42 protein-coding genes and 3 rRNA genes (1 of these 45 running past the window's edge) are annotated in these 57,671 nt (G+C 67.5%); 20 read left to right on the forward strand and 25 right to left on the reverse strand.

Going from position 1 to position 57,671, the window contains the following annotated elements; genetic code table 11:
• The first annotated feature begins 255 nt into the window (after positions 1-255).
• Positions 256-852, forward strand: coding sequence for a DUF1707 SHOCT-like domain-containing protein (locus tag J2853_RS24955; protein WP_307561910.1), 597 nt, complete (start codon positions 256-258; stop codon positions 850-852).
• A gap of 454 nt (positions 853-1,306) precedes the next feature.
• Here J2853_RS24955 and J2853_RS24960 read toward each other — a convergent pair whose 3' ends face one another.
• Together J2853_RS24960 and J2853_RS24965 are read right to left on the reverse strand one after the other, a co-directional pair.
• The gene (locus J2853_RS24960) at positions 1,307-1,972 is read right to left on the reverse strand and encodes an SSI family serine proteinase inhibitor (protein ID WP_307561912.1); all 666 of its coding nucleotides are present in this window, start codon (positions 1,970-1,972) and stop codon (positions 1,307-1,309) included.
• Between the two features lie 384 nt (positions 1,973-2,356).
• Complete coding sequence (locus tag J2853_RS24965; RefSeq protein ID WP_307561913.1) at positions 2,357-4,438, reverse strand: protein kinase domain-containing protein; 2,082 nt, start codon at positions 4,436-4,438, stop codon at positions 2,357-2,359.
• 436 nt (positions 4,439-4,874) lie between these two features.
• Between J2853_RS24965 and J2853_RS24970 the strand changes: the two genes are divergently transcribed.
• The 5 genes from J2853_RS24970 (at position 4,875) to J2853_RS24990 (ending at position 9,152) form a co-directional block, all read left to right on the forward strand.
• On the forward strand, positions 4,875-5,666 hold the full coding sequence (locus J2853_RS24970; protein WP_307561916.1) for an alpha/beta fold hydrolase: 792 nt from the start codon (positions 4,875-4,877) through the stop codon (positions 5,664-5,666).
• On the forward strand, positions 5,663-6,913 hold the full coding sequence (locus J2853_RS24975) for an LLM class flavin-dependent oxidoreductase (protein ID WP_307561918.1): 1,251 nt from the start codon (positions 5,663-5,665) through the stop codon (positions 6,911-6,913). The genes J2853_RS24970 and J2853_RS24975 overlap by 4 nt, the downstream gene beginning before the upstream one ends.
• A gap of 110 nt (positions 6,914-7,023) precedes the next feature.
• Positions 7,024-7,905, forward strand: a complete 882-nt coding sequence (locus J2853_RS24980; RefSeq protein ID WP_307561920.1) for a TIGR03619 family F420-dependent LLM class oxidoreductase — start codon at positions 7,024-7,026, stop codon at positions 7,903-7,905.
• A gap of 63 nt (positions 7,906-7,968) precedes the next feature.
• Entirely contained in the window at positions 7,969-8,778 is an 810-nt protein-coding gene (locus tag J2853_RS24985; RefSeq protein WP_307561922.1) for a HipA family kinase, read from the forward strand.
• Entirely contained in the window at positions 8,775-9,152 is a 378-nt protein-coding gene (locus J2853_RS24990; protein ID WP_307561924.1) for a DUF3037 domain-containing protein, read from the forward strand. Before J2853_RS24985 ends, J2853_RS24990 begins: the two co-directional genes overlap by 4 nt.
• 184 nt (positions 9,153-9,336) lie before the next feature.
• On the opposite strand, the gene J2853_RS24995 is transcribed toward J2853_RS24990, so the two are convergent.
• Positions 9,337-9,663 (reverse strand): rhodanese-like domain-containing protein, encoded by a 327-nt coding sequence (locus J2853_RS24995; protein WP_307561926.1) that lies wholly within the window; start codon positions 9,661-9,663, stop codon positions 9,337-9,339.
• A gap of 76 nt (positions 9,664-9,739) precedes the next feature.
• On the opposite strand from J2853_RS24995, the gene J2853_RS25000 reads away from it, so the two are divergent.
• Positions 9,740-10,330 carry a TetR/AcrR family transcriptional regulator gene (locus tag J2853_RS25000; protein ID WP_307561930.1) on the forward strand — a complete coding sequence of 197 codons (591 nt, stop codon included), beginning with the start codon at positions 9,740-9,742 and terminating at the stop codon, positions 10,328-10,330.
• A 77-nt stretch (positions 10,331-10,407) separates the two neighbouring features.
• On the opposite strand, the gene J2853_RS25005 is transcribed toward J2853_RS25000, so the two are convergent.
• Positions 10,408-11,859 (reverse strand): hypothetical protein, encoded by a 1,452-nt coding sequence (locus J2853_RS25005; RefSeq protein WP_307561932.1) that lies wholly within the window; start codon positions 11,857-11,859, stop codon positions 10,408-10,410.
• A gap of 150 nt (positions 11,860-12,009) precedes the next feature.
• Here J2853_RS25005 and J2853_RS25010 point away from each other — a divergent pair, with 150 nt between their 5' ends.
• Positions 12,010-12,666: a response regulator transcription factor gene (locus J2853_RS25010; RefSeq protein WP_307561934.1), complete on the forward strand. Its 657-nt coding sequence runs from the start codon at positions 12,010-12,012 to the stop codon at positions 12,664-12,666.
• Entirely contained in the window at positions 12,663-13,862 is a 1,200-nt protein-coding gene (locus tag J2853_RS25015; RefSeq protein ID WP_307561936.1) for a sensor histidine kinase, read from the forward strand. The genes J2853_RS25010 and J2853_RS25015 overlap by 4 nt, the downstream gene beginning before the upstream one ends.
• A gap of 107 nt (positions 13,863-13,969) precedes the next feature.
• Here J2853_RS25015 and J2853_RS25020 read toward each other — a convergent pair whose 3' ends face one another.
• The 5 genes from J2853_RS25020 to dxr form a co-directional block, all read right to left on the reverse strand.
• Positions 13,970-14,785: a hypothetical protein gene (locus tag J2853_RS25020; RefSeq protein ID WP_307561938.1), complete on the reverse strand. Its 816-nt coding sequence runs from the start codon at positions 14,783-14,785 to the stop codon at positions 13,970-13,972.
• Between the two features lie 238 nt (positions 14,786-15,023).
• Entirely contained in the window at positions 15,024-15,866 is an 843-nt protein-coding gene (locus tag J2853_RS25025) for a GNAT family N-acetyltransferase (RefSeq protein ID WP_307568803.1), read from the reverse strand.
• A 60-nt stretch (positions 15,867-15,926) separates the two neighbouring features.
• Positions 15,927-17,483: an alpha/beta hydrolase gene (locus J2853_RS25030; RefSeq protein WP_307561940.1), complete on the reverse strand. Its 1,557-nt coding sequence runs from the start codon at positions 17,481-17,483 to the stop codon at positions 15,927-15,929.
• A gap of 327 nt (positions 17,484-17,810) precedes the next feature.
• On the reverse strand, positions 17,811-18,980 hold the full coding sequence (gene ispG, locus J2853_RS25035) for a flavodoxin-dependent (E)-4-hydroxy-3-methylbut-2-enyl-diphosphate synthase (protein ID WP_307561942.1): 1,170 nt from the start codon (positions 18,978-18,980) through the stop codon (positions 17,811-17,813).
• 33 nt (positions 18,981-19,013) lie between these two features.
• Positions 19,014-20,198 (reverse strand): 1-deoxy-D-xylulose-5-phosphate reductoisomerase, encoded by a 1,185-nt coding sequence (gene dxr, locus J2853_RS25040; RefSeq protein WP_307561944.1) that lies wholly within the window; start codon positions 20,196-20,198, stop codon positions 19,014-19,016.
• 184 nt (positions 20,199-20,382) lie between these two features.
• Between dxr and J2853_RS25045 the strand changes: the two genes are divergently transcribed.
• From J2853_RS25045 to J2853_RS25055, 3 genes are all read left to right on the forward strand, one after another.
• On the forward strand, positions 20,383-21,510 hold the full coding sequence (locus tag J2853_RS25045) for a trypsin-like serine peptidase (protein WP_307561946.1): 1,128 nt from the start codon (positions 20,383-20,385) through the stop codon (positions 21,508-21,510).
• A 54-nt stretch (positions 21,511-21,564) separates the two neighbouring features.
• Positions 21,565-22,791, forward strand: a complete 1,227-nt coding sequence (locus J2853_RS25050) for a trypsin-like serine peptidase (RefSeq protein WP_307561948.1) — start codon at positions 21,565-21,567, stop codon at positions 22,789-22,791.
• Between the two features lie 427 nt (positions 22,792-23,218).
• Positions 23,219-23,407 carry a hypothetical protein gene (locus J2853_RS25055; RefSeq protein WP_307561950.1) on the forward strand — a complete coding sequence of 63 codons (189 nt, stop codon included), beginning with the start codon at positions 23,219-23,221 and terminating at the stop codon, positions 23,405-23,407.
• A 235-nt stretch (positions 23,408-23,642) separates the two neighbouring features.
• Here the strand turns inward: J2853_RS25055 and J2853_RS25060 are convergent, their stop codons facing one another.
• On the reverse strand, positions 23,643-25,070 hold the full coding sequence (locus J2853_RS25060) for an aldehyde dehydrogenase family protein (RefSeq protein WP_307561952.1): 1,428 nt from the start codon (positions 25,068-25,070) through the stop codon (positions 23,643-23,645).
• A 215-nt stretch (positions 25,071-25,285) separates the two neighbouring features.
• On the opposite strand from J2853_RS25060, the gene J2853_RS25065 reads away from it, so the two are divergent.
• Entirely contained in the window at positions 25,286-25,927 is a 642-nt protein-coding gene (locus tag J2853_RS25065; protein WP_307561953.1) for a TetR/AcrR family transcriptional regulator, read from the forward strand.
• Positions 25,928-25,990: 63 nt separating this feature from the next.
• Here the strand turns inward: J2853_RS25065 and J2853_RS25070 are convergent, their stop codons facing one another.
• Complete coding sequence (locus J2853_RS25070) at positions 25,991-27,451, reverse strand: PucR family transcriptional regulator (protein ID WP_503167747.1); 1,461 nt, start codon at positions 27,449-27,451, stop codon at positions 25,991-25,993.
• 98 nt (positions 27,452-27,549) lie between these two features.
• On the opposite strand from J2853_RS25070, the gene gabT reads away from it, so the two are divergent.
• Positions 27,550-28,902 (forward strand): 4-aminobutyrate--2-oxoglutarate transaminase, encoded by a 1,353-nt coding sequence (gabT, locus tag J2853_RS25075; RefSeq protein WP_307561957.1) that lies wholly within the window; start codon positions 27,550-27,552, stop codon positions 28,900-28,902.
• Positions 28,903-29,416: 514 nt separating this feature from the next.
• Here gabT and J2853_RS25080 read toward each other — a convergent pair.
• From J2853_RS25080 to J2853_RS25120, 9 genes are all read right to left on the reverse strand, one after another.
• A complete protein-coding gene (locus tag J2853_RS25080; RefSeq protein WP_307561959.1) occupies positions 29,417-31,123 on the reverse strand; it encodes an ABC transporter family substrate-binding protein in 1,707 nt (568 codons plus the stop codon).
• A 23-nt stretch (positions 31,124-31,146) separates the two neighbouring features.
• Positions 31,147-33,255 (reverse strand): ABC transporter ATP-binding protein, encoded by a 2,109-nt coding sequence (locus J2853_RS25085; RefSeq protein ID WP_307561961.1) that lies wholly within the window; start codon positions 33,253-33,255, stop codon positions 31,147-31,149.
• Positions 33,252-34,091, reverse strand: coding sequence for an ABC transporter permease (locus J2853_RS25090; protein WP_307561964.1), 840 nt, complete (start codon positions 34,089-34,091; stop codon positions 33,252-33,254). Before J2853_RS25090 ends, J2853_RS25085 begins: the two co-directional genes overlap by 4 nt.
• 3 nt (positions 34,092-34,094) lie before the next feature.
• Positions 34,095-35,072 (reverse strand): ABC transporter permease, encoded by a 978-nt coding sequence (locus J2853_RS25095; RefSeq protein ID WP_307561966.1) that lies wholly within the window; start codon positions 35,070-35,072, stop codon positions 34,095-34,097.
• A 462-nt stretch (positions 35,073-35,534) separates the two neighbouring features.
• Positions 35,535-36,761 (reverse strand): saccharopine dehydrogenase family protein, encoded by a 1,227-nt coding sequence (locus tag J2853_RS25100; protein ID WP_307561968.1) that lies wholly within the window; start codon positions 36,759-36,761, stop codon positions 35,535-35,537.
• Between the two features lie 247 nt (positions 36,762-37,008).
• On the reverse strand, positions 37,009-38,247 hold the full coding sequence (locus tag J2853_RS25105) for an extracellular solute-binding protein (protein WP_307561970.1): 1,239 nt from the start codon (positions 38,245-38,247) through the stop codon (positions 37,009-37,011).
• A gap of 158 nt (positions 38,248-38,405) precedes the next feature.
• Entirely contained in the window at positions 38,406-39,911 is a 1,506-nt protein-coding gene (locus J2853_RS25110) for a CoA-acylating methylmalonate-semialdehyde dehydrogenase (protein WP_307561972.1), read from the reverse strand.
• Positions 39,908-41,209: an aspartate aminotransferase family protein gene (locus tag J2853_RS25115; RefSeq protein ID WP_307561974.1), complete on the reverse strand. Its 1,302-nt coding sequence runs from the start codon at positions 41,207-41,209 to the stop codon at positions 39,908-39,910. The genes J2853_RS25110 and J2853_RS25115 overlap by 4 nt, the downstream gene beginning before the upstream one ends.
• 268 nt (positions 41,210-41,477) lie before the next feature.
• Positions 41,478-42,989, reverse strand: coding sequence for an MFS transporter (locus J2853_RS25120; RefSeq protein ID WP_307561976.1), 1,512 nt, complete (start codon positions 42,987-42,989; stop codon positions 41,478-41,480).
• 54 nt (positions 42,990-43,043) lie between these two features.
• On the opposite strand from J2853_RS25120, the gene J2853_RS25125 reads away from it, so the two are divergent.
• The 4 genes from J2853_RS25125 to J2853_RS25140 all read left to right on the forward strand — a co-directional run bounded on the left by J2853_RS25125 (position 43,044) and on the right by J2853_RS25140 (position 48,086).
• Positions 43,044-43,826 carry a TetR/AcrR family transcriptional regulator gene (locus J2853_RS25125; protein WP_307561978.1) on the forward strand — a complete coding sequence of 261 codons (783 nt, stop codon included), beginning with the start codon at positions 43,044-43,046 and terminating at the stop codon, positions 43,824-43,826.
• Positions 43,827-44,054: 228 nt separating this feature from the next.
• Entirely contained in the window at positions 44,055-45,680 is a 1,626-nt protein-coding gene (locus J2853_RS25130; RefSeq protein ID WP_307561980.1) for a PucR family transcriptional regulator, read from the forward strand.
• Positions 45,681-45,689: 9 nt separating this feature from the next.
• Complete coding sequence (locus J2853_RS25135) at positions 45,690-46,085, forward strand: cupin domain-containing protein (protein WP_307561982.1); 396 nt, start codon at positions 45,690-45,692, stop codon at positions 46,083-46,085.
• 741 nt (positions 46,086-46,826) lie between these two features.
• Entirely contained in the window at positions 46,827-48,086 is a 1,260-nt protein-coding gene (locus J2853_RS25140; protein WP_307561984.1) for a phosphodiester glycosidase family protein, read from the forward strand.
• Positions 48,087-48,523: 437 nt separating this feature from the next.
• Here the strand turns inward: J2853_RS25140 and rrf are convergent.
• The 3 genes from rrf to J2853_RS25155 all read right to left on the reverse strand — a co-directional run bounded on the left by rrf (position 48,524) and on the right by J2853_RS25155 (position 53,931).
• Positions 48,524-48,640, reverse strand: a 5S ribosomal RNA gene (rrf, locus tag J2853_RS25145).
• A 199-nt stretch (positions 48,641-48,839) separates the two neighbouring features.
• Positions 48,840-51,975, reverse strand: a 23S ribosomal RNA gene (locus J2853_RS25150).
• Between the two features lie 435 nt (positions 51,976-52,410).
• Positions 52,411-53,931, reverse strand: a 16S ribosomal RNA gene (locus tag J2853_RS25155).
• Together the 16S, 23S and 5S rRNA genes form the textbook arrangement of a ribosomal RNA operon.
• Before the next feature lie 593 nt (positions 53,932-54,524).
• Between J2853_RS25155 and J2853_RS25160 the strand changes: the two genes are divergently transcribed.
• Both J2853_RS25160 and J2853_RS25165 read left to right on the forward strand, forming a co-directional pair.
• Positions 54,525-55,583 carry an AI-2E family transporter gene (locus J2853_RS25160; protein WP_307561989.1) on the forward strand — a complete coding sequence of 353 codons (1,059 nt, stop codon included), beginning with the start codon at positions 54,525-54,527 and terminating at the stop codon, positions 55,581-55,583.
• Between the two features lie 4 nt (positions 55,584-55,587).
• Complete coding sequence (locus J2853_RS25165; protein WP_307561991.1) at positions 55,588-56,340, forward strand: helix-turn-helix transcriptional regulator; 753 nt, start codon at positions 55,588-55,590, stop codon at positions 56,338-56,340.
• Between the two features lie 106 nt (positions 56,341-56,446).
• Here the strand turns inward: J2853_RS25165 and J2853_RS25170 are convergent, their stop codons facing one another.
• Positions 56,447-57,220 (reverse strand): arylamine N-acetyltransferase family protein, encoded by a 774-nt coding sequence (locus tag J2853_RS25170; protein WP_307561993.1) that lies wholly within the window; start codon positions 57,218-57,220, stop codon positions 56,447-56,449.
• 162 nt (positions 57,221-57,382) lie between these two features.
• Positions 57,383-57,671 carry the final stretch of a PhzF family phenazine biosynthesis protein gene (locus J2853_RS25175; RefSeq protein ID WP_307561995.1) on the reverse strand. Its footprint extends 563 nt past the window's final position, so the window shows 289 of its 852 coding nt (coding positions 564-852); its start codon lies off the right edge, out of view — the gene reads right to left on this strand; the stop codon is at positions 57,383-57,385.

Genomic DNA, 57,671 nt, shown 5'->3' on the forward strand with positions numbered 1-57,671 from the left:
GATCGCAGCGGATGAGGGCCGGCTCTCACCCGCCACCAGAAGGTCCGCCCGTCATCAACCGGGTTCTGAGCCGCGACAACGGCGGGGAGGTCGGATTTCCTGTGGCGGCGTCGCGGCGGATCAGCAGCCGACCGCCTCCGGCGGTGGACGGGGTCTACGCCGCGCCCCGTGGCCACCGTCTCATCGTCGGCCCACGCGACTCACGATGATCAATCATGATCGCACCTGTTCTCACATCTCCGTATCATCGATCGCATGACCGCTGAATCCCCGGAACCCCTCCACCGTGGTGAGCTGCGCGTCTCCCATGCCGACCGCGAAGCGGTGGTGGAGCGGCTGAGCGAGGCGGCAGCCGAGGGCCGCATCGACCTCACCGAACTGGACACGAGGCTGGAGCAAGCACTGAACGCCAGGACCTACGCGGATCTGGCACCCCTCACCGCCGACCTGCCGCCCGCGGTCGCGCTGGATCCTGGACAGCCGCTGACCCTCAAGGGCGGCTTTCACGGCGCGGAGCGCGTCGGGCGGTGGCGGGTGCCGTCGAAGATAACCGCGTACGGCGGCATGGCCGGCGTCAAACTCGATTTCACCCGGACCGACTGCCGGCTGCCCGAGGTCGAGGTGGAGGCACACGGACAGATGGCCGGGGTCACGATCGTCATCCCCGAGGGCTGGGCCGCGGAGACCACCGGGATGGATCCCGGTTTAGGCGGTCTGAGGGACAAGACCACTCCCGACCGGCTCTCTGGCACACCGCTGATTCGCCTTGTCGGCACCGGCGGCCCAGCGGGTGTGGTCATCCGCCACCCCAACGGCCTCGAACGCCGCAGGCTGAGGCGCGACAAGCGGTGACAAGCCGCGAGATCACGATGTGCGGCCGAAGTATCGGTCGTGGCCTTCGTCGTCGCCCACCCGGTCGGCCAGGATCCGTCCGGCCTCTCGTCGGGGCCGTGCCGTGATCACCCCGCGTCACGGGGTCAGGCAGGACGAGCATTCGCAGACGCCTCGTTACAGGCCTGCCGTTCTTCAATCGCGCTGGGGAAGCGCCCGGCTTTGCCTCTGCGTCAGATGGCGGCCCGCCCGGTTCGGGGCGTCAGGGCCGATGTAGCAGCTCTAACACCCCGAACCAGGTCTATCGCACGATGCCGTCGATCTGACGGTGATCAGATCGACGGCACCCCTGCTCGCCGTTGTCCGGCAGAGCATTTGGTCTTCTCCCGCCTTGGTCGGCGGACTCCCCGATGACCCATGTGTCGAACATGCGCGACCCAGCGAAGTGAACCGCCCGACGATTCACCGGAAAACTCTAGAAGTAGAAGACCGGGCCGGTTTCGTTGCGCATCATGCACGGGTTGACGAAGGTCTGCGTGTACCGGATGGGCCGCCTGTTCCAGACGCCGGTCGCGGTCGCTCTGACGGGGTCGTACTGCCTGGTGCAGAACTCTTGCCGAGCCCGGACCCTGGCGGGATCACCCTGCGCCGGGATCAGCGCGGCGCACGCGGCGGCCGCACGAGGGTGCGAGCCGTATGCCGGGTCACACCTGAGCTGGACGACTCGTGGCCTGGACCGTGGGTCCGCCGTCTTCACGACGGTCAGCGTGAGCTCCTTCGCGTCGCTGCGCGGCGGACCCCACGGCGGACGGGGCGGGAGAGGCCTCGGCGGAAGGGGACGCGGGTCGGGCCTCCACGTCGGACGCGGGTCAGGCCTCCACGTCGGACCCGAGTCAGGCCTCCACGTCGGACCCGGGTGAGGTGGACGCGGCCGCGGCAGGCGCACCTGCGGCGGACCCGGCGGAGGCGAGGGCTGGACCAGAGGGCCGTACTGGACCCACTGCGTGCCCGACAGGGCCTGCGGTGAAACCGACTCGCCCACGGGCCCGTGGGACTCGGGGGTCGATGATTGGGCGGCTGCGGCAGCCGTACCGCTGGCGAGAAAGAGCCCGGCGGTGGTCAGGCATAAGAGACGTCGCATGAAATCCCCCAATTAATAAATATTGTTCGAATGAACGGGAATAGGCTTCCGCCCTTTTCGGGGAGGCGGTGTACGCCCTGAACCAGGGAAATGCTATATAGGCTCGTGACGAGATGTCTCTCAGCGACTCGCCGTAGAACGCCATCGATTCACAGAACGCTGCCGATCCGTCGACCAATTCATCAGAGTCGGCGAGGGAACCTCCGGGTTCATCCGGTCGAAGAATCGCTTCCCGCCATGGTCGCCTCCGTTGAACCGGTCACGGCGTGGCCGTCGCCCACTCTCGACAGGGGAAGGCGAGAAGCCGCTCTCTTCAAGGCGCGGAGAAGTCACGAATTCGGCATTCTCCCCCATTGCGGATCGGCGCTTCGCGCGAACCGGCCGTTACTCCGTCGAGGTGTCCGGCCTCGGATCCACCTGAGACTGGCCCGTCGAGCCCGGTATCGCGGTGACCTCACCCGGACCCGGCCCCGGGTCCGTCCCCGACCCCGGGTCCGGTGTCCCGGGATCCGGTCCCGGTCCGGGCCCCGGGCCGCTCTGGCCCTGGACGCCGACCACGATGGCGATCGTGGCGTTCGGCTGCGCGCAGGTGCCGGGCGCCACGTTCTGCGACAGCACCACTCCGGCCTTCGACGGGTCGTCGACAAGCCTCGGTCGCGTCCGTACGGTGAACCCGGCGCCGCTCAGCGCGCTCGACGCCGCCGCCGAGCTCCGGCCGACGACCGCGGGCACCTCCGCTCCGTGCTGGGACACGACGAACGCGACCGCGCTGCCCGAGGAGACCCGGTCGCCCGCGCCCGGGGTACTGGCGAGCACCTGTCCACCCGGCTGGTTCGAGCAGCGCGTGGTCACCCCGCCCGTGGCCAGTCCCGCCCCGGTCAGTGCCGCTTCGGCGGCTCTCCTCCTGAGACCGGTCAGCTCGGGCACCGGCACTCCCGCCGAGAACTCGAAATCGACCTTGGTCCCCTCCCGCACGGTGGCTCCCGCCTCCGGCCGGCTGCTGAGCACCTGCCCGATCCGCTGATCGGAGTCCGCCGAGGTGGCCGTTCCGACGACCAGGCCGGCGCGCTTGATCAGTCGCGACGCCTCCGAACGGTCCAGCCCGACGAGCACCGGCACGGATACCAACGCCGGCGCCGCCGTCGTGGGGGCGGCGGGGGGCGGAAGGACCGCGGAAGGGGCCTCGCCCCTCTGCGAGGGCTTGGCCGGACGGGTCGTCTTGTTCGTCTGCGGGAGGGGCTCGGTCTCGGAGCTGGACTCGACGGCCGGCAGCGTCTGGCCGCCCCCGCCCGCTCCGCTGTCACCGCTCAGCGCCGGGACCAGCACCCCCACCAGCACGGCCGCGCTCACCAGCAGCGCCCCCGACACCGCGACCGAGGCCCTGGTGGCCGCCCGCCCCGGATAGGTCCGCGGCTCGTTCGACTCGCCGAAGTCGCCGGGCCGGGCGAGCCCGGCGGACCAGGCCGGCGCGGCCAGGCGGGAGGACGTGGCGGACGTGACCAGCGGGGCGGACCTGGCGGACGCGTCGAGCCGGGTGGACTTGACGGACCAGACCGACTTCGCGAGCCGTACGGGCTGGGAGGAATGGGACGCTCCGGGGTCGCTCGGTTCGGGCGGCACGTCCACGCTCGATGGAGCCCGGATCTCCGCCCACCGTCCGTCGTCGTCATCGAGCAGCGCGAGCAGCAGTTCTCTGCTGGTGGGGCGATTGCGGGGATCCTTGGCCAGGCAGTCGGCGACCAGCATGCCGAGCAGGCCGTCGAGGCGGCCCAGTTCCGGGGACGCGGTGAGGATGCGGTGCAGGACGGCCGCGATCGAGTCCTGGCCGAAAGGCGCGTGCGCGTTGGCGGCGAAACAGATCGTGGCGCCCCAGGAGAAGACGTCGGCCGCCGGATCGATCTCGACCCCCTTCACCTGTTCGGGCGCCATGTAGGCGGGGGTGCCCGCGCCGCGCCCGCTCTGCGTGGCCGCCGCGTCGAGCGCCCTGGCCAGCCCGAAGTCGATGACCCTCGGGCCGTCCGGACCGAGCAGCACGTTCTGCGGCTTGAAGTCCCGGTGCACGATCCCCGCACGGTGGATGGCCGCCAGGGCCGTGGCCGTACCGATGGCCAGGCGCTCCAGCGCGCCTCCTTCACGGGGCCCGCTGACCGCCACTTCTCGGTGGAGCGAGGGCCCGTCGACGTATTCGCTGACGATGTAGGGCCGATCGCCGTCCAGCCCGGCGTCGATCACCTGGGCGGTGCAGAACCGGGCGACCTGCTTGGCCAGCTCGACCTCGCGCAGGAAGACCTCCTGCTCGTCTCCGACCAGGCCGTGCAGCAACTTGACCGCATAGGGCTCGGAGCCCGTCTCGGGGCGCACCCCTACATAGACCACCCCCTGGCCGCCCTCTCCCAGGCGACCGACGATCTCGTATTCACCAAGTCTTGCGGGATCCCCTGTTTTGAGCGGCTGCGCATACGGCACGCGAGCCTCCCCTCACCGCCACCCTTCCTACTCAAGAAGACCTATCCCCAACAGTCAACGGAAATGAAGCCCTTGTGTCCCTCACTGTGACACTGATGTGATGCTCAGGTCAGGAAAAAGAGCGGTACATCATCCGAATAGCAAACACTCTCAAACGATCACGAGCCTGACCGCGACAAGATCTTCTTTGCATCTCCCCGCATGAAGCGAGACGGATGGCCGCCCACCCTCGCCGCCTTCTGCGACAGTGAAGGCGGCGTTTCTCTCACCGGGCGAATCCTTGGTGGACCAAGCGATTGCTCGGTTATCATTCCCGGGGCGGCTCGCTCGCGTCGCGGACGACGAGGACGAAGGACAGGGCGCTCACGACGCGCACCGGGAGCGGAGCCGCCCGACGAGCCCCGATTGGTACGGCGATCCTCACGGAAGGGTGCTTATGGCGTTCACGGACTTGGGTGACGTGCGGCTGTTCCACACCGACGACGGCTCGGGAGACACGACGCTGCTGCTCGTCCACGGTCTGGGGTCGGACTCCCACGAGTGGGTCCACCACATCCCCTCTCTGGCCGAGCATTACCGGGTGATCGCGGTGGACGTGCGCGGGCACGGCCATTCATCCGCGCCGGAGTCCGGCAACGTCCCCGCCCAGATGGCCGACGACCTCGCCCTGCTCTGCGCCGCCCTCGGCGTGGAGTCGTGCGTCGCGATCGGCCACTCGATGGGCGGCCAGATCGTCTCCCACCTGGCCGTGGAGTACCCCTCGCTGATCAAGGCGCTGGTCACGGTCGATCCCGGGTACGGCTTCGCGGGCGCGATGACCCGCGCCTTCTCCACGATCGTCGAGCGGATGCGCGAGGACACCCTGGCGGTCTGCCTGCGCAACGACGAGTGGACCCACACCGCGGCGACTCCGGAGTGGCTGCGCGAGTGGCATCGACGCCGGATCCTCGCCACTCCCCCGCACGTGCTGCTCCAGGCGTTCGAGGCGATGTTCGGCGGTCCGGACGCGCTCGGCCTGCGCCCCAACTCCGACGAATACCTGTCACGCCGGACCTGCCCGGTGCTGACGTTCTGGTTCGACCCCGTCCAGGCGGCGTGGGAGGCGGACCTGTTCAAGGATCCGCATTCCAAGGCGGTGACCTGGGAGGGCAGCGGTCACCGGCTGCACGAGGAGCGTCCGGGGGAATTCCTCATCGTCGTCACAAACTGGCTAAGGAGTCTGCCGTGAAGTTCTCGATATTCATGAACCCGCAGATCCCCGGTTCCGGATACTCCAGCGAGGAGAACGCGGTCGCCAAACGGCCGATCGGGCGGGACGTCGAGTCCTATCAGGCGATGCTTCACGAGGTTCGCGAGATCGCGGTCCACGCCGACCGGATCGGCTTCGACGCGCTCATGATGACCGAGCACCACTTCCACTCCGAGGGCTTCGAGTTCTCGGTCAACCCGCTGATGTTCCTCACCGACCTGGCGGCCAGGACCGAGCGCATCCTGCTGGCCCCGCTGGGCATCGTGCTGCCCGCCTGGGACCCGATCCGCGCGGCCGAGGACGTGGCGTTGCTCGACCACTTCAGCAAGGGACGGCTCCGCCTGGGGGTGGCCCGCGGTTACCAGAACCGGTGGATGAACGTGCTCGGCCAGCGCTGGCAGGCCTCCGCCGCCCGCTCCGACGGCTCCACAAGCGACACCCGCAACTTCGACGTCTTCGGCGAGGTCCTGAAGATCATGAAGATGGCGTGGACCCAGGACACCCTTCGCTACAAGTCCGACGTCCTGGACTACGAGGTGCCCGCGCCGTTCGACGGCATCGAGGGCTGGCCGGCGCTGGAGTGGACCAGGACGTTCGGCGCGCCGGGCGAGGTCGACGACCAGGGCAGGATCCAGGCGGTCTCGGTCGGGCCCAGGCCGTACCAGAACCCGTATCCGGAACTGTGGCAGCCCTTCACCGTCTCCGACCGCTCGGTGATCCGGGCCGCGCAGGAGGACATCCTTCCGTGGATGTTCACCCCGAACCCCGACGAGCACGCCGCCAAGGCCAGGCTCTACCAGGAGGAGTCGGCCAGGTGCGGCCGTGACTACAAACTGGGTGAGCACACGGGCATCCTCAAGATCGTTGGAATGGCCGACAACCGCGAGGAGGCCGTCGCCACCTACGGCAAAAGCATGCAGAAGGATTTCGCCGCCTTCTTCGGCCCGTTCGGCTACCTGGAGGTCCTCCGCAAGAAGGAGGACGACCGCCACCAGCCGATCAGCCCGGAGAAGGGCGACTACAAGCGCATGAACGAGGTCGAGATGGCCCTGCTCGGCAGTCCCGACGACGTCAAGCGCGGCATCCAGCGCATGCTCGACCGGATGCCCGACCTGGAGTGGTTCGGTCTGTTCATGCAGGGACAGCAGGGCGTCCTGCCGCTCGACACCGTCAAGCGCAACCTGGAGCTGTTCGCCACCAAGGTCATCCCCGAGTTCTCCGGCTGACCCCGCAGGCCCCGTCCCATCCCGGCCCAGCCCGGTATTCGGAAATGTCCCCCGGCTGCGCCGGGGGACATTTCTCGAAATTTCAACATTTCCACGCCCGGGGAGGGCTCATGCAGTTCTGGCTTGGGGCGTCGTTCGTCGAGACCGACCAGTTCATCGAACTGGCCAAGGTGTCGGAGCGATGCGGCATCCACACGCTCACGTTGTCGGACCACATCTTCTACGCCGACTTCGACTCCCCCTACCCCTATTCGAGGACGGGCGCGCCCCGCTGGAACGCCGAGACTCACTGGCCCGACGTGTGGGTGACGATCGGCGCGATGGCCGCGGTCACCTCCACCCTGCGTTTCGCCCCGAACGTCTACGTCGCCCCGGCCCGCGACCTGTTCACCGTCGCCAAGCAGGTCTCCACGGCCGCGGTGCTGTCCGGGGACCGGGTGACGTTCGGCGTCGGGGTCGGCTGGTGCAAGGAGGAGTTCGTCCAGACCGGCCAGGACTTCCACACCCGGGGCCGCAGGCTGGACGAGATGATCCCGGCGCTGCGCGAACTCTGGGCGGGCGGATCGGTCGAGCACCACGGCACGTACTTCGAGTACGGACCTCTGTCGATCTCCCCCGTCCCCGCCGAACCCGTGCCGTTCTTCGTCGGCGGCGACAGCGAGGCGGCGCTCCGCCGCGCGGCCCGGATCGGCGACGGCTGGATGGGAAACCGCGTCTACAGCGAGGAACGGCTCGACGTGATCCTCGCCGACCTGCGACGCTACCTGGAGGAGTACGGCAGAGCACCCGGCGACCTGGACATCATCGCGCCCCTCGCGGTCATGCCCGACGCGGCCACCTACCGCCGCTTCGCCGACAAGGGCGTTACCGGGACGATGGCGGCGCCCTGGTGGCTGGCCACGCCGGAGGAGAGGGCGAAGCACGGCGACGGCGTCGAGCTCAAGGTCGCCACCATCGAACGCTTCGCCGAGGAGGTCATCTCCAAGATCTGACGCGGGCGTCCACCCCCGGAACGACGGCGAAGCGGCACCGAGGCGACACGGTAGCCTGGCGACGTGCTGGAAGAGATCAGGGCAACCCGTTACGTAACACCGCTACGCGAGGGCGGGTCGCTTCCCGGAGTAATGGAAGCGGATGACCTCGGCACCTATGTCGTGAAATTTCGGGGGGCCGGGCAGGGCCGGCGGGTGCTCGTCGCCGAGATCATCTGCGCCGAGCTGGCCAGGCGCCTCGGCTTCCGCACCCCCGAGCTGAAGGTGATCGACGTCGATCCCCAGCTCGGCGCCCGGGAGCCCGACGAGGAGATCCAGGACCTGCTCAAGGCCAGCACCGGGCACAATCTGGCGATCGACTTCCTGCCCGCCGCGCTCGGCTTCGACCCGCTCGCCTGGCCCCCCGACCCCGACTTCGCCTCCCGGCTGCTCTGGTTCGACGCGCTGATCCACAACGTGGATCGGAGCTGGCGCAACCCGAACCTGCTCCTCTGGCACGGCGACGTCTGGCTGATCGACCACGGCGCCGCGCTCTGGTTCCACCACAACTGGCCCACCGCCGACCCGCTGCGCGGCTACGACGCGGGTGACCACGTGCTGGCCCCCTTCGCCACCCGGGTGGCGGAGGCCGACGCCGAGTTCAGCGAGTTGATCACCAGGGACCTCCTGGACGGGGTGGTCGACGAGGTCCCCGACGAGTGGCTGGAGGACGAACCGGGGTTCGACGGAGCGCAGGCCGTACGGCAGGCGTATGTCGAGCACCTGCTCGCCCGCGCGCAGGGACCGCGCACCTGGCTGCCCGACCCCTCGGCCGCACCCAGGCAAGAGAAGAAGACCGGATCTGTGGGCGCGTTCTGGAAGGGCGACCGGTGAGAGACGTCTACGAGTACGCGGTGATCCGGGTCATCCCCCGCGTGGAGCGAGGCGAACTGATCAACGCCGGGGTGCTGCTCTACTGCCAGCCACGCGACTACCTGTGCGCGCGGGTGGAGCTGGACGAGACCCGGCTGCGCGCGCTCGACGCCCAGGTGGACGTCGACGGGGTACGGCACGCGCTCGGCGCCTACCGGCGCTCCTGCACCGACGACGCGGGAGCACTGACCAGGGAGTCGCTGGGCAGCAGGTTCCGCTGGCTGACCGCTCCGCGCAGCACCATCGTGCAGACCGGCCCGGTTCACGCCGGTCTCACCGCCGATCCCGAGGCCGAGCTGGAACACCTGGTCACCCGGCTGGTACGCAGCCTCTAGGGTCTGTCACGAGGTGGGTTGAAGGTAATGCTTTCGAAGCCGTTCCCAGCCGCCTGACACCTGATCCGGGCGGGTTCGTGGCCTGGCCACCGAGCGGGTCGCCCCGGCTCGGGCGTGACGCGGAGATGTGCGACCACCGGTGGAGGGGCAGAGCTTCTCGCGTTGCCCCTCCACCGGGTGGGGATCAGGCGGATTCGATGGGCAGGCCGGCGCCGGCCCAGTCCTCTATGCCCTCGCGGTACTTGCGGACGTTGGTGTAGCCGAGGGCGGTGAGCCGGTCGGCGACCTGTCCGCTGTTGGGGCATGCCGGGTTGGAGCAGTAGGTGACGATCGCGGCGTCGAGGTCGGGGAGCAGGGAGGGCGCCAGGTCGTCGACCTCGTCCCTGACCAGTGCGAGGGCGCCGGGCAGATGCTGCTGTGCGTAGTAGTCTCCGCCGAGCGCATCGACAACGGTCACGGTGCCCGCGTCGATCGCTGCCTGCAGCTCGTTCCGGGTGATGAGTGCGGTCATGCCACTGCCTCCAAGACAATTGGACTATAGTCCGGTTGTGGCTCATGACAATAACGGACCGCAGTCCGATTCTGCAATGCCGTTGGAACTGCTGCGCACACCACCCCCCAAGGAGCGGGTGGACGCGGCGCGTAACCGGGCTGCGGTGCTGAAGGCCGCAGCCCGTTTGTTCGCCGAACATGGCGTAGCGGCGGTGTCCATGGACCAGGTGGCCGCGGCCGCCGGCGTCGGCAAGGGCACCTTGTTCCGCCGGTTCGGCGACAAGTCCGGATTGGCCGCCGCTCTGCTGGACGCCCGGGAGCGTGTGCTGCAGGAGGCGATCCTGCATGGACCGCCACCCCTCGGTCTCGGAGCAGCGGCCGACGAGCGGCTCGCCGCGTTCGTCGACGCCTATTTCGACTATCTGCTGGAGTACCTGGATCTGATCCGGATGTCGGAGACCGCGGCACCCGGTGCCCGATACCGGATCGGGGCCTACCGGTTCTGGCACCGCCATATGGCGATCCTGCTCGGCGCCACGCCCGACCCCGAACACACCGCCCATGCCGTGCTGGCCGCCCTGTCGGCCGAGCACGTATCCGCACTCCTGCCAGAGCTGGGCGAAAAGCGGATACGCGCCGGCCTTCTCCGCCTCGCGCGTTCGGCGATGCAACTTCCCGGACAGTGAGCGAAGGCTCAGCCCACCCCGCGAGCCCGCGCCTATCCGCGCGGGCCCCAAGCGTCTCGCCCCGGTTTGCCGGCGACTCACGTTCGGCTGCCGGGCCGGTGTCGACGGGCGATGACCGACGGCCGAACCCGGCGCAGCCGCGCGGCCAGGCTCGTGACGCCCAGCGCGGCGGCCAGGCAGGCCATGGGGATCGCGGGCAGCACGTAGCGGTGGTCGAAGTCCAGTGCGGCGACGGGCGCGACGAGCAGGAATACGGCCGTCGCCCACGGCAGCAGGGCCTCCCGCCGCCGGCCGATCGAGCCGAGGCCGCCCAGCAGCAGCATGACGCCGAGCAACGGGCCGTGCAGCACGGCGGGAGGGGCGTAGGCGGCAAGGACGCTCCCATACGGCTCGACGGAGGACATCCCGCGGATGCCGCCGTCGTACTCCCCGCGTACCTTGTCGATCAGTGGGAAGCCGGGCAGCGGCCACGAACCGTGGGGGAACGTCAGCGCGGGCGAGACGCGTAGGGGGTGGCGTACCGGGGTCCACGCGAAGGCGAGCGAGGTGTCGTGGACGACTGCGCCAAGGTAGTCCAGCGGCTGCGCGGCGATCGCGCGCAGGGCGAAGGAACGGGCCAGGTCGTTGTGGGAGAAGCGGTCGCCCGGCAGCCTGTTCAGCGAGGCGCCCGCGGCCCACACGTACTCCGAGGCGGCGTCGACCACGGTGCCGTTCGGGCAGAGCTTCGCCTCCTCGGCCGGCGGCTTGATCACCGAACAGTCGGCGAACGTCATCGTGCGAGCCCAGAGCGCCACACCGTCCGAGCCGCTGAGCGCGAACCGGCCGTGATGCGCCTGGTACCAGCCCGCGTAACCGACGAGAGGCAGCAGCCCGGCGACGGCGAGTGCGATCATCTGCCGGCGGCCGACCCGCTGGATGATCAGATGGATCAGGACGAGGCCGAGCAGCGGCACCGCGACCGTTCGGGTGAGCCCGGCCAGCGCCAGCAGCAGGCCCACCGCGGCGCAGGCGCGCACCGACGGCCTGGTCCGCCACAGCAGGACGGTCAGCGCGGACACGACGAGGAAGGTGACCTGGGTGTCGGACAGCACGGCGTGTTCCAGCCTGAGGAACGCCGGGTCGAACAGCACGGGCAGGGTGGCCAGCGTCGCCCCCCACCCGGGAAGTGACCGGCGGCGGAGCACCAGATAGATCATCAAAGCCATGCCGAGTCCCATGACGTGCTGCACCCCCGCCACCAGTTCGACGCTGTGGAACGGCAGGAGCAGCCGCAGGAAGAAGGAGTACCCGGCGGGATGGAACGCCCCGGAGGGCTGGAGGTGGACGGCGGTGTCCAGGTAGGTGAAGGAGTCGTACCAGTAGAGCTGCGCGGTGTCGTAGCCCAGCATGACGAGACAGCGAAGCGCTGCCGCGAAAGCGATCGCGACGGCGAAGACACCGTGGCCGGTGGCGAAGAACCGGCGCGGGAAGGACCGCCTGCCCTGGTCCAGGGCGTGGACGGCCTGAACGCCGGCGGTAGAGACGAGCATGGTCGAGCCCCCGATCGAGCGCCGGGCGGTTTCCGGCGCGATGAGGGCAGTCCAGCGATTGCTCGATAACCTTGGCGTCGCTGAATCCGGTTATGTCTGCGTTATGCCACTTCTGTCAGGCTGGTGCGATCCCAAGATCAAGGAGCTGCCGTGCGTGTGCTGATCGCCGAGGACGAGCGCATGCTCGCCGACTCCATCGGTGAGGGGTTGCGTGGCGAGGCACTCGCCGTCGACATCGCCTACGACGGCGAGTCGGCCCTGGAACGGCTCCGCGTCCACGACTACGACGTGCTCATCCTGGACCGCGATCTGCCGGGCATGCACGGTGACGACGTGTGCAGGGCCCTGGTGACCGATGGCGCGCTGGTACGCGTCATCATGCTCACCGCGTCCGGCGACCTGCGCTCCCGGGTGGAGGGCCTGTCCCTCGGCGCCGACGACTACCTGCCCAAGCCGTTCGCCTTCGAGGAACTCGTCGCCCGCGTCCACGCGCTGGGCCGCCGGGTACGTCCGGCCGACCCCCCGCTGCTGGAACGGGCCGGCATCCGTCTGGACTGGGCGCACCGGCAGGTGTTCCGGGACGGCCGCTACGTGCCGCTCGCCCGCAAGGAGTTCGGCGTGCTGGCCGAGTTGCTGCGCGCCGGCGGGGCGGTGGTCTCCGCCGAGACGCTGCTGGAGAAGGTGTGGGACGAGCACACCGACCCGTTCACCAACACCGTGAGGACGACGATGATGAAACTACGGCGCAAGCTCGGCGAACCGGCGGTCATCGAGACGGTCACCGGGGCCGGGTATCGCATCCCGTGAAGACGAGCGTACGGCTGCGCTTCGCCCTCGCCTGCGGCGCGGTATTCGTCCTCGTCGGCGCCGTGCTGCTGGTCGCGGTCTCCTTCGTCGTCCGGCAGAGCCTGGAACCCCGTGACGGGCTGCGCCGGCCCACGTCCATCACGGTCGCGGGCAAGAGGTACCTGCCCCCGCCCACCGATCCGACCATCTTGAAGATCTTCTACTCGTCGGGGCAAAGCGATGCGTACTACGTGGCCCAGCAGCGGGTCGCGCAGGTCAGGCGGATCTATCAGCGCGACACCATCAAGAACGTGCTCACCGTGGGCGGCCTCGGGCTCCTCGCGGCCGGCGGCCTCGCCACCGCGGCCGGCTGGCGGGCCGCCGGGTGGGTGATCCGCCCCGTCAGATCGGTGACCGAGAGCGTTCGACAGGTCGCACAGAGCCATGATCTCGCCGAACGCATCGCCCACGACGGGCCGGAGGACGAGATCAAAGAGCTCGCCGACAGCGTCGACGGCATCCTCGGCCGTCTGGCCCGCTCATACGACGGCCAGCGGCGCTTCATCGCCAACGCCTCACACGAGCTGCGCACCCCGCTCACCATCAACCGCACCCTCGTGGACGTGGCGGTCCGCCGGCCCGACGCGACCGAGGACGTCAGGCGCCTCGGGGAATCCCTTCTGATGGTCAACACCAGGCACGAGCGGCTGATCGACGCGCTTCTCGCCCTGTCGGAAGGCGAGCGCACGGTTCTCGACCGGCGTCCCTTCGACCTGGCCGACGTCGTCGAGCACGTGCTGGACCTGGCGGCCAAGGAGGCCGGGGACAGCGAGGTCACCGTCCACCGGCTGCTGGATCCCGCGCCGACCGCCGGTGAGGCGGTGCTGATCGAGCGGCTCGCGCAGAACCTCGTGGAGAACGCCATACGGCACAACCACCCCGGCGGCGAGGTGTGGGTGTCCACCCGGCAGCGGGCCGATCGAGTGGAACTGATGGTGGCGAACACCGGGCTCCCCGTGCCTTCCTACGAGATCGAGACGATCTTCGAGCCGTTCCGGCGGCTGCACGGCGACCGGCTGCGCTCCGACCGCGGCAGCGGCCTCGGGCTGTCGATCGTCAGGGTCGTGGCCGAGGCTCACAGCGGCACCGTGACCGCCGGTCCCCGCGAGGAGGGCGGCCTCACCATCGCTGTCGAGCTGCCGCGCGAGCAATCGTGACCACCGTCCGGTCACGTGGTCGTCCTCGCGTGGTTTGGCCTTGAACCCCCGGGAAGCGCCCGGTCGGGCACCGTTTCCGGATTCACCGGACGTTGCGATCGCCCTCGTCACCGACCCGGTTTCAGGTCGTCACGGCGATACACCTCCTCGGAGAGGAGCAGGTCGGTCGCGCCGGTGAAGCGGAGGAAGTCCGGGTCGAGGCAGTTGTCCCAGTCGTCGGCGCCGCGGTGCTCCCAGGAACGGCCCCACTCCTCGTCCTCTTCGCGGGCACGGTGCACCACCCGGCCCCGCCAGCGATACTCGATCAGGGTCACGCCCGGGTGCTCGTCGGCGAGCGGAGCCAGCCAGGGTGGGTCGATACTCGCCAGCGCATCTCCTCGTGCGCTCGGCGTCGTCGGAGTGGTCAACTCCGACAGGGTGGGCACGGGCGGTTTACTCGTGGGAGTGGCGCCCGAGCCGACATACGCGTAGCGGTCGTTACCCGTGCGGTAGCTGCCGGCGATCGGCAACCGCCAGGAGCCGTCGGAACCACGTCGCCACCGCTCTTCCGGTCCCACGGGAGGCCGCTCACCTGTGGTGATCACGCGCACCTCGTCGAAACCGTACCGGCAGTAGCGCCGGGGGCCTTCGTTGACGTCGTCGCGCCAGATCTCGTCCTGGGTGCTGCCCTCGTTGAAGTGCCGGCCCCAGATCGTGAAGTACCCCACGTGGTTCTTGCAGAAGTTCACGATCTCGTGGCTCTTACCCGAGCCGTACTGGATGTCGACGTACTGTCCCGCCGGTGCGCATCGGATCACAACGGGAACGTGGTACGAACCACGCGGCCCGAGCAGTTGCCAGGTGATCCACTGTGCCTCGACCTCGTCTATTCGCCAATTAGGCTGCGCGTAGACCCGGATGAAGTCCGTGTAAATGTTGGACACCACTCAATGATCCCAGCCGCGTCTCCGTCACCGGCCCGCCGAAAACGATCGGTCGCAGATCGCCGTTGACGACCACGAACGGCTGGACCTGCGAGAACAGCCTCCGCACCGCGTCTGCCCCGGTGAGAGGGCTGTTTCTGCCGGTGTGTCAGGCGCGGGACCTGAACCTGCGCGGGCTGAGCCGGCGGTTTCACAGGCCGTGTTCGTTCTCGGACAGGGTCGGCCGGCGCCGAGGGCTTCAGAAGAGCACCGACATGAAGGTGCCGACCTCTTTGAATCCGGCCTTGCGGTAGGCCGCCCTGGCCGGGAGGTTGTAGTCGTTGACGTACAGCGAGACCACCGGTGCGAAGCAGTCGAGCGCGTGCTTGATCACCGAGGCCATCCCGGTGACCGCGTGACCGCGGCCTCGCAGGTCGGGGTGGACCCAGACGCCCTGGATCTGGCAGGCGAGTGGAGTCACCGCACCGATCTCGGCCTTGAAGACGACCGTGCCGTCCTCGATCCGCGCGTAGGACCTGCCGATCCTGATCAGCTCGGCGACCCGGGAGCGATAGAGCGCGCCGCCGTCCCCCGAGTCAGGCGAGACGCCCACCTCCTCGGTGAACATCGCCACGCAGGCCGGGAGCAGGGTCTCGAACTCGTCAGGCCGGACCCTGCGGACCAACGGGTCGATCGGAATCGGAGACGGCTCGGTGGCCACCATCACCGGCTGGGCCCATCGGATCGCGCGAGCGGAACCCCAGTAGGGTTCGAGCCGCTCCCAGAGCAACTCGACCGCGTCGGAGGGGCCGACGATCGACGAACAGCGTCGGCCCTGCTTGCGGGCACGATCGGCGAAGGCGTGGACGGCGTCTGTGCCGGCGTTCACCGGAACCAGGTTGGCCCCGGCGTAGCAGAGGGAGGTCAGGCCGCCGCGCGGCCCGAATCCCCACATCTGGCCACCTAGCCTGGCCGGATTGAGCCCGACGGAGCGGACCCTGGAAGCGACGAAGACGTTGCTGACGGGATCGGCGTCAAGAAGAGCCAAAACCTCATCACGATCGTTGTCGTCGAGCACGCGCGACGCCGTTGTGCGCAGCATCACCCGTTTAGCCTACGCGACCCCCTCGATTTTGGCAGGAACCAACGCAGAGCCCCTTATCTACTCGTTAAACCCGGCCTTCGCCCTCATGCGCGGGACGGGCACGGGGACGGGCACGGGCGCGGGAGTGCCCGCGCAGCGGAAGTCCGGGCCTTTCGGGGCGCGGCCGCCGGACTTACCCGGCAGGGTGCCGTCCTTGAGGTAGGCGGCCAGGCGCCGGTCCACGCAGCGGTTCCCGGCGAGAGAGACCCCGTGGTTGCCGGTGGGCACGGTCAGCAGCCGGGCGCTGTCGAACAGCTTGCGCATCCGCACGGCCCCCGCGTACGGCGTGGCGGCGTCGCGCTCGGCCTGGACAAGCATGATCGGCGGCAGCTTCTTGCTGCCCTGGACCTTCACCGGCGTGTCGGGCTTCTCCGGCCAGAACACACACGGCGCGTTGTACCAGGCGTTGGTCCAGGTCAGGAAGGGCGCCTTCGCATGCAGCCTGGTCGTCTCGGTCCGCCATTCGGCCCAGTCGCGCGGCCAGGCGGCATCGTGGCACTGCACTCCGAGATAGACCGCGTAGTTGTTCTCGTCGTCGGCGTCGTTCAGAGCGTGCCGGCGGTAGGCGCTGAGCAGGAGTCCCGTCTCGCCCTTCTTCACATAGGCGGAGAACGCCCTGGCCAGCTGCGGCCAGATGAGGTCGGAGTAACCGCCGACGGTATAGATGTCGTCGAACTCGCTCGGGCCGACCACCCCTTCGGCCGGGCGGGTGCGCAGCCGCTCACGCATGGCGTACCAGGCGAAGGAGACCGCCTTCTCCGTCGCGCCGAGCTTGTAGACCCGGTTGTGGCGGGCCGTCCACCTCAGGAAGTCGCGGTGCCGCTGTTCGAAGGTGGTGTCCTGGACGAGGTTGGAGCCGTACCAGACCTCCCTGGGGTCCACCACGCTGTCCAGGACGAGCCGCTTGACCCGGTCGGGGAAGAGCGTGGCGTAGACCGCGCCGAGGTAGGTGCCGTAGGAGTAACCCAGGTAGCTGATCTTGGACTCGCCCAGTGCCGCTCTGATCGCGTCCATGTCCCTGGCGGAGTTCTCGGTGCTGATGTGGGGCAGCAGCCAGCCCCACCGGTCACCGCACGCCGTGGCGTACTGGCGGGCCCGGTCGAGCAGGACGGACTCCTCCTGCCTGTTCGCGGGCACGTGGTCGGGACGGGGCGCCTTGTAGTACTTCTCGAAGTCCACGCACTGCATCGCGGGCTCGCTGTGCCCCACCCCGCGCGGGTCGAAGCCGATCACGTCGAAGCGGTCGGCCAGGTCACCGGGAAGGCCGGCGGCGACGGTCTTGGCCAGGCCCCGGCCTGACGCCCCCGGGCCTCCGGGGTTGACCAGCAGCACACCCAGATGGTTGTGGTCCCGCGAGACCTTCCCCTTGATCCGGTTCAGGGCGATGCCGATGGTCTGCTGCGGGTTTCGATAGTCGAGCGGCACCCTCAAAGTGGCGCACTCCACCTCGCCGTCCGCCAGCCCGGCGAGAGCGGGCGGATTCCCGGGTTTGCTCTCCTTCTCGCAGGGCCCCCAGACCAGCTCGGCCCGTTCGTGGGCCGTCGCTCCCTGAGGAACCCCGACAACGACCAACATCCCGATGCTTGCGATAATCCCGACAAGCCTCTTCACGGTGGAATCCCCCCTACTTATACGGCAGAGGCGATGTTCTCCCGTGGCGACGCACGACCACCCGCGACACAACCAGATGCTTACCAATGTGTAGTCAAGTGATTGCTACGTGTAAGTGCGCAACGGTGACCGCAGCAAACGGTTTCGTCGAAAAGCCGATTCGTCAGGCGGCGACAGCGCGAGCCCGCGCAGACTCGCGGGCCCGAACCGCCGGCGATCCCCCGGATGTGCCTGCGGGGAGCGCTTCGCCTCGAAGGTCACCGGAAAGCACCGGTGACCGGGGGACGGACCCTAGCCGACGACGACCTCGGGGCCGGAGGCGTCGTCGTCGGAGAGGTCGACGTCGACGCCCATCTCGTCGGCGAGGCGCAGGGCCTCCTCGATGAGGGTCTCCACGATCTGGGACTCGGGAACGGTCTTGATGACCTCGCCCTTGACGAAGATCTGGCCCTTGCCGTTGCCGGACGCGACACCGAGGTCGGCCTCGCGGGCCTCGCCGGGACCGTTGACGACACAGCCCATCACCGCGACACGGAGCGGAACCTTCAGCCCCTCAAGGCCGGCCTGGACCTGCTCGGCCAGGGTGTAGACATCGACCTGGGCGCGCCCGCAGGAGGGGCAGGAGACGATCTCCAGGCCGCGCTCGCGCAGGTTCAGCGACTCCAGGATCTGGTTGCCGACCTTGACCTCCTCCACCGGCGGGGCCGACAGCGACACACGGATGGTGTCGCCGATGCCCTCGGCGAGCAGCGCGCCGAACGCGACGGCGGACTTGATCGTGCCCTGGAAGGCCGGGCCCGCCTCGGTGACGCCGAGATGGAGCGGGTATTCGCACTGGGCGGCGAGCAGGCGGTAGGCCTGGACCATCACGACCGGGTCGTTGTGCTTGACCGAGATCTTGATGTCGCGGAAGCCGTGCTCCTCGAACAGCGAGCACTCCCACAGGGCGGACTCCACCAGTGCCTCGGGAGTGGCCTTGCCGTACTTCTGCAGCAGGCGGGGGTCGAGCGAGCCGGCGTTGACGCCGATCCGGATCGGCACGCCGTGCTCGGCGGCGGCCCGTGCGATCTCGCCGACCTTGTCGTCGAACTTCTTGATGTTGCCGGGATTGACCCGGACCGCCGCGCAGCCCGCCTCGATCGCGGCGAAGACGTACTTCGGCTGGAAGTGGATATCCGCGATCACGGGGATCTGCGACTTGCGCGCGATGGCCGGCAGTGCGTCGGCGTCGTCCTGGGTGGGAACGGCCACCCGGACGATCTGGCAGCCCGACGCGGTCAGCTCGGCGATCTGCTGGAGCGTGGCGTTGATATCGGCGGTGACCGTGGTGGTCATCGACTGGACGGAGACCGGCGCGTCTCCGCCCACCGGGACGGAGCCGACCATGATCTGACGGGATTTACGTCGCTCGGCGATCGGCCTGGTCCTGACGGACGGGATCCCGAGAGCAACAGAAGTCATTTTCAACCCTTGAGAGTCGGAGACGCTCCCAGTTTAGGCAGTAGTGGTGAGCTCCCGTGCCCTTACGCGCGCCCAGGCGTCCGCGTCGAGCACTTCGGCGACCGAACCGGCTTCGGTGACGGTGTGCTCGGAGACCACCGCGGCAACGGTGTCCACGATCGCGAGGAAGGGCAGTCGCCCGGCCAGGAAGGCCTCCACGCAGACCTCGTTGGCGGCGTTGTAGACGGCCGGGGCCGTTCCCCCCGCGGAACCGACGTGGCGGGCCAGCGCGACGGAGGGGAAGGCCTCGTCGTCGAGCGGCTCGAAGGTCCAGGTGTGAGCCCTGGTCCAGTCGACCGAGGGAGCGGCGTCGGCGACCCGATCCGGCCAGCCGAGCGCGAGCGCGATGGGCAGCCGCATGTCGGGCGGGCTGGCCTGGGCGATGACCGAGCCGTCCACGAACTCCACCATCGAGTGGACGACCGACTGCGGGTGGACCACGACGTCGATCCGGTCGAAGCCGATGTCGAAGAGCAGATGCGCCTCGATGACCTCCAGGCCCTTGTTCACGAGTGTGGCGGAATTCACCGTGATGACCGGGCCCATCGACCAGGTCGGGTGGGCCAGGGCCTGCTCCGGGGTCACGTTTCCGAGCTTCGACCGCGGGATGCCCCTGAAGGGCCCGCCGCTCGCGGTGACGAGCAGGCGGCGCACGGCCGACGCGGCGGGACCGGTGGGACCGGCGGCCCACAGGCACTGGGCGAGCGCGGCGTGCTCGGAGTCGACGGGGATCAACTGCCCGGGCTTGGCCAGGCGCTTCACCAGCGGCCCACCGATGATCAGGGACTCCTTGTTGGCGAGGGCGAGCACCCTGCCCGCCTCCAGCGCGGCCAGCGTCGAGGTCAGCCCGAGCGCGCCGGTGATGCCGTTGAGCACGATGTCGGACGGCCAGGCCGCGACCTCGGCGACCCCTTCGGGCCCGGCGAGCACCTTGGTGACCACACCGTGCGCGGCCAGGGCCTCCCGCAGCGCGGGGACGGCGCCGGCGTCGGCGACGGCGACGGCCTCGGGCCGGAACTCGGCCGCCTGACGGGCCAGCAGGTCGATCCGGCCGCCTCCGGCGGCGAGCGCCGCCACCCGGAAACCACGGGGGTTTCGGGCGATGACGTCAAGGGACTGGGTCCCGACGGAGCCGGTCGAGCCCAGCAGGACGACGGAACGAGCGATGTCTGGCTGCACCGCTCCATTCTCCCGGCTGACGTCCGGCTGTCCAATCGGGGCCGAAACCTGTAAGGCGTGGAGCGCGCGATAAAAGGCGCTATTTAAGTCCGAATCTATCTATATCAATAGTTGTAAAGCCGGAGAAATGCGGATAGGTAGCGCACTAGCTTCCCGGAACAGCATCGGGTCTCGGGAGGTACAAATGCGTCGCACGGCACAACTGGTCCCCGTTCTCACTCTTGTCGCGGGCAGCACCCTGCTCTCCACGGCGGTCGCGCACAGCGCTGACGCGGGCACCACCTCGGGCACCACCTCGGGCACCACCTCGGGCACCACCTCGGGCACCACCTCGGGCACGGCCACGGGCACGGCCACGGGCGTCACCGCGGCGCCGGCCGCCCCCCGGCCGGCCGAGGAGGAGGCCGCCGACACGAAGACCGAGCAGAACACGGTCCGGCGCTACTGGACCGAGGCGAAGATGGAGGCGGCCAAGCCGCTCGAAACCCTCGCCCCCAAGAAGGAGGGCATCCGGCTCGCCGCGGCGGCGATCGCGGCCCAGGCCGCGGCCCCCCCCGTCTCCGTCCCCGCGACCTCACCGGGCGGCGAGACCGTCACGGTCGCCCGGGGGTACACGGTCGCACGCGCCACCACCGGGGCTCGGTGGACCCGCGGCGGAGCGATCGCGAAAACCGCCGGCCGGGTCTTCTTCACCTACCAGGGCCGCAACGCCTCATGCTCCGCGAATGCCGTGACCAGCGAGAACAAAAGCACGGTGATCACGGCCGGGCACTGCGTGAGAATGGGCGGCGCCTTCCACGACAACTGGGTGTTCGTGCCGGGATACGAGAACGGCAATCGGCCGTACGGCACGTGGGTGGCGACCACCCTGTACACCACGGCGCAGTGGAACAACAGCGAGGACATCAACTACGACGTGGCCGCCGCCGTGGTGGCGCCGTTGAACGGCAAGTCGCTGACCGACGTGGTCGGCGGCCAGGGCGTCTCCTTCAACCAGTACCGGCGGCAGCGGATGCACTCCTTCGGCTATCCGTCGGGCAGCCCCTACGACGGCTCCAAGCTGATCTACTGCAGCGGGCGGGCGTTCGACGACATCATGATGTCCCGCGACATCGGCATGAACTGCAACACGACCGGCGGATCGAGCGGCGGGCCCTGGTTCCTCGACTTCAACGAGAGCACCGGCCTGGGAACCCTGAACTCGGTGAACAGCTTCAAGTACAGCTTCGCCGCCGGCTGGATGTTCGGCCCCTACTTCGGGACCGACGCGCGAGCCGTCTACCAGGCCGCGCAGATCACCAACACTCCCTAAGTATTTACTGAAAGTAGTCGCAAGAACACACCTGGTAGTGCAAAATCGGGGTTCATGACCTCGAGCCTCCCCCTGCTTGCGGCTGCTCCGCTCGTCGCCGGGTTGCTGAGCGCCCCCATGATCGACACCACGGCCACGGAGCACGGGCAGCAGGCCGCAAGCACCCCCGCCCACCCCGCGGGGAAGGACTCGGTCGCCGCCCCCGCCGTCGTCGAGCACATGACCGCCCCCGGCACCTCGGACCAGCGTCGTGTGCTCAGCTACTGGACCCCTGACCGGATGGCGCGCGCCGTCCCGATCGATCTCCTCGGGACGGTGGCCGGGCTTCTGGGGAGACCCGCCGCCGCGACCGCCCCGCACGGGACGGTGACCGGAAGACCACAGGAGCCCGTCGTCCCGGCCACCCGGTCCGCGACGACGGCCCAGACACCGGAGAAGGCCTCCGCCCTGACCGGTCTGCCCCAGACACCGGAGAAGGCCCCCGCCCTGGCCGATCTGCTTCAGGCGGCGCCTCGGGCGCCACGGGGGCCCGCCGTCCCGGCCGCCCAGCAGGTCGCCCCCGCCGGAGAGACCCGCGGACGGCTGCGCGCCGCGGCCCGCGTCAGCGGGGCACGCTGGAACTCCGGCGGCTCCGTGGCCCGCACCACGGGCCGGGTGTTCCTCACCCTCGGCGGAACGGACTTCGTGTGCTCGGCGAGTTCGGTCAAGGCGGCCAACAGGGATCTCGTGGTGACCGCCGGGCACTGCGTCAAGGACGGCACCGGCGCGTGGGCGGATAACTGGATCTTCGTCCCCGGTTACGACCAGGGGCGCCAGCCCTACGGGCAGTTCACCGCGCGTCGCATGTTCGTCGCGGGGTCGTGGTCGCGCAGCGCGGACGACAGCTACGACGTCGGCATGGTGGCGGTCAACCCGAGGAACGGCAAGCACCTGACCGACGCCGTGGGCGGCCAGGACATCACCTTCGGCGCGGCCAGGGGCCGCCACACCTACGGCTTCGGCTTTCCCGCCGATTCGCCCTACAACGGCGAGCACCTCGTCTACTGCGCGGGTTCGCTCCGCGACGACCCGAACGACCAGACCAACGACCAGGGCCTGCGCTGCGACATGACCGCCGGATCCAGCGGCGGCCCGTGGCTGAGCGGCTTCGACCCCGCCACCGGGCGCGGCACGCTCACCTCGGTGAGCAGTTTCAAATACAGCGACGACCGCCGCACCATGTACGGACCGTACTTCGGTGAGGCGACCAGGCAGCTCTACTCCACGGCCCAGAACTCCTAGCGCCGGTTACCGGTCACGACGTTCTTCCCTCACCTCGCCGACTCACCGTGATGGCCGCCCACCCCCGGCGGGCCCGGCGCCGGCTCCACCGCGTCCGGGCGAATGAGGAAGCCGGGCGTTCCGGCCGGAAGCACCACGAGAGGTGCGAGCCAAAAAATCACAAAGCGTGATGATCAGGTTTTCAAGGATCCTGGAAACACCGCACGGAGTGGCACCACACGAACCGGGGCAGGTCCCCACGGGGGGAATCGACGCTGTCCACTGCAGGATTCACGATCTGCACCATCGGCCCAGAAACGCCCCGATCGCTGATCGCAGCCGTCGTCCGGATGCGGGTGGGCCGTCAACGGGGCCACCTTCCATCAGGCGGCCCGGCGACACCGTCGGCGATCCTCAGACACCGTGATCCTCAGAAAGGGCATGGCCCATGAAAATCGAGAAGGCCAAAATCGTCGAGCTCCTCCGGTCCCGTGGTGACAACGCCATGGCGCAGGAAGCCGACAAGCGACTGCCCCCGCAGATCGACACCGACCAGCACGCGGAGCAGCTGTCCAAGCTTGGCCTGAGCCCCCAGGACCTCATCGCCAAGCTCGGCAGCGGCGGCCTGCTCAGCTGACCCGGAACCCCGGGGAAGACCGGCCGACCCGCAACCGGGGAAGGCCACACCGTGATCACAAGTGCTCAAAGGCGAGCCTGGTGAGCCGGTCCAGCGAAACCCGCTGACGCCGGACGGGCTGCAGACCGTCCGGCGGCTCATCGGGATCTCCCGGCGGCCACGACCGCCCGGCATCGCCCGAAATGGGCGCGGGACAGGCGTTCGCGCCCCCGCCTCAGTGATCGGGAACGGTTTTTCAGAGGGTCAGGCCGGTGAGGACCATGACTTTCTCGTAGGTGAAGTCGTTCATGGCCGAGCGGATGCCCTCGCGGCCGACTCCCGACTCCTTGACCCCGCCGTAGGGCATCTGGTCGGCGCGGTAGGACGGGACGTCACCGATGATCACACCGCCTGCCTCGATCTCCCGGTTGGCCCGGAAGGCGGCCTCCAGGCTGCGGGTGAACACCCCCGCCTGCAGGCCGTACTTGGAGTCGTTGACCGCGGCGAACGCCTCGTCCACCCCGGACACGGTCTGGATGATCATCACGGGGCCGAAGACCTCCTCGCAGGAGACCTTGGCGGCTCGCGGCACGTCGGTGAGGACGGTCGGCGCCACGGCGGCGCCGTCGCGGGTGCCGCCGGTCAGGAGACGGGCGCCGGCGGCGACGGCCTCGTTGACCCACTGCTCCACGCGCTCGGCGGCCTGGATCGAGACCAGCGGACCGACCTGCGTCTTCTCGTCGGCGGGGTCTCCGGTGATCAGGGCCTCGACGGCCGGAACCAGCCTGGACACGAAGTCGTCGTGCACGGACTCCTCGACGATCACCCGCTGGACCGAGATGCAGCTCTGTCCGGCCTGGTAGTTGGAGAACAGCGCCACCCGCGAGGCGGCCCAGTCGAGATCGGCGTCGGCGAGCACGACCGCGGCGGCGTTGCCGCCGAGTTCCAGGGTGACGTGCTTGCGCGGAGCCTGGTCCATGATCGCGTAACCGACCGGGCCGGAGCCGGTGAAGGAGACGATCGGCAGGCGGGGGTCGTCGACCAGGGCCGCGGCGCGGTCGTTGGGCACCGGGAGCACGGAGAACATGCCTTCGGGCAGTCCGGTCTCGGCCAGGATCTCACCCAGGACCAGCGAGGAGACCGGCGTCGCCGGGGCCGGCTTGAGGATGACCGGGGCGCCGACCGCGATGGCCGGGGCGACCTTGTGGGCCACCAGGTTGAGCGGGAAGTTGAACGGCGTGATCGCCAGGACCGGGCCGTGCGGGACGCGCGAGATGTAGGCGAGGCGGCCGGTGGCGGCGGCCTCGGTGTCCAGGCGCATGGCCTCGCCGCCAAGGCGGCGGGTCTCCTCGGCGGCGAACCGGAAGGTGGAGATCGCACGGTTGACCTCACCACGGGCCCAGAAGATCGGCTTGCCGTTCTCCTCCGTGATCAGGTGGGCGATCTCGTCGGCGCGCTCGGCCAGACGGCGCGAGACGTGGGCGAGTGCCTCGGCCCGCACGTGGATCGGGAGTGCGGCGGCCTCCTTCCGCACGGCCGCGGCGGCGGCGACGGCCTCGGCGACCTGCCCCTCGGTCGGCACGGAACAGATGGCGACGACACTGCCGTCATACGGGTTGGTCACGGTCAGCTCGGCGTCCCCGGTGGCGGGGCGACCGGCGAGCCAGAAGGGGCGCACGTCCATGCCTCCGACGGTATGCCACGCACCTGGGCGCGATATCGCTCCACTTCGCACAAGAGCCTTGCACCGGCGCGCCGTTACGCATAAAACAGTCTCCTGCCCAGCGCTGTAACAAAAACATGGGCATTGAGGGATATTCCTTATACGTCGCCGGTTTGAATCGGCTCCGGCATGGCTAAGTCCCCCAGGGAACTTTGAGAACGGAAGGGCGTGGGCGCATGACCTCCTCGGCGCCGCGCGGCCTTCAGGGTGCCTACCTGCTGGGCGAACGGGCCTCGCAGGACGAGCTCCGCGGCAAGCTGCTCGACGTGGCCAGCCAGCTCCTCGTCACCATCGGGCCCGAGAGCCTGTCGATGCGCCGCATCGCCACCGAGGCCAAATGCTCGACGACCGTCATCTACACCATGTTCGGCAGCAAGGAAGGACTCGCCGAGGCCCTCTATCTGGAGGGCTTCGAACGATTCCGGCGCCGCCTGGAGGCCGTACCCCCGCGCAAGAACGCCCTTGAGCACCTCAGCGCGCTCGGTCCCGCCTACCGGGACGCGGCACTCTCCGAACCCGGCTACTACGCCCTGATGTTCGAGCGCGCGATTCCGGGCTTCGCCCCGAGCGAGAGGGCCAGGACCCTCGCCCGGGCCGCGCTCAACGTCCTCGACCGGGTGATCGCCGACTGCATCTCGGCGGGATACATCATCCCGATCCAGCCCAGGAAGATCGCCGACGCCCTGTGGGCCGCCGCCCAGGGCGCCATCAGCCTTGAGCGCGCCGGGCACCTGCGTGACAGCAGCGTCTACGAGGCGGTCACCTACGCCACCGTCTCCCGCTATCTGGCCGAAAAGCCCCCGGTCTCGCATTCCTGACCCCCGCGCTCCCGGCCGCGCGCGAGCCCCGCTCGGCGACGGCGACGGCGACGCGAGGAGCGTTCAGTCCGCCGCGGCCAGCGCGACCCACAGCTCGGCGCGGACCGCCGGATCGTCGAGGTCCCGGCCGAGGAGTTCGGCGGTGCGGCGCATGCGGTAGCGCAGGGTGTGGCGGTGCACCCCGAGCCGTTGCGCCGCCGCGTCCCAGTGGCCGTTGCATTCCAGGTAGGCGCGGAGGGAGCCCAGCAGGTCCGCGCGGGAACCGTGCTCCCTGAGCGGGGCGAGGAGCGCGGAGGAGAACGCCGCGGTCACGTCGGGGTCGAGCAGGGACATCAGGCTCTGGCCCGCGAGGTCGGCGAAGCGCATGACGGGCACGGCCCCGCGCCTGGCCGAGACGAGTGCCCGATCCGCCTGTTCGAGTCCGGTGCTCAGGTTCTCGGGGCTCACCGCGGCGCCGATCCCGAGCGGGCCGTGCTCCCGGAGCGCCGAGAGCGCCTCGTCGGCCCTGCCCTCCGGGACGACGAGGACCACCCGGCCCTCATCCTCGGCCGCGAACTCGTTGCCGGCCGCCTCCAGGACCGCTTCCCGGTCTCCCCCGGCGACGATCACCACCAGCGGCCCGCAGGGGAAGGCGTCGCCCAGCCGCTCCAGCGTCTCCCTCCCCGCCCGCACCTGACCGGCCAGCAGCAGCCGGAGCACCGCGGAACGGACCCGGCGCTCGGCGGCCAGGTGTTCGCCGCCGTGCTCGATGGCGAGCGTCAGCAGGGATCCGGCGGCGTTGACCACGGTGTGCGCGACCGGGGTGAAGGGCCTGCCGAGTCCGACGGCGAAGAACCCCCTGATCCGGCGGGCACCGAGCGGCTGCACGATGACGTGCTCCAGCGGCGTGGAGAGCGCCAGGCTCGCGGGCGCGTCCCTGCCCCCGGACTTCCTCAGGCGCTCCAGTTCGGGGAGGAGGCCCTTGGCGGCGGCGGCCGCCCCCTTCCCCGTCGCGTGCCGTACGGCTCCCGCCTCGTCGAGCAGGAGCGCCCAGCCCCCGAGTTCGCGGGCGAGGCCGTCGATCACCGCTCGCGGCCCCTCGGGGCGGAGGGCGGCGCGGGTGAGGCGGCTCTGAGCCGCGAAGGCGCGGCTGATCTCGTCGTACTGCTCGGCGGCGAGCAGCTCGCTGACCACCTTGCCGATCGCGACGAACGGGGTGTCCCGCGGCACCTCGATCAGCGGCAGCCCGGCCCGCGCGGCGGCGGACAGCAACGCGTCCGGGATCCTCTCGTGCCCGAGGCCGACGCCGAAGCCGAGCCCGGTGACCTCCTTGCCGACCAGCCGGTCGACGTACGGCCCGGCGTTGCGGGCGTCGAGGCGCATGCCCGTGGTGAGGACCAGCTCACCGCCCTCCAGGAACGGGGTCGGGTCCTCCAGCTCGCTGACCGCCACCCAGCGCACCGGCCGGTCGAGTGCGTCCTGTCCCGAGAGCACGCCGAGTTTGTGCGACAGGCGCCGTACGACGGTGCGGAGCGTCGGTGCCACGACCATCCCCCGATTTGTACGTTACGGCCAGTGTGTTACCTCCAACTTTGCCATAGCGCAGCATCGGCACACCGACACGCGCGACATACCGTCACATCATGAGCACCGTCATCGAGGGCGGCCCCTCGCTTCCTCAGGAGCGCCGCGTCGTCACCGAGATTCCCGGCCCGAAGTCTCGCGAGCTGTTCGCGCGTAAGCAGTCCGCCGTCCCACCCGGCATCGGCACCACGCTGCCGGTCTTCGTGACGCACGCCGGCGGCGGTGTCGTCGTCGACGCCGACGGCAACTCGCTGATCGACTTCGGCTCCGGCATAGCTGTGACCAGCGTCGGCAACTCCGCCCCGCGCGTGGTCGAGCGGGTGCGCAAGCAGGCCGCGGACTTCACCCACACCTGTTTCATGGTCACCCCGTACGAGTCCTACGTCGAGGTCTGCGAGAAGCTCAACCGGCTCACCCCCGGCGACCACACCAAGCGCACCTTCCTGCTCAACAGCGGCGCCGAGGCCGTGGAGAACGCGGTGAAGGTCGCCCGCCACGCCACGGGCCGCCAGGCGGTCGTCGTGTTCGACCACGGCTACCACGGCCGGACCCTGCTGACGATGTCGCTGACGGCCAAGAACATGCCGTACAAGCACAGGTTCGGCCCGTTCGCCCCAGAGATCTACCGGGTACCGCTGGCCTACCCGTTCCGCTGGCCCACGGGTCCGGAGAACTGCGCCGAGGAGGCCGCGGCTCAGGCGATCGACCAGATCACCAAGCAGATCGGCGCGGAGAACGTCGCCGCCGTGGTGATCGAGCCGATCGCGGGCGAGGGCGGTTTCATCGAGCCCGCCAAGGGCTTCCTGCCGAAGATCGCGGAATTCTGCCGGGAGAACGGCATCGTCTTCATCGCCGACGAGGTCCAGACCGGCTTCTCCCGCACCGGCGACCTGTTCGCCTGCGAGGACGAGGGCATCGTGCCCGACATCATCGTCACCGCCAAGGGCATCGCGGGCGGCCTTCCCCTGGCCGCCGTCACCGGCCGCGCCGAGATCCTCGACAAGGTCCACGTAGGCGGGCTCGGCGGTACCTACGGCGGCAACCCGCTCGCCTGCGAGGCGGCGCTGGGCGTGCTGGAGACCATCGAGGCCGACGACCTGACCGGCAGGGCCCGTCGCATCGGCGAGGTCATGCTCCCCCGGCTGCGTGCCATCGCCGAGAAAAGCCCCGCGATCGGCGACGTGCGCGGGCGCGGCGCCATGATCGCCATTGAGCTGGTCGTTCCCGGCACCAAGGATCCGCACCCCACGGCGGCGTCCGAGATCGCCGGGAGGTGCCACGCCGAGGGACTGCTGGTGCTGACCGCCGGCACGTACGGAAACGTGCTGCGATTCCTTCCTCCCCTGGTCATGCCCGACCATCTGCTGGAGGAAGGTCTGGCGATCCTGGAGAAGGCCATCGGCGAGGTGTGACCGTTTAGACCCCCGCAAAAGGGGCACCCGGCTTGTGCCGAGTGCCCCTTTTGCCGTCCTACGGCACCTATAAAGGAAGCAATTTAACCACCGCTTGACATCCAGCAAAGCGATCACGAGCCTCGTCGGCGTTATAACGGTTCCGATATGAGACTGCAGATCGGGACGGGAAGCGTGATGAACTGGGGGCCCACGAGAACGGCACGAGCCATGATGACGTTCGATCCCGAAGGGCTGAGCCGTACTCAGTGCGAGGGTGACGCCTGCGTGGCGTGCCACAAGAAATGGCCGCGTCCGAGGATCAGAATCGGCCGTCTACCCGACGACAGGACCCTGTTCGCCTGCGAGGAATGCGCGGATGCGCTTCTTCCGGAATCACAGGCGAATGTCCACCCCTTCCCCCGGCGCGCGGCCTTCCTCTGAGACGGCTTTCAAGGAAACACCGGGAAAAGCAGGAAAAAACAGGCGTGCCCTCCCCCGCCGGAACGGGGAAGGGCACGGAGCGTACCGGTGACTACTTGGTGTAGCCGACGGCCGTCCAGTTCTTGTCCGAGTACCCGAAGGCACCGTAGTTCGCCAGGGTCTTCTTGGTGGCGAAGATGTCGGGGCGCTGGTACAGCGGGATGGTGTGCACTTCATCCCAGATCAGCTTGTCCGCCTGGTTGCCCAGCTCGACCGCCTTGGCCGGGTCCATCTCGCCGCCGGCCTGCTCGATCAGCTTGTCCAGTTCGGGGCTGCCGATGCGCGGGAAGTTGCTGCCGAAGTTGTCGGGGCTCGTGGGCGACTTGTAGATCTGCGGCAGGGCGCCGAGCGGGAACGGCGTGCCCAGCCACGAGAACGGCTGCAGGTCGAAGTTACCGGCGATGGCGTAGTCGTCGAAGAACTTGTCCTCGGGAACCGGCTCGATGTTGATCTTGACGCCGATCTCCTTCAGCATCGCCTGGGTGAGCTCGCCCTCCTGCTTGGCGGTGGGGTTGGCGGCCGGGACGACGAAGCGGAGCGCGAACTCCTTGCCGTCCTTCTTGCGGTACTCCCCGTCCATCTTCCAGCCGGCGGCGTCCAGGAGCTGCTTGGCCTTCTCCGGGTTGTACGTGCCGAGCTCCCCGGAGTTGTCGACGTAGCCGGCCTGGGTGTTCATGTAGACGTGGTTGTTGAGCGTCTGGATCGGCCAGTCCATGTCCTTGAGGTCGGACTGGGTGATCACCTCGCGGTTGATGCCGAGCGCGATGGCCTGGCGGACCGACTTGTCCTTCAGGAGCGGGGCGGAGCCGTTGACGGTGATGTGGCGCCAGTTCGGGGCGGCGGCCTTACGGATGTCGGCGTCCGGCACCTCCTTGGCCCGCTTGAGGTCGGCGGCGTTCGCCGGGATCGAGACCGCGTCGATCTCGCCGTTGGCGAAGGCGTTCATCGTGGCGCTGGCATCGATCATCCGGAAGACGACCGTGTCGAGCTTGGCCTTGTTGCCCCACCAGTTGTCGTCGCGGACCTCGGTGATGGTCTTGCTGGTCTGGTCGATCTTGTCGATCTTGAACGGACCGGCGGTGACGGGGAGCTTGTTGAGCCAGTCCTTGTTGAACGCCTCGGGCGTCTCGTTGGTGGAGGCGGGGTAGAGCGGCAAGAACAGACCCTTCCAGTCCGGGTAGTTCTTGTCGAAGGTCACGACCACGTCCTGGTCGGTGGCGCCCTTCTCCACCGACTTGATCCGGTCGTACCCGTCGGTCGAGCTGACCTGGTACTTCTTGTCCTTGCCGTTCAGGGCCTTCCACTGAGCCTGGAAGTCCTTGTAGGTGATCGGCGTGCCGTCCGACCACTTGGCCTTGTCGTTGATCTTGTAGGTGACAACTTCCACGCCGTCGGTGAGCTCCATCTTCCACTCGGTGACGTAGTCGGGGTTGTTGACAACCTCGGCCTTGTCGTTGGTGATGCCGATGGCCGGAAGGAGGGGCTCGATCACCTGGTCGGTGCTGTCGTTGGTGCCGTTGACCTGGTTGTAGTTCCACTGGGCCTGGAACTGGCTGAGCGCCAGCTTCACCGTTCCCCCGTCGGCGACCTGGTCGTAGGGGACCGGGTTGATCGTGCTTCCGGGAAGCGTGGCGGCCTGCTCCTGGGCGGCCTGGCTCGACTCCGCGGCCGGCTGCTCCTTGGCGTTGCCACCGGCGCAGGCCGTGAGGGCCATCGCCAGTAGTGCGGTCCCGGCGACCGCCTTGTAACCAACCTTCATGTGTTCCTCCAACAAGGGGGTCATCAGGGACGCGAGATCTGGAGGATCTCGGTCTCCTCGGGGTAGTGGCAGGCGGCACCGTGATCGACGGCGGACGCGAGCCGTACAACAGAGGGCTCTTCCTCGGCGCACCTGCGTGCCTCCGCCTCGCCCAGCAGGGCGCGCTTGGGGCAGCGGGTGCGGAACCGGCAGCCGGACGGAGGGTCGGCCGGGCTCGGCAGGTCACCTTCGAGCAGGATCCGCTCGCGCGAGCGCTCCAGTTCGGGGTCCGGCAGCGGGATCGCCGACAGCAGCGCCCGCGTGTAGGGGTGTGCGGGCCTGCCGTACACCTCGTCGACCGTGCCGATCTCAGCGATCTTGCCGAGATACATGACGGCGATCCGGTCCGCGAGGTGCCGGACCACCGACAGGTCGTGCGCGACGAACAGGTAGGACAGGCCGAGCCTGACCTTCAGGTCCTCCAGCAGGTTGATCACACCCGCCTGGATGGACACGTCCAGCGCCGACACGGGCTCGTCGAGCACGATCAGCTTGGGTTCCAGGGCCAGCGCGCGGGCGATGCCGATGCGCTGGCGCTGGCCTCCGGAGAAGTGCTGCGGGTAGCGCTCGGCGTGGCTCGGGTCCAGGCCGACCAGGCTGAGCAGCTCGGCGACCCGGTTCTTGACGTCCTTGTGGCCGTGCGCGCGGAGCGGCTCGGCGAGGATGTCGCCGACCGGCATGCGCGGATCGAGCGCGGCCATCGGGTCCTGGAAGACGATCTGCAGGTTCTTGCGGAGCGCCTTGCGCTCGGCCTTGGCCAGCTTGGCGCTGTCCTTGCCGAACACGACGATCGTGCCACCCTGCGGCGCCTCCAGCTGCATGATCTGCTGGAGCGTGGTGGTCTTGCCGCAACCCGACTCGCCGACCAGGGCCAGCGTCTCGCCCTGGGCGATGTCGAGGCTGATGCCGTCCACGGCGTGCACCGTGCCGACCCGGCGCTTGAACACCGAGCCCTTCAACAGCGGGTAGTGCCGGATCATGTTCTCGATCCTCAGCACGGTGTCCCGCTCGGCGCGCGGCCTGCTCTCCGCCTTCTCCTCCGGCGCCTCCGGCACCGGGTAGACGTCGCTGCCGCCCAGTCCCTTGAGCTCGATCTCGTGGGACCGGATGCAGGCCGCCATCCGGGTACCCGAGCCGATCCGCACCAGCTCGGGCTCGGCGTCGTCACAGGCGTCGACCTTCATCGGGCAACGCGGCGCGAACGGGCAGCCCGGTGGCAGCGCGGCGGGCGAGGGCGGATTGCCCTCGATCGGGATCAGCCGCCCGGTCGGGCGGTCCATGCGCGGGATCGAGGCGAGCAGGCCGATCGTGTACGGCTGGCGTGGACGGTAGTAGATCTCGTCCACCGCGCCGAGTTCGACGGGCTTGCCCGCGTACATCACCAGCACCCGATCGGCGATGCCCGCGACGACCCCCAGGTCATGCGTGATCATCACGATGCCGGCGCCGGTCTCCCGTTGAGCGGTCTTGAGCACCTCCAGGACCTGGGCCTGGATGGTGACGTCGAGCGCGGTGGTCGGCTCGTCGCAGATCAGCACGTCGGGGTTGTTGGCGATGGCCATCGCGATCATGGCGCGCTGGCGCATACCGCCGGAGAACTCGTGCGGGAACGCCTTGGCCCGCACATCCGGGTGCGGGATGCCGACCAGGTCGAGCAACTCGACGGCCTGCTTGGCCGCCTTCTCCTTGCCGACCTTCTGGTGGACCCGCACCGCCTCGGCGATCTGGTCGCCGATGGTGTAGACGGGGGTGAAGGCCGACAGCGGATCCTGGAAGATCATGCCGATGGTCTTGCCGCGGAACCCGATGAGCTCGTTCTCCGGCATGTCCAGCAGTTCCCGGCCCTGGAGCTTGACCGAGCCGCTGATCTCGGCACCCGCGGGGAGCAGGCCCATCACCGCCAGCGAGGTCACCGACTTGCCGGAACCCGACTCGCCGACGATGCCGAGAACCTCGCCTCGGGCGAGCTGGTAGCTCACTCCCCGGACGGCCTTGATGCCGCCGCGGAAGGTGACGTTGAGGTCGTTCACCTCGAGGATAGGCGTGCTCTCCCCACCTGACCGTGCGCCGTATGTGCTGAAGTTCTCGCTCACTGGTTGCTCCCCGGGTCGAGCGCGTCGCGCAGACCGTCGCCGATGAGGTTGACGGTGAGCACCAACAGGACAAGCAGGCCGGCGGGGAAGAGGAACAGCCATGGATAGCCGGTGACCTTCCCGCTTCCGTCCGCGATCAGCGTGCCGAGCGAGATGTCGGGGGGCTGGACGCCGAACCCGAAGAACGACAGCGCGGTCTCGCCGAGGATCGCCCCGCTGACGTTGAGCGTCGCGTCGATGATGAGCAGCGAGGACAGGTTCGGCACCACGTGCCGAAGGATGATCTTCCAGCCGGGGATGCCCATGTAGCGGGCGGCCATGATGTACTCGCGCTCACGGAGGGAGAGGGTCATGCTCCTGACGACGCGGGAGGTGACCATCCACAGGAAGAGCGCGAGCAGCAGCACGAACCAGAGCCAGGATCCGCCCTTGAGGTTCGGCGAGATGATCGCGATGATCAGGAAGCTGGGCAGCACCAGGAGCAGGTCGACGCCCCACATCAGCACCCTGTCCAGCCAGCCGCCGAAATAGCCGGCGCACGCGCCGACCAGGGCGGCCAGGCCGGTGGAGATGATGGCGACGAGGAAGCCGATGACGATCGACTTCTGCATGCCGTGCAGCGTCACCGCGTAGAGGTCCTGGCCGATCTGGGTGGTGCCCCACCAGTGGTTGGCCGAGGGCGCCTCCAGGAAGGCGAGAAAGTCCTTCTCGGTCCAGTCGTGAGGGCCCAGGAACGGGCCGATGTAGGCCAGTGCCAGCAGCAGGATCAGGCCGATCAGGCCGTAACGGGCCTGCCTGTTCCGCAGCAGACGGGTCAGAACAACCTTGGAACGCATCTCCTACCTCACCCTGACCCTGGGGTCGAGAGCCGCCACGATCAGGTCGGACAGCAGGCCCGCGAAAAGGACGCAGACGGCCGCGAAAGTGCTGACGGCGGCGACGGAGTTGACGTCGTTGGTGTTGATGGAGTCCACCAGCCAGGCGCCCATTCCGTGCCAGGAGAAGATCTTCTCCGTGAAGGTGGCACCGGTCAGCAGCGTGCCGAAGGTGAAGGCGAAATAGGTCGCCGCCGGGACCAGCGCGGTGCGCAACGCGTGCTTGAACAGCGCGGTACGGCGGCGCAGCCCCTTGGCCATCGCGGTACGGACGAAGTCCTGGCCCAGCACGTCCAGCATCATGTTGCGCTGGATCCGGCCGTAGAAGGCGATCTGCCCCAGACAGAGGGAGATCGTCGGCAGGATCAGATGGTTGAGCCGGTTGGTGAACTGGGCCCAGCCGCTGAGCGAGGGATTGTATTCGCCGACGTATTCGATCAGCGGGGTTCCGGCTATCGCGTTGATGTTGACCACGACGATCGTCAGCATCGTGGCGATCACGAAGACGGGGACGGCCAGGATGACGAACGAACTCACCCCGATCACCCGGTCGCTGATGCTGTACTGCTTGACCGCGGCGAACGCGCCGATGACCACCCCGATCCCCGATCCGAGGATCGTGCCGATGAGCAGCAGCCGCAGGCTGACACCCACCCGGCGGCCCATCTCCTCGTTGACCGAGCCGCCGTTCCAGGTCTTACCGAAGTCACCGTGAAGGACACCGGTGGCCCAGGTCACGTAGCGCTCGAAGATCGGCGTCTTGTCGTTCAGGTTGAAGTCGTCCAACGTGCTGTCCACGACCTGAACCGACGGAGGCGGGTTACGGCCCTCGTAGTTGGCTCGTGGGGTGAGGCTTGAAGCGGCGAGAAAATACGCCAGACTCGCGGCGATCGCCACGAGCAGGACGTTACTGATCAGCCGTCTAAGCAGGTAGGAACCCATAGTCCTCCCCTCGTGTGTCGCCTGTAAGCGCGAGGGGCAGCACCGGACACCCGCATGGCGAACCGCGTGTAATCCCCACTAGCGCACGTTTAATCCCGTTATGCCTTCTTTGGCGTGGGATGTGCGAAACCATACCGGCGAGGAAGTGGCGCACTTGGCCACCTCGCATAACGATCCAGGTTCGAGATGTCCGGATTTCGCAACAAATGACCGACGGTGAGAGATTCACTTCGCGATGCCATCGGATTGGGGCCGTCGGGCGGCTCCGCCCCTGAAACGGCGGAGGGCGGCCAGGTGACCCTGACCGCCCTCGGGCGACGGAACGAGCCGCCGAAGCGGCCGTCGTGGACTACCGGCCCCCGCCGGATCGCAGATGATCGACCCTGGGCGGGATCACGGGCGAGGACCCGAGCCGGTCCGCCGGTGATCGGCCCGAGCCGGTGAACGACTCGAAACGTGTGGTCAGGCGGAGAGAAGGACCTCCCGGGTCTGGTCGCGCATACCCCAGGGCGAGCCGTAGGCGTTGAGCAACTCCAGGAAGGGCACGGCGTCGAACGCCTCCGGGCCGAGCACTCCGGTGCCCGACCAGTCGCCGCCCGCCAGCAGTTCCAGCGCGACCACCGGGTGCACGGCCGTCTGCCAGACCACGGCCTGGCAGCCGTACTCCCGCATCGACCACTCGTTGTCGACCACGTGGTAGAGGTAGACCTCGCGCGGCCGCCCGTCCTTGCCGACGCCCTTCACCCAGGTTCCGGCGCAGGTCTTGCCGCGCATCCGGTCGCCCAGCGTGGCCGGATCGGGCAGGCTGGCCGCGACCATGTCACGGGGTGAGGCCTCGACGCCGCCGACCCGGATCTTGTCCGCGTTGTCCAGGCCGAGCTTGTGCAGGGTCTTCAGGACCCCGATGAACTCCTCGCCGAGGCCGTACTTGAACGTCACCCGCTTGGCGTCGATGTAGCGCGGAACGAGCAGCACCTCCTCGTGCTCGACGTTCACGCACTCGACGGGACCGATGCCCTCGGGAAAGTCGAACACCTCCGGCTCGCTGAACGGCTCGGTGGTGTGCCAGTCGCCGTTCTCCCAGATGACCGGCGGATTGAGGCATTCCTCGATGGTCGTCCAGATGGAGAAGGTCGGCGCGAAGGCGTGCCCCTCGACCACCAGGTTCGACCCGTCGCGGATGCCGATCTCCTCGATGCTCTCGAAGAGGTGCTCGGCGGCGTACCGCGCGAACACGTCGGCCAGGCCCGGCTCCACCCCCATGCCCACCAGCGCCAGCCGCCCCCCGTCGCGCCAGGCCTCGTTCAGCGCGAACTGCTCGTCGCCCAGCTTCACCCCGGTCAGCTCGTACGGCCTGCGGGGGTGGGGCCTCGACAACGACATCGCCATGTCGAGGTAGTGCGCCCCGGCGTTGAGCGCCGCCTGGAACAGCGACATGGTGAAACGGGGGTCCACCGCGTTGAAGAGCACGTCGCAGCGGTGCTCGGCGAGGGCCGCCTCGACCGCGGCCTGGTCGGAGGCGTCCAGCCCGATGGCGCTGAACCGCGGATCTTCGATCTTGGCCACGACGTCCGCGGCGCGGTCCTGTTTGGAGTCCGCCACCACGATGTGTTCGAAGAAATCTCGGCGCGCGGCGATCGGGACCACGGCCGAACCAACGCCGCCGGCTCCCACAAGAAGGATTCTCATGAGGCGAGCCTACCCACTGACTGGTCGACCAGTCGATAGTTGAGATGCAACTTTGCCATGGAATCCATCGCCAAACATGACGGACACAACGAAAATCGTCGCGATTTCACGTGGAGGCGGACATGCCTCAAGAAAAGACGAAGCGCTCCGGGGTCGGGGGAACACCCGGAGCGCCCCTGCCGGACCCCTGCCCAGTGGAGGGCGGGCGGGTCCGCAGCCCGTCAAGCCTGGGCCTGGAGACCCCCGTTCATTTCACGAGGTTCTTCCAGCGTTCCGCCCAGTCGGTGTAGTCAGTGCATTCCCCGCCCTGGCCACCGCAATCCTTTGTCGGGCGGGCGGCAAAGAAGACTCGCCGCAGCCACTTGTCGTCCCCGACCTGGTAGATCTCGCACATGCGCTGGGCCCGCCCGGTGCACGCCTCCGGATTGGCGGGCGCGAGCCCCGTCCAGGCGGCGGCCGGACGCTGAGCGTCCGGCGAGCTCATCCAGTTGAGCCACTCGTAGGCGCAGTTCGGGCTGGCGGGCTTGGACGTGAGCATCCACGAGTCGACCGAGCCGGTCATCTGTGCCCCGGCCGGGGTTCTCACCGGACGCTTGGCGCGCTGGAAGAGATCCAGGTAGTACGGCGAGGCCTCGGCGATCCGTATCGTCCCCGCGGAGAAGGGCCGGATCACGTCCAGCGGGTCCTGCCAGTACACGCGGTCGGGGCCGTCGTTCTCCGTGAGCAGCTTCACCGCGGCGTCGAGCTGGACGGGGGTGAGCTGGAACGGATCCTCGATCCCCAGCCCCGGCTCGGTTCTCCTGAGCACGAGCGCGGCGTCGGCGATGCTCAGCGGGGTGTCCCTGATCGCCGCGGGGGACGCGCCGTAGAGGGCCTCCGGCCCCTTCCGCCCGCCTCCCTCGTAGATCGTCTGGTTGACGCCCCAGAGGTAGGGGATGCCGTAGACCTTGTGGTCTCGCTGCAGGGCGGGCAGCTCGCGCAGTCGTTTGGGGATCTGCCGGTAGTCCTGGACCAGCGACGTGTCGATCGGCGCGACCCTGCCCTCCGTCACCAGTTGCCCGGCCAGATCGGGAGCGGGCGAGACGACGTCGTAGGTGCCGCCGCGGAGCTTGGCGGCCATCTCCTCGCTTGTCCGGACCCGGTCGAGCTTCACGACCCGGCATCCGCTCTTCGTCTCGAAGGGCGTGACCCAGTTGACCCGCGAACTGGTCCCGCCGTACTCGACGTCCCCCTGGAACGTCAGCACCTGAAGGGTGCCCTCGCTCTTGCCGATGGACGCCGAGGGCGTCGGGGTGGGCGTCGATCCGGTGGCGGAGGGGGTGATCGCGGGCGTGGCCGAACCGGCTCCCGGGGTGGCCGAGACCGAGGGGCTTCGCGGCGGCTGGGCCCCGCTCACGGCTCCCGCCGGAGCGCAGGCGGCGAGCGCCAGACCGCCCACCCCCGCCAGCACTCCGAGACGCGTACGGCGGAGCATGTCCCTGCCCACGAAATCCCCTCACGACGTAACCGCCACCCTGGCCCGGAGCCTACCTGCTCGCTCCCGTTCCGGAAGGCCGGCGATCCATCCGCCCCGGCCGCCTCCCGCACCGGGTACGGCGGCGCCCCGCGAGAGAGGTCTCTCGCGGGGCGCCGCCGTACCCGGCTCTACTTGTTGGTCGGGAATCCGAGGTTGACGCCTCCGTGGCTCGGATCGAGCCAGCGGGACGTGACGACCTTGCCGCGCGTGTAGAAGTGCACGCCCTCGGTGCCGTGGACGTGGGTGTCGCCGAACAGCGAGGACTTCCAGCCGCCGAAGCTGTAGAAGGCCATCGGCACCGGGATCGGCACGTTGATGCCGATCATGCCGACCTCCACCTCGTTCTGGAAACGCCGGGCCGCGCCGCCGTCGTTGGTGAAGATGGCCGTGCCGTTGCCGAACTCGCCGCCGTTGATCAGTTCGAGGCCCTCCTCGTAGGAGGAGACGCGCACGACCGCCAGGACCGGACCGAAGATCTCCTCCTGCTGGACCCGGGAACCGGCCGGCACGTGGTCGAGAACCGTGGGGCCGAGCCAGAAGCCGGGGGCGTCCTCGGCCGCGGCGCCGCCGAGGATCGGGGTACGGCGGCCGTCCACGACGAGCTTCGCGCCCTCGGCGACGCCCGTGTCGAGATAGGAGACGACCTTGTCGCGGTGGACCCGCGTGACGAGCGGGCCCATCTGGGAGGCGGGGTCGTCGCCGGGGCCGATGGTCAGCTCGGAGACGCGCGAGACGATCTTGTCGATCAGCTCGTCTCCCACCGGGTCCACGGCCAGCACGACGGAGATCGCCATGCAGCGCTCGCCGGCCGAGCCGAAGCCCGCCGACACCGCGGCGTCGGCGACGAGGTCGAGATCGGCGTCGGGCAGGACCAGCATGTGGTTCTTGGCGCCGCCGAGGGCCTGGACCCGCTTGCCGTGGGAGGTGCCGGTCTCGTAGACGTACTTGGCGATGGGCGTGGACCCGACGAACGAGACGGCACGCACGTCCGGGTGCTCCAGCAGCCGGTCCACCGCCACCTTGTCACCCTGGACGACGCTGAAGACGCCGTCCGGCAGCCCGGCCTGCTTCCAGAGCGAGGCCATCAGCAGCGACGCCGAGGGGTCCTTCTCCGACGGCTTGAGGATGAAGGCGTTGCCCGTGGCGATCGCGATCGGGTACATCCACATCGGCACCATGGCCGGGAAGTTGAACGGGGTGATCCCGGCGACGACGCCCAGCGGCTGCCGGATCGAGTAGGAGTCGACCCGGGTGGAGACGCCCTCGGAGAAACCGCCCTTGAGCAGGTGCGGGATGCCGCAGGCGAACTCCACGACCTCCAGGCCGCGAGCCACCTCGCCCAGCGCGTCGGAGTGGACCTTGCCGTGCTCCTCCGAGATGAGCCTGGCGAGCTCGTCGCGGTTGGCGTACATCAGCTCGCGGAAACGGAACAGCACCTGCGACCGCTTGACCAGCGAGGAGTCCCGCCACGCCGGGTAGGCGGCCACGGCCGCGGCCACCGCGGCGTCGACCTCGGCCACCGACGCCAGGTGGACCTGCCCGCTGACCTCTCCGGTCGCGGGGTTGAAGATCTCGGATGTGCGGCCGGACCCCTCGACGGGGGCTCCGGCGATCCAGTGGGTGACGTTCTTCACGACGAGACGACCTCAGCGTTGATGACTTCGAGTACGTTGACGATGATCGCGAGCCCCTCGGCGGCCTCCGCCTCCGTCAGGGTGAGCGGCGGGGCCATGCGGAGCACGTTGCCGTACAGGCCTCCCTTGCCGGCGAGCAGGCCGGCCTTCTTCGTCTCCTCCATGAACCTGGCCGTGAGCGCGGTGGAGGGCCCGCCGGTCGCCGGGTCGACCAGCTCGACGGCGAACATCAGGCCCTTGCCGCGGATGGCGCCGACGATCGGCAGGCGCTTCGCGGCCTCGCGGAGCCCGTCGATGATCAGGGCTCCGGTCTTGGCCGCGTTCGCCTGCAGATCGTGGTCGAGCACGTAGTCCAGGGTGGCGTTGGCGGCGGCCGTGGAGATCGGGTTTCCGCCGAAGGTGGCCAGGCCGACCGCGTGGAGGTTGTCCATCAGGTCGCCGCGGGCGACGACGCCGCCGATCGCGAAGCCGTTGCCCAGGCCCTTGGCGAAGGTCATCATGTCCGGCGTGACGCCGTGGTTCTGGATGCCGAAGAACGCCGAGCCGGTACGGCCCCAGCCGGTCTGGACCTCGTCGGAGATGAACAGGATGCCCTCGGCGTCGAGGACCTCCTTGTAGGCGGCGAACAGCCCGTCGGGGGCCATGGTGAAGCCGCCCACGCCCTGGATCGGCTCGGCGATCAGCGCGGCCACGTCGCCTCCGACCGCGGTGGCGAGCACGTGGCGCAGGTCGTCGACGCAGGCCTTGATGTAGTCGGCGTCCGAAAGGCCCTTGAACTGCGCGAGATGCCGGTCGGCGCCGTGCAGGAAGTGCACGTTCAGCGGCGACAGCGAGTTGTTCTTCCAGGTGCGGTTGCTGGTGACGCCGACCGTGCCGAAGGAGCGGCCGTGGTAGCTCTGCCGCATGGCGAGCACCTGGTCGGTCTTGCGAGCGTAGGTCGCCAGCAGCAGCGCGGTCTCGTTGGCCTCGGTGCCGGAGTTGGTGAAGAAGACCTTCGCGTCCTTGATACCGGACAGCTTGGCGATCTTCTCGGCGAGCTCGATCTGGCCGCGGAGCAGGTAGACCGTGGAGGTGTGCACGACGCCGGTGGCAAGCTGACGCTCGACGGCCTCACGCACCTCGGGCACGTCATATCCGATCATGTTGGTCAAGATCCCCGCGAAGAAGTCGAGGTAGCTCTTGCCAGACGCGTCGACGACCCGGTTCCCCTTGCCGCCGACGATCTCGATGGGCTCGTCGTAGTAGATCGAAAGCCAGTTGGGCATTACCGCGCGGTGGCGCGCAAGGAGATCCGACATAAACCAATTATCCCAGCTTCAGGCCACCACTCCTACCGACAATGTGTCGGGACAATGTCGTCAAACCCGTCATACTGTCAACTTCGCGTCGTGTGCCGTACCCAAGGCCGACCGTCACCGCATCGCCCGGGTCTCCCGGGTCGCCTGGGTCGCCGCCCGGGGAGGGGACTCGCCTTCCTCCTCGGGCGACGGCCCGATCTCACCGAGACGGATCTCGCCCCGCCGGCCGCCGCGGGAGCGGACGCGCGGATCGACACCCGAAGAACTCTCAGCGCTCCGCTTCCACCAGGCTCGCGTCCGGGACGGCCGGAGCCTTGGGAGCGGGCCGCAACACCACGAACGCCAGCAGGGCGGCCGCGAGAGTGAAGCCGACACCCACCCAGGAACCGAACGACATGGCCGAGACGAACGCGTCCCTCGCGGTCTCGATCAGCCCCGGGTCCCCCAGCTTCAACGCGCCGCCGATCGAGTCCCGAGCGGCGGCCGGGGCCTCCACGGGCATCGACGAGGTGTAGACGGCGGCCAGCACGCTGCCGAGTACGGCGACGCTCAGCGCCATTCCGACCTGCTGGACGGTGTCGTTGAGCGCCGATCCCACCCCGGCGTGCGCGGGCGGGACCGCCCCCATCAGGGTGGCGTAGGCCGCGGGCCCCGCGAGACCGCCACCGATCCCCATGAGCATGAGACCGGTGATCAGCACGCCGTACCCGGTGTCGCCGGTCATGAAGGCGAGCACGCCGAAGCCGAGGGCCATCACGCTCAGCCCGAGCGCGATCAGCACGCGGTTGCTGATCTTCTGCCCGAGAGCGGCGCCGACCCCGTTGAACAGCGCGGCGGCCACGGCGTACGGCAGCAGCGCCAGGCCGGCCTTCATGGGGCCGTACCCCAGCACGAACTGCAGGTACTGGGTGAGCATCAGCAGCAGGGCTCCCGTACCGAACGACATCAGCACGATCGAGAACGACGACCCGCTGAAGTTGCGTTCGCGGAACAACTCAAGCGGGAGCATCGGGTTGGCCGACCTCAGCTCCCAGATCACGAATCCTCCCAGCGCCAGTACGGCCAGCGCCGCCCCGGCCAGCGTCTCGGGCGAGGTCCAGCCCGCGCCCGGCGCGGAGATGACCACGAAGACCAGGGCGCTCATGCCGACCGTGGACAGCAGCACGCCGAGCGGGTCGAGCCGCCGGGCCGGGCCGCGCGACTCGGGCATCAGCAGCGCCGCGGCGATGATCGCGACGACCGCGACGGGCACGTTGAGCAGGAAGATCGAGCCCCACCAGTAGTGCTCAAGCAGGAAGCCGCCCAGCGTGGGGCCCGCGATCACACCGACCATGGCCACGGCGCTCCACGCGGCGATCGCCTTGCGGCGTTCCTCCTCGTCGAAGACGGTGATCAGGATCGACAGCGTGCTCGGCATGAGGATGGAGCCGCCGACGCCCATCAGCGCGCGGGCGCCGATCAGCTGCCAGGGCTCGGTGACCAGCAGGGTGGTCAGCGAGGCACCGCCGAACAACGCCAGGCCGATGATCAGAAAACGTTTGCGACCGTAACGGTCGGAGAGGCTGCCCGCGGTGAGCAGCAGGCCGGCGAAGACCAGGACATAGGCGTCGATGATCCATTGAATGTCCGCGGGGCCGGCCCCCAGATCGGTCATCAGGGCGGGGATGGCCAGGTTCAGAACGGTGTTGTCCACCACGAGGACCAGCAGGCTCAGGCAGAGCACCCCGAGGATCCACCAACGCCTGGGATCGCGTTCTACTCGCACAGTGTTCGATTCCACTCGCACAGCGTACGACAAACTTGAACAGCGTGCGAATGAATTTATACTGAGCAGGTGAAACAGCCCTTCAGCTCCGTCTGGACCCGTGAACCCCGCGCCACCAAGAGCCCGACGCTCAGCCGTGCGCAGATCGTGCGCGCGGCCGTGGAACTGCTCGACGCCGAAGGGCTGGACGCGCTGAGCATGCGCCACCTGGGCGCCAAACTCGGCTCGGGGGCCACCAGCATCTACTGGCACGTGGCCAACAAGGACGAGCTACTGGAGCTGGTCCTGGACGAGTTCTACGGCGAGTTCAAGGTCCCGGAACCCCAGGAGGCCGACTGGCGGCACACCGCGACCCTCTTCGCCTACGGGATGCGGGAGGCGCTCTTCCGGCACCCCTGGGCGATGTCCCTCGTCGGGACGATGCCCGCCATCGGCCCCAACGCGATGCGGCTCCTGAGCCGGCTGATCGACACCTTCACTCGGGCCGGATTCCCAAAAGCCGAACAGGACTACGCGGCCTCGGCGCTGATGTCCTACGTGGCGGGGGTCACCACACCGGAGATCGCCATGCAGGGCATGCTGGCCAGGTCGGGCACAAGCGTCTGCGAGTGGAACTCGACCATGCGCTCGACGGTGGAGAAGGCCGCGGCCGACCATCCCGAGGTGCTCGCCCACTATGCCGACCACAGCGACATGGATATCAACGCCTCCAGGGCCCTCAGCTTCGACTTCGGCCTGAACTGCATCCTCGACGGCCTGGAGGCGCACCTGAGTCGCCGCGCCCGGCGCGAGGCGTCGCCCTCGCGACCGCAGGAGGCGGTCAGGGACGACGAGCGCACCGTCACCGACTGAGACTCCTCCGGCGAGAGCCGCCGCGATCCGCCGGATCACTTCCCCCGCACGGATACATCGAGATACAGCCGAGCCGAAAGCGCTCGCCCTTTCCTCGAATCTTGGAGGCATGCCATGCGGGCCACTGTCATAAAATACCTTTTGGACCTGCCGTAACACCGATCACTACGAACAGCATGTAAATCATGAGCAGTTCAAACTTACATTCTGATCATATATTCTCGGGTAGTGCTCCCTACAATCGCTGACGTTCTCGCGCTGGACAGCGTCCGCCGAGGCAACCCCCGAGTTGTCGCGGGAGCCGATCGACTGGGCACCCCGGTGCGCTGGGTCCATGTGGGCGAGGTGACCGACATCGCGCACCTGCTGCGCGGTGGCGAACTGGTGCTCACCACGGGCATCGCCCTTCCGGACGACCCGGGCAAGCTTGCCGAATACATCGCCGAGCTGGCCGCCGTCGGCGCGTCCGGGCTGATCGTGGAGATGGGCCGCAAATTCATCGGAGAGTTACCCCACTCCGTGGTCAGATCCGCCGAGGAACACGGTCTGCCTCTGATCACGCTGGCCCGCGAGACACCGTTCGTGCAGATCACCGAATCGGTGCACGCCCGGATCATCGACATCCAACTGGAGGAGCTCCGCGCCTCCGAACAACTCCACGAGGTCTTCACCGAACTGTCGGTCGAGGGCGCGTCCCCCGCCGAGGTGCTCAGCCAGGTCGCCCGGCTCTCCGGGCGCCCGGTCATGCTGGAGAACCTCGCCCACCAGGTCCTGGCCTGCGAGACCGCGGGACGCGACACCGGCAACCTGCTCGCCAGCTGGGAGACCCGCTCCCGCGCCGTGGCACCCGACCTGCGCACCGCCTACGACGCGACCTCCGGCTGGCTGGTCACCATGGTCGGAGCACGAGGGCAGGACTGGGGCCGGCTGATCCTGCTCTGCGACACCGAACCCGGCCCCCGCGACATCGTGCTCGCCGAGCGCGCGGCGACCACCCTCGCCCTGGGCCGCCTGCTGGAGCGCCACCAGGAGTCACTCGAACGCCAGGCCCACGGCACGATCATCACCGGCATCCTGACTCACGCCTACGCCGACCCCGAGGAGGCCGCGGCCCGCGCCCGCGCGGTCGGCGTACCGCTCACCGGCCGCAAGCTGATCAGCGTGGTGCTCCGCCTGGCCGAGTCGCCGGAGAACCCGTGGGACGGCCAGGAGCAGCTCGCCAGGCTCGGCGAGCTGGCCGAGGCCACCGCGGCCGCCTGCCGCGAGGCTCGTCTCCCCGCCCTGATCGGCGCTCTGGACCAGAACCGCGTCGGCGTCCTGCTCCCCCTGCCTCCACGCACGTTCGCCGAGCCCACCCTGACCTCGCTCGCCGACCACCTGCGCAAGACCTTCGCCACCCCCTTCGTCCTCGCCGCGGGCTCGGTGGTCGAGTCGATCCGCGACGTACGGCGAAGCTTCCTGGAGGCCGAGCAGGTCGCGGACGTGGCCGTCAGGCAGCCCGACGGCCGGGCCTTCTACCGTCTGCCCGACCTTCGCCTGCGGGGCCTGCTCCACCTGTTACGCGACGACGCCCGCCTGCAGACCTTCGCCGAACGCGAACTGGGCCCCCTGCTGGCCCACGACGCCCAGCGCGGCGGCGACCTCACCCGAATCCTGCGCATCTACCTGGACGCCGGCCGCAACAAGGCCGTCTCCGCCCAGAAAGCCCACCTGTCGCGGCCCGCCTTCTATGACCGGCTCCGCAGGCTGGAACGCATCCTCGACACCGATCTGGACGATGTCGAGTCCTGTCTCTCCCTCCACGTCGCCCTCATGGCGCTGGAGTCCTTCCGGAGAGACAATCCCCGCGTCTGAAAGGCCCCCATGCCCGAGATTCTCGTCCCCGAGACCGCCGACCTGGCTCGTATGGTCACCGCCGCGGGGGCGTTCTCCGTACCCACCTCCGACGTACGGCTGTCGCCTGACGAGCTGGACCCCGCCCAGATCCTCGCGGGCTCGCCGCGTGTCTCATCGATCGAGTTGTGGTCCTCTCCCGACGGCACGCAGAGCCGGGGCATCTGGGAGATCACCCCCGGAACGGTGACCGACGTGGAACACGACGAGGTGTTCGTGGTCCTGTCCGGTCGCGCCACCGTGGAGGTCGAGGGGGGCGCGACCGTCGAACTCGTCCCGGGTTCGGTCTGCCTGCTCGCCGACGGCGCCAAAACCGTCTGGACGATCCACGAGACCCTCCGCAAGGTGTACCACTCCACCGGCTGATCACAATGGCGGCGCAGGCCGTACGGAATCCGGATTCCGTACGGCCCTGCTTGAACCACCTGTCTGATTGCCTGCGCGTGTTATCCGCGCCTGATTAACCGTGTCTGTCGGATGCGGGGTCCATGCGAATGGCGTCACCTGCGCAGATGTGAAGATCCCAGCGGCGCGGTCGCGCCAGGATCACACCGAAGATGAAGCCCAGGACCATGCTTGCGATGATCACGATGAGAATGCTCAGCCCCATGACGGCTGCCTCTCGGAAAGATGTGCCGCTTGATCTGAAAGGACGCGGCCTACTGCACCGTAGCGCCGTGCTCCCGCCCTCGCAGGGAAACGATGAGGACTAACCCCTATTGACCAGGGTGGATAGCCCGGCTGGGACCGTCATGGATCACCCGGGTTCCGTCTTTTTCCGTATGATCTCGCATGGGGAATGAACTTTCTTGGACCGTTTCGCGTGTTTCGCTCCCCTCGACAGGAAGATCTCGACACGATGGTGCACCGGAGTCAGGTCACTTACGGGGAGAGATAAAGATGTCGCGACGTATCGTTGCCGGATTTACGGTCCTGGCGCTCGCCGCCACAACCATTCCAGCCGAAGCCGACCAGGCGAGTTTAAGATTTCCCTCATCGGCGTTCCCGCTCGGTACGAGCATGGCCCCTGCCAAGAAGCAGCGCAGCGTGGCGCCTGGAATTAACCTTTTTAGTGTGAAAAACGGCAAATCAACCCAAGGGTGGACGGTGTCGGTGTTGATGCCCAACGGGCACGACGACGGCAACCTTGTCAACGCACAGGCGAAGGCCGCCGCCGTGGAAGCCGCAGGATTCACCCCCAGCATCTTGCGGATCGTGCAGCCCGCCGCCGCGGACGCTCCCGCCGTGGAGCGATACATGGTCCGGATCGGGCTGTGGACTCTCAAGCAGCGAGCCAAGGCCGACGAGCTGGTGAAGGAGCTCAAGGAGTACGACATCAAGGCCAAGGCCGACTATCTCGGTGACGACGGCACCGAGACCACCGGACCGTGGAACATGAGCGTCCTGATGGTGGACCCGAAGGTTTTCAAGGGATCCTTCAAGACCAGCGTCGGCAAGAACGTGGCCGCGCGGGAGACCGTCAGCTCGATGTCCAAGCTCACCGGTGCCATCGCCGGGGTCAACGGCGGCTTCTTCAACATCCACACGGCCAAGACGCTCCAGGGCGACCCGATGGGCGTTTCCGTGGTGGGTGGCAGGCTTCTCAGCGAGGCGGTGCCCGGCCGTACCGGTTTGGTCATCACCGGAGGACGCAAGGCCTGGATCACCGAGCTGAAGACGACCGTCACCGCGACCTCCTCCGACAGGACGAGAACCCCGGTCCACGGCGTCAACCGGGCCGCGGGCGCGGACGAGCTCGTTCTCTACACCGGTGAGTTCGGCGCCAAGACACTGGCAGACGGGGGCATCGAGGCGGTGATGGACGCCCAGGGCAAGGTCGTCAACGTCCGCCAGGCCGGCGGCGTCGTCGCGCGTGGCCACTCCGTGCTTCACGGCACCGGCGTCATGGCCCTCTGGCTCCAGGAACACGCCCTGGAAGGCTGGACGATGAGAGTGGACAGCAAGGTCATCGACCTGCGGACGCAGAAAGCCGTACCGCTCACCCCCGACACGTACGTGATGGGAGGCGGTGTCGGGCTCGTCAGGAACGGCCGGGTACGGGTCACCGCACTGGCGGACGGCCATGCCTCAATCAACATGATGCTCCGCCGCCACCCGCGCACGATGGTGGGCATCACCCAGTCCGGCGGGTTGATCCTGGCCACAGTGGACGGCCGCAACCCGGGTGTCACCGTGGGCGCCTCAATGGTGGAGGCCGCTCAGCTGATGCGCTGGCTGGGCGCCAAGCAGGCCATCAACTTCGACGGCGGAGGATCCAGCGCGTTGGTCGTCGGTCACAAGGCCGTCAACCGGCCGTCCGACGGCGCCGAGCGAACCGTGGGCGACGGCCTGTTCATCACTCCCTGACCGATCGCGTGTGATTCCCCGAGTGCCAGGTCATCACCGTCATGGCCTGGCACTCGAGCGGGACGACCGAAAGCACCGGTGCCCGCCGGCCGCGGCAGCCCTGCGAGAAAAGCGGACGACTTCACGCGGAGCACGAAACGGCCGGCCCGGGAAAGGGTCCCGGGCCTGATCTGAGAAAGAGCCGTAGGGAAAGCCTTTGGCTTTCGGCATGAACGCGGGAAAGGAGTCCCGGCCCGAGCCCAGGAAGAACCCCAGCGCCCAGGGAAACCCCGCGGCTCCGCGCGGAGGATCCGCAGGAAAAACCACCAGGAAACCCCCAGGGAAAACCCCCAAGAGGAAAAACCCTCCGAGGAACCCCGGGAAAGCCCCCGGAGAACAAAACGGGGCCGGAAATGAAAGAAGGGCCACCCCGCATGGGGTGACCCTTCTCAAAGATTGTCCGGCGGCGACCTACTCTCCCACACCGTCCCCGGTGCAGTACCATCGGCGCTGAAGAGCTTAACTTCCGGGTTCGGAATGTAACCGGGTGTTTCCCCTTCGCCATAACCGCCGTAACACTATGAAACTATCAACACCACACACCCCCACATAATCCCTACCAGTGGGGGGCGGTGTTTGCTGTTTCAGAATCACATAGTGGACGCGGGCAACATCAATTCCTGCCAATGAACCTTGGTCACGCGCTGCTCCGGACCCGGCGAAGAGTACAGAGCGCAGCGACAACCACCATCACCACACAGAAACGATTGCTTTGTGGTCAAGTCCTCGGCCTATTAGTACCGGTCAGCTCCACACGTTACCATGCTTCCACCTCCGGCCTATCAACCCGGTCGTCTCCCGGGGGCCTTACCCACTCACGTGGTGGGAGACCTCATCTCAAGGCGAGCTTCCCGCTTAGATGCTTTCAGCGGTTATCCCTTCCGAACGTAGCCAACCAGCCATGCTCCTGGCGGAACAACTGGCACACCAGAGGTTCGTCCGTCCCGGTCCTCTCGTACTAGGGACAGCTCCTTTCAAGTCTCCTGCGCGCGCAGCGGATAGGGACCGAACTGTCTCGCGACGTTCTAAACCCAGCTCGCGTACCGCTTTAATGGGCGAACAGCCCAACCCTTGGGACCTACTCCAGCCCCAGGATGCGACGAGCCGACATCGAGGTGCCAAACCATCCCGTCGATATGGACTCTTGGGGAAGATCAGCCTGTTATCCCCGGGGTACCTTTTAGCCGTTGAGCGACGGCGCTTCCACATGCCACCGCCGGATCACTAGTCCCAGCTTTCGCTCCTGCTCGACCCGTCGGTCTCACAGTCAAGCTCCCTTGTGCACTTACACTCGACACCTGATTACCAACCAGGCTGAGGGAACCTTTGGGCGCCTCCGTTACTCTTTAGGAGGCAACCGCCCCAGTTAAACTACCCACCAGACACTGTCCCTGATCCGGATCACGGACCGAAGTTAGACGTTCAAAACGACCAGAGTGGTATTTCACCAATGACTCCACCACCACTAGCGTGATAGCTTCAAAGTCTCCCACCTATCCTACACAAGACGTTCCAAACGCCAATGTCAAGCTGTAGTGAAGGTCCCGGGGTCTTTCCGTCCTGCTGCGCGTAACGAGCATCTTTACTCGTAGTGCAATTTCGCCGGGTCTGCGGTTGAGACAGCGGGGAAGTCGTTACGCCATTCGTGCAGGTCGGAACTTACCCGACAAGGAATTTCGCTACCTTAGGATGGTTATAGTTACCACCGCCGTTTACTGGCGCTTAAGTTCTCAGCCTCGCACACCGAAGTGCGCTAACCGGTCCCCTTAACGTTCCAGCACCGGGCAGGCGTCAGTCCGTATACATCGTCTTACGACTTCGCACGGACCTGTGTTTTTAGTAAACAGTCGCTTCCCCCTGGCCTCTGCGACCCCCACCAGCTCACAAAGCAAGTCTGATCACCAGCGGAGGCCCCCCTTCTCCCGAAGTTACGGGGGCAATTTGCCGAGTTCCTTAACCACAGTTCACCCGATCGCCTTGGTATTCTCTACCTGACCACCTGAGTCGGTTTGGGGTACGGGCCGCCACGACACTCACTAGAGGCTTTTCTCGGCAGCATAGGATCACCCACTTCGCCACAATCGGCTCGGCATCACATCTCAGGATTACATGAGAGGCGGATTTGCCTACCTCTCTCCCTACATGCTTACCCCAGGACTACCATCGCCTGGGCTGGGCTACCTTCCTGCGTCACCCCATCGCTTACCTACTACCAGTTCAGGCCAGGCGTTCAGCCTCACCCCTACACACCCCGAAGGATGCAAACGAGGGACTTAAGGACCCTTAGTATCACTGGATTCAGTATTGGCGCATCGTAGCGGGTACGGGAATATCAACCCGTTGTCCATCGACTACGCCTGTCGGCCTCGCCTTAGGTCCCGACTTACCCTGGGCGGATTAGCCTGGCCCAGGAACCCTTGGTCATCCGGCGCAGAAGTTTCTCACTTCTGATTCGCTACTCATGCCTGCATTCTCACTCGCACGGCCTCCACGACTAGATCACTCTGCCGCTTCGCCGGCCGCACGACGCTCCCCTACCCATCCACACACCTAAACCACAAAGGCTCAGCATACGTGTGAATGCCACGACTTCGGCGGTGTACTTGAGCCCCGCTACATTGTCGGCGCGGAATCACTTGACCAGTGAGCTATTACGCACTCTTTCAAGGGTGGCTGCTTCTAAGCCAACCTCCTGGTTGTCACTGCGACTCCACATCCTTTCCCACTTAGCACACGCTTAGGGGCCTTAGTCGGTGGTCTGGGCTGTTTCCCTCTCGACTACGGAGCTTATCCCCCGCAGTCTCACTGCTGCGCTCTCACTTACCGGCATTCGGAGTTTGGCTGACGTCAGTAACCTTGTCGGGCCCATTAGCCATCCAGTGCTCTACCTCCGGCAAGAAACACGCAACGCTGCACCTAAATGCATTTCGGGGAGAACCAGCTATCACGGAGTTTGATTGGCCTTTCACCCCTAAACACAGGTCATCCCCCAGGTTTTCAACCCTGGTGGGTTCGGTCCTCCACGCGGTCTTACCCGCGCTTCAACCTGCCCATGCCTAGATCACTCCGCTTCGGGTCTACAGCATGCGACTCAAACGCCCTATTCAGACTCGCTTTCGCTACGGCTCCCCCACACGGGTTAACCTCGCCACACACCATAACTCGCAGGCTCATTCTTCAAAAGGCACGCAGTCACATCACAAACAAAGCAAGCTTTGTTTACGCTCCTACGGCTTGTAGGCACACGGTTTCAGGTACTATTTCACGACCCCTCACCGGGGCGCTTTTCACCTTTCCCTCACGGTACTTGTTCACTATCGGTCATCAGGGAGTATTTAGGCTTACCAGGTGGTCCTGGCAGATTCACACAGGATTTCTCGGGCCCCGTGCTACTTGGGATCCCCTCAAACAGTCCAACCGATTTCGCCTACCCGACTCTCACGGTCTGTGGCGCCCCTTCCCAGAGGCTTCGACTATCGAAAGGATTTTTTACTGTTTGCAGAAACGGCAGTTCCTGCTAGAGGGTCCCACAACCCCGCCCGCGCAACGCCTGCCGGCTATCACACGCGAACGGTTTAGCCTGTTCCGCTTTCGCTCACCACTACTCACGGAATCACTATTTGTTTTCTCTTCCTACGGGTACTGAGATGTTTCACTTCCCCGCGTTACCACCAGCCGCCCTATACATTCAGGCGGAGGCAACACCACATGACTGGTGCTAGGTTTCCCCATTCGGACATCCCCGGATCAACGTCTGGTTGGCGACTCCCCGGGGCTTAACGCAGCCTCCCACGTCCTTCATCGGCTCCTGATGCCAAGGCATCCACCGTGTGCCCTAAAAAACTTGGCCACAAAGATGCTCGCGTCCACTATGCAAATCTCAAACAACAAACAGCGACCGTATCCACCCCACCACCAGACACCCGGGTAAACACCCGAACCGATGTGGCAGGAGAACGGTCCCGCTACCGAGGAACCAACGGTGTTCACCGTCTTACGACAGACAGTGAACGAGGTGCGGGCCGGCACCGCCCAACGGCGATGCCCTCCGCACCCGGTCCGTTTCCTCAGGACCCAACAGTGTGTCCGAACCCATCCGTGCTCCCTGAGCGGTCTTCCCACTCCTGTCCCCCCACAGGGGTTCAGGCGGTACCAACCGACCCGGGCGAGACCCAGATCATCCGATTAGCCAGTGCTCCACTAATGAGCGTGTCACGCAGGAAACATTCGCCCCTGACCGTGACGTAGACCCCGCAGCTTGCGCTGCACGGTCGGTGCTCCTTAGAAAGGAGGTGATCCAGCCGCACCTTCCGGTACGGCTACCTTGTTACGACTTCGTCCCAATCGCCAGCCCCACCTTCGACCGCTCCCCCCAGCAAGCTGGTTGGGCCACGGGCTTCGGGTGTTGCCGACTTTCGTGACGTGACGGGCGGTGTGTACAAGGCCCGGGAACGTATTCACCGCAGCGTTGCTGATCTGCGATTACTAGCGACTCCGACTTCATGGGGTCGAGTTGCAGACCCCAATCCGAACTGAGACCGGCTTTTAGGGATTCGCTCCACCTTGCGGTATCGCAGCCCTCTGTACCGGCCATTGTAGCATGTTTGCAGCCCAAGACATAAGGGGCATGATGACTTGACGTCATCCCCACCTTCCTCCGAGTTGACCCCGGCAGTCTCCAATGAGTCCCCAACCACCCGAAGGTGTTGCTGGCAACATTGAACAAGGGTTGCGCTCGTTGCGGGACTTAACCCAACATCTCACGACACGAGCTGACGACAGCCATGCACCACCTGTCACCCGATCCGAAGAGGCACCCATCTCTGAGTGTTTCCGGGCAATGTCAAGCCTTGGTAAGGTTCTTCGCGTTGCGTCGAATTAAGCAACATGCTCCGCCGCTTGTGCGGGCCCCCGTCAATTCCTTTGAGTTTTAGCCTTGCGGCCGTACTCCCCAGGCGGGGCGCTTAATGCGTTAGCTACGGCGCGGAAACCGTGGAAGGTCCCCACACCTAGCGCCCAACGTTTACAGCGTGGACTACCAGGGTATCTAATCCTGTTCGCTCCCCACGCTTTCGCTCCTCAGCGTCAGGTAAGGCCCAGAGAACCGCCTTCGCCACCGGTGTTCCTCCTGATATCTGCGCATTTCACCGCTACACCAGGAATTCCGTTCTCCCCTACCTACCTCTAGCCAGCCCGTATCGAATGCAGACCTGGAGTTAAGCCCCAAGCTTTCACACCCGACGTGACAAGCCACCTACGAGCTCTTTACGCCCAATAATTCCGGACAACGCTTGCGCCCTACGTATTACCGCGGCTGCTGGCACGTAGTTAGCCGGCGCTTCTTCTGCAGGTACACGTCAACTTCGTCCCTGCTGAAAGAGGTTTACAACCCGAAGGCCGTCATCCCCCACGCGGCGTCGCTGCGTCAGGCTTTCGCCCATTGCGCAATATTCCCCACTGCTGCCTCCCGTAGGAGTCTGGGCCGTGTCTCAGTCCCAGTGTGGCCGGTCGCCCTCTCAGGCCGGCTACCCGTCGTCGCCTTGGTAGGCCGTTACCCCACCAACAAGCTGATAGGCCGCGAGTCCATCCCTGACCGAAAAACTTTCCACACCCACCCCATGCGAGGAGGTGTCGTATCCGGTATTAGACCCAGTTTCCCGGGCTTATCCCAGAGTCAGGGGCAGGTTACTCACGTGTTACTCACCCGTTCGCCGCTCGAGTACCCCGAAGGGCCTTTCCGCTCGACTTGCATGTGTTAAGCACGCCGCCAGCGTTCGTCCTGAGCCAGGATCAAACTCTCCAAACAATGTCTGAAAAAGTTCACCCCAGCTGAAAGCACCCGCCCCTCACACAAGAGGGGCGCGTGTATCAACCAAAGGAATCCGTCCCCCACCCGAAGGGTGGGATGAACGGGGTTGTGCATCATGCACTGGCTTTTAACACACTGTTGAGTTCTCAAGAAACGGACGCGTACACCGGAGTGACCAGGCCCATCGGGGCCGACCATCCGGGGCGTTCGTTGTGTTTTCTGTTGTGCTGTGTTCGTTTCTGTGTTCCGATCTTAGCAGGCCCGCCCGGTCCGAGTGAAATCGGCGCTTGCGCATCCGTTTCCATCGAACCCGCGAAATCCGCTAGGATCTCGAGCACCCTGTTTCCAGGGCAACCCCTCTAACTTACTCCGACATCCGTTCCTTGTCCAATCGGACTTCGGCGGGACGCACGCGCCCCAACAGAGGAAGGTGATCAGAGGGGCTCCCGAGGTCTTGGCGATCTCCGCCAACCCCCTCGGGCCTGTGAACTCTATGTTTGACATCCACCCCCGTCAAATCAGCGGCCACTCGACAGGAGACGTGTTTCTCTCCCATCGGGTAGGGATCCGGTATGACGGACCAAAGGCCTATGCCCCGAGTACTCATCGTGCTGCTCTGCACCGCGGGTGTCGTGGTCACGTTGGCCGGCATCAGAGAGATCGGGTCGATCGTCGGCCCCGTGCTGCTGGCCCTGGTGCTCGTCCTCGCGGTCTCCCCGGTCAGGACCTGGCTCCAGAAACACGGCGCGCCCGGGTGGACGCTGGTCGCGGTCCCACTGATCATCGTGCTGTCCGTGCTCCTGGGCATGGTGGCGATCCTGACCGTCGCGGTCGTGCAGATGGCCACCCTCGCCCCCACCTACGACACCCAGTTCAACCAGCTCGTCGTCGAGGCGCAGCGACTGGCCGGCAGACTCGGCATCGGCACCAAGCAGATGAACGAGGCGCTCACGTCGTTCGACCCCGGCAAGATCTTCGAGCTCGCGCAGGGGGTCCTGTCCGGACTGCTCAACGCGTTCTCGGCCCTGATTCTTGTCATCGTCCTGCTCCTTGCCATGTGCCTGGACGCGCAGGCGTTCTCGCGAGTCCTCTCCATGGGCACGGCCCGCAGGCCGAAGCTCATCGGCGCGCTCGGCGACTTCGCCCGGAAGACCCGGCGGTATCTCCTCGTGTCGACGGTGTTCGGGCTGGTCTGTTCCGCGCTGGACGTGACCGTGCTCTGGCTGCTGGGCGTGCCGCTCCCTCTGCTCTGGGGGGTGCTGGCGCTGATCACCAACTACATCCCGAACATCGGCTTCGTCATCGGGCTGATCCCGCCGGCCCTGCTCGGACTGCTCGAAGGCGGGCCGAAGACGATGATCTTCGTGATCATCGCTTACATGCTGATCAACTTCGTGGTGCAGTCGCTCATCCAGCCCAAGTTCCTCGGAGACGCCGTAGGACTGTCCACGACCGTGACGTTCCTGTCCCTCATCCTGTGGACCTTCGTCCTCGGCCCGCTCGGCGCGCTCCTCGCCATCCCTCTCAGCCTGCTGGCCCGCACCTTGTTGATCGACAGCGACCCCGACGGTGATTGGGCCGCCGCGCTCATCTCCGGAGAGGTCCCTCCCGGCAGGGGGACGAAGGCGAATTCCCCGCACGTAGCCTGAGGCCATGTATCGCGAGTGGGCGCCGGTCCCGAAGCTGGCCGGACGGGTGGTCTGTGTCTGGACGCAGGAGGCCACCTCGGCCGGAACGCAGCCGGTCGTGCCCGACGGTTGCGTCGATCTGATCTGGGGTCCGGAGGGGCCGCAGGTCGCGGGACCGGACACCGGGCCGATGCCCGTCCTGATGTCCCCCGGTGACCGCTACGCGGGGGTCCGGTTCCGCCCGGGCAAGGTGGGTGAGGTGTTCGGTGTTCCGGTCGACGCCCTGCGTGACCTGCGGGTGCCGTTGTCCGAGCTGGACGTGCTGACCGAGCTGACGACCGAGACCCTCCTGGAGACGTCGGCCGTGCGGCCGGATCGGGCCGGGGACACCCGGCAGGCCCCGGCCATGACGCCGGAGTCGATCGTCGGAGCCATGCAGCGGGCGCTGGCCGTACGGATGCGCGCGACGCCCGAGCCCGATCCCGCCGCCGCGGCGATCGCGGCGGCGTTGCGGACGGGACGGAGCGTCGGGGAGGTGGCCTGGGAGCTGGGTCTCGGCGAGCGGCAGCTCCACCGCCGGTCGCTGCGCTCCTTCGGATACGGCCCCAAGATGCTGCAGCGGGTGGTCAGGTTCCAGCGGGCGCTGAGGCTGGCCAGGCTCGGCGTCACACCGGCCGAGGTGGCGGTGGCCAGTGGATACGCCGACCAGGCGCACCTGGCCAACGAGGTCCGGCGGCTGGCGGGCATGTCCCTGAGCCGGTTGGTCGGCCGGCCGTAGACGCCTGGGCGCACCGGCAGGCGTGCGCCTTCGGTCCGGGAACACAGGCGTCCGGCGGCAGGACGCGAACTCCTTCACCGGCCGCCCCGCCCCGTACGGGGTCGCGTCAGTCGTCCGATCGACCGGGGGCCGTGGGCAGCCGGGTCAGCTCGATGCCGAAGTGGTCACGGTAGGCGGCGAACGTCGCCTCGTCGGTGTCCAGGTGCCGCTCGCGGCGGTCGTCCCCCACGGTCTCGACGAGCGACCTGTCGCTCAGCGTGACGCGCCCCCGCTCGGTGAGCAGCGAGCACACGAGCGAGCGGGTGAAGTGCGAACGGGGTGAGGTCTGGTGCCACCAGCAGGTCGGCACGAAGTCCGCCGGCACGCGTGGCCGCTGCTCGAGCCGGTATTCGAGCGCGCCGTCCTTCAGCACGTCGAGATCGCCCTCCGCCGTCTCGACGACGCGGAAGGTTCCACCGGGGTCGGCCTGGTCGGTGCGGAGGTCGAGGCGGAGGGGATGGTGGCTGAACGCGCCGAAGCCGACGTCGACGAGCCAGAGACCGGTGTCCGGGCCGTTCACCCGCAGCGCGACATGGGCGAAGGGCGGGCCGAGCGAACCGTCACGGCCGGCCACCTGGGCGGACAGCATGGTCACCTGGTATCCCAGCGAGCGGAGCAGTACGGCGAACGCGCCGTTGAGCTCGTAACAGAAGCCACCGCGGCGCCTGTCCACCACCTTCTCGACCAGGGCCTGGTCGTCGAGCACGACGGGTTCGCCGAGATGGATGCTCAGGTTCTCGAAAGGCACCGCCAGCAGGTGGAGCAGTTGCAGCTCGCGTAGCGACTCGGCATCCGGGCGCGTGGGCCGGGAGGCGCCGATCCGCTTCAGGTATCCGTCCATGGTCGGGATTCACTCACATGGAGGACCGCCGCGCCACCGGGAAAGTTCAGCGGTGGGCTCGTCCGGCCGTACTCGGCCGGGCGGTCACACGGAGCCGGGCGGTCACACGGAGCCGGGCGGTCACACGGAGCCGGTCGATCGAGCGCGGCCACCCTGCCGGCGTCAGGCGGTCACCATCTCCACCGCTCCTCCGCTCACCCGGGTACGGCCGTCCGGGGAGCCGATCGACACCTTCAGCGTGCTCGGCCGTCCCATGTCCACCCCCTGGATGATCGTGAACTCGGAGGAGCCGGTTCCCAGGACGCGGAGGTAGCCCCCGAAGGCGGCGGCCGCGGCCCCGGTCGCGGGGTCCTCCACGACGCCCCCGACCGGGAACGGGTTGCGTGAGTGGAACCGTTCGTCGTTCTCGCGCCAGAACAGGTTCACCGTCGTCCAGCCGTTGCGCGTCATC

Origin of the sequence: Streptosporangium lutulentum (assembly GCF_030811455.1) — a bacterium.
GTDB lineage: Bacteria > Actinomycetota > Actinomycetes > Streptosporangiales > Streptosporangiaceae > Streptosporangium > Streptosporangium lutulentum.

Coding starts and splice junctions, on each gene's coding strand:
- J2853_RS25045 (WP_307561946.1), top strand. CDS start 20,383: ATGCGTCGCACGGCACAACTGGTCCCCGTTCTCACTCTTGTCGCGGGC.
- J2853_RS24995 (WP_307561926.1), bottom strand. CDS start 9,663: ATGACCGCACTCATCACCCGGAACGAGCTGCAGGCAGCGATCGACGCG.
- J2853_RS25165 (WP_307561991.1), top strand. CDS start 55,588: ATGTATCGCGAGTGGGCGCCGGTCCCGAAGCTGGCCGGACGGGTGGTC.
- J2853_RS25055 (WP_307561950.1), top strand. CDS start 23,219: ATGAAAATCGAGAAGGCCAAAATCGTCGAGCTCCTCCGGTCCCGTGGT.
- J2853_RS25005 (WP_307561932.1), bottom strand. CDS start 11,859: ATGCTCGTCTCTACCGCCGGCGTTCAGGCCGTCCACGCCCTGGACCAG.
- J2853_RS24980 (WP_307561920.1), top strand. CDS start 7,024: ATGCAGTTCTGGCTTGGGGCGTCGTTCGTCGAGACCGACCAGTTCATC.
- J2853_RS25135 (WP_307561982.1), top strand. CDS start 45,690: ATGCCCGAGATTCTCGTCCCCGAGACCGCCGACCTGGCTCGTATGGTC.
- J2853_RS25080 (WP_307561959.1), bottom strand. CDS start 31,123: ATGAAGGTTGGTTACAAGGCGGTCGCCGGGACCGCACTACTGGCGATG.
- J2853_RS25090 (WP_307561964.1), bottom strand. CDS start 34,091: ATGCGTTCCAAGGTTGTTCTGACCCGTCTGCTGCGGAACAGGCAGGCC.
- J2853_RS25050 (WP_307561948.1), top strand. CDS start 21,565: ATGACCTCGAGCCTCCCCCTGCTTGCGGCTGCTCCGCTCGTCGCCGGG.
- J2853_RS25025 (WP_307568803.1), bottom strand. CDS start 15,866: ATGCTGCGCACAACGGCGTCGCGCGTGCTCGACGACAACGATCGTGAT.
- J2853_RS24955 (WP_307561910.1), top strand. CDS start 256: ATGACCGCTGAATCCCCGGAACCCCTCCACCGTGGTGAGCTGCGCGTC.
- gabT (WP_307561957.1), top strand. CDS start 27,550: ATGAGCACCGTCATCGAGGGCGGCCCCTCGCTTCCTCAGGAGCGCCGC.
- J2853_RS25095 (WP_307561966.1), bottom strand. CDS start 35,072: ATGGGTTCCTACCTGCTTAGACGGCTGATCAGTAACGTCCTGCTCGTG.
- J2853_RS25115 (WP_307561974.1), bottom strand. CDS start 41,209: ATGTCGGATCTCCTTGCGCGCCACCGCGCGGTAATGCCCAACTGGCTT.
- J2853_RS24970 (WP_307561916.1), top strand. CDS start 4,875: ATGGCGTTCACGGACTTGGGTGACGTGCGGCTGTTCCACACCGACGAC.
- J2853_RS25170 (WP_307561993.1), bottom strand. CDS start 57,220: ATGGACGGATACCTGAAGCGGATCGGCGCCTCCCGGCCCACGCGCCCG.
- J2853_RS25160 (WP_307561989.1), top strand. CDS start 54,525: ATGCCCCGAGTACTCATCGTGCTGCTCTGCACCGCGGGTGTCGTGGTC.
- J2853_RS24960 (WP_307561912.1), bottom strand. CDS start 1,972: ATGCGACGTCTCTTATGCCTGACCACCGCCGGGCTCTTTCTCGCCAGC.
- J2853_RS25065 (WP_307561953.1), top strand. CDS start 25,286: ATGACCTCCTCGGCGCCGCGCGGCCTTCAGGGTGCCTACCTGCTGGGC.
- ispG (WP_307561942.1), bottom strand. CDS start 18,980: ATGACTTCTGTTGCTCTCGGGATCCCGTCCGTCAGGACCAGGCCGATC.
- J2853_RS25100 (WP_307561968.1), bottom strand. CDS start 36,761: ATGAGAATCCTTCTTGTGGGAGCCGGCGGCGTTGGTTCGGCCGTGGTC.
- J2853_RS25030 (WP_307561940.1), bottom strand. CDS start 17,483: ATGTTGGTCGTTGTCGGGGTTCCTCAGGGAGCGACGGCCCACGAACGG.
- J2853_RS25060 (WP_307561952.1), bottom strand. CDS start 25,070: ATGGACGTGCGCCCCTTCTGGCTCGCCGGTCGCCCCGCCACCGGGGAC.
- J2853_RS25000 (WP_307561930.1), top strand. CDS start 9,740: ATGCCGTTGGAACTGCTGCGCACACCACCCCCCAAGGAGCGGGTGGAC.